The organism is Trinickia symbiotica, assembly GCF_002934455.1.
In the GTDB taxonomy this organism is placed as follows: Bacteria; Pseudomonadota; Gammaproteobacteria; order Burkholderiales; family Burkholderiaceae; genus Trinickia; species Trinickia symbiotica.
The window spans coordinates 1-45,641 of sequence record NZ_PTIR01000032.1 but is presented as its reverse complement, the minus strand read 5'-3'; the positions used below and the strand labels follow the sequence as shown (position 1 = coordinate 45,641).

Genomic DNA, 45,641 nt, shown 5'->3' with positions numbered 1-45,641 from the left:
ATCCGCAGCGGTCAACGGATCCGGATCACGTGGAAGCCGTTGAACATCACGGTCAACGCCACACTGGCCACCAAAGAGAACCCGGAACTGTGCGCAGATCTCGTCGCTGCGCTCCCCTTTACGACCATCCAGGATCACGCCGTCGTGACGGGCGAGTCGATGTACGCATGGTCGCCGTTCGTCAGCACGGCGCCGATTCGTCTGCGCGAACGCATCTGCGACGCGCCGATTGGCCGGATCCGTTTCTCGCAGTCCACGGGTCAAAAATTCATCGTCCAGTATGGACCGACCACTGAGGATCTTTCCCAGCCGGTGCTCGGAGAGATCGATGAAGCCGACGCAGCCAAGCTGGCTGAAGTGGGTAAAGCTGTTTGGGAATCGACGTTTGAGTCGAAGGACCTGATCTGGATGACAGTCGAACTGGCCAAGGTGCAGAGGCCAAATACCGCACGCCACGATGCAACGCATTGAGACATGGAGGACTGGCCTTGCCCCAGTTTCCCGGACGACCTTGCTAGCCCATTAGGCCTTGCTTGAACTGAACCGGGCTAACGAAGTTGAGAATCGAGTGCCTGCGTTGTTGATTGTAGAAGCGCTCGATGTAGTCGAAGACGTCTGCGCGGGCATCATTGCGCGTGCGATAGACGCTGCGACTGAGGCGCTCCGTCTCGAGCGTGGGAAGAAGCTCTTCATCGCAGCGTTGTCCCAACAATCACCGCGGCAGCTCATGCTGCAAGTAATGCCATGGTCCTTGATTCAAAGGCAACTGGCGCGAAGCGAAAGCCGAGCATTGGCGGCGATGTTCAGGCCTTTCGACGTATTCTTCGTGAACGCGATTTCGCCGGGGGCTGCGTTGAAGAGCTTTGCCACTCGCTCCCGGGTCTCCGCGGCACGACGCAACAATACGGGCTTCGGTCCCGCCATTTCGTAGCCCTCGGACATGAACTCTTCGAGCGCGTCGCGAACCTTCGCGGAGAGCGACGTCTGATGCGCCGAGTCAAGATAGAGAAACCGTTTGGTTCACCGGGAACTGTGCGCGGACGGCGGCGATCTTTTCACTGACATTCATCATTCATCCCACTGTTAAAGCCGGTATTGGAGGATATGGAGCGCTCGCGATATTGAGCATCAACGGCTGCCGGACTCGGCAGCACCCGGGCGGCTGCCTGCGAAGTGCGCATCCACCGACGCCTCGCCTTTTCCTGCGTGCCGCGCTCATGACCGGCCGGCGCTCAGCATGTGGCGCACCGTGTCATAGCGGGAACGAACCTTGGATTGAGGAATGCTTCCGATATAAATACGAAGGGCCATCTGGCGGCCCAGGATCCCATCGCGACAGAGTGAAACCATCGACGCCAGATCGGTAGCAAGATCCCCTCGGCTCATTGAGCCTGACCAGCAAGCCAACGCGTGCAAAACAGCGGCAAGCCTTCCAGCATTTCCGAGAGGATAGCCTTTGCCCGATTGTGATTCTCGCGGCTGTCGGACTTTCTCAACAGCGTGCCGATCACGGTTCCAATTCGAAGAAACGCCGCCTAGCCGAGTCCGTCTCAATCCGTTGATGCATTAAAGCAATGACATTAGGTGGATCCGAGGGAACCGGGCTCTCAGACGCTAACGACCAATATGGCCGAAGACGATCATTGAATCTGTCGCTACTGCCAGATGGCGATAACCGCGCCGCCCTCAGCGCACGATGTCGTAACCGTAGTCGGTCTTCGACACCGCGATGGTATTTACATCGAGCGCCTCAAAATGTTCGTCGAGCAGCGTCACGAGAAGTCGCAATGCACCGGCATATCCCCACGTCGGGTACCGGTGGTAGTGGTGGCGGTCAAAAATCGGAAAGATAAGTCGCACGAGCGGCGTCTTCGTGTCGCGTTCGAGATATTTCCCATAGGTGTTGCCGATAAGGAAATCCACCGGTTCCGTGAACAGCAATGAGCGCAGATGCCAAAGGTCACGCTTTGGGTAGACCTTGCATTCCACACCGTACGGCGACGCGTCGAACAGCGCCTGTACCTTCGCCGCCCAGTCGTCGTTGCCATTCGTCGCAAGCACGTGCGCCGGCTCTGCGCCGAGCTCGAGCAGGAACCTTGTGTAGCCGAGCATCTGATCCGGATCGCCGTAGAGGGCGTAGCGCTTCCCGTGCAGAATCGCCTGGCTATCCGCGATGGCATCGACGAGCTGGCCGCGCTCCTTTTCGAGTTCAGTCGGAATTGGTTTGCCCGTCACGCGTGAAATCTCCATCAGGAAATCGTCGGTACCCGCAACGCCAACGGGTGCATTGAGTATGACGACCTCCTGGCCGTGCTCCGCAATGAACTTGCTGGTCTTCTCGCAGCAATACTGCTGGAACACGAACGTCGCCCTCGCATTGAGCGCACGCTCGACCTCTTCCTTTGTCGTCCCTCCCTCGTACATCCGGAATTCGCCGTCTGTCGGCGTGTTCCATGTCCCGGACGGATCGCAGATGACGTTGACCGTGACGCCGAACAGTTCAAAAATCCGGCGAATCTCTTTCATGTTTCCGACCACGAACCCGTCGAAGCCGCCAATGAAATTCACGCTGTCGTCCGGCATCCGTGCAAGCGGTTCGGTTGTCCCGGCCTTCCCGTCCCAGAAGTGTTTGAGAATGCCGAGCAGCGCGTTGTCGTAGCCGGTCACGTGACTGCCGACGAACGCCGGCGTATGCGCAAATGGCACATCATAGTCCTCCGGCACGCTACCCTTTTGCTTACTGTTCTTGATGAACGCGTCGAGGTCGTCCCCGATCACCTCCGCCATGCATGTTGTCGATACCGCGATCATCTCCGGCCTGTACAAACTATATGCGTTCGAGAGCCCATCCACCATGTTGTTCAGGCCGCCGAACACCGCAGCGTCCTCGGTCATCGACGAGCTCACGCAAGAAGTGGGCTCTTTGAAATGCCGCGAGAAATGTGAGCGATAGTAGGCGACGCAGCCCTGCGATCCGTGTACAAATGGTAGCGTCTTGTGAAATCCGTTGGCGACGTATACCGCGCCGAGGGGCTGGCACGCCTTTGCCGGGTTGATGGTTAGCGATTCGCGAGCGAAGTTCTTCTGCTTGTAGTCCTCTGTCGTCGTCCATTCGACAGCCCGCTTGACGGCCTCTTCAGAATGATTGAATTCGAAGTTTTCCTTCTTGTTGCGAAAGATTGCCTGATACTCCGGCTCGCGAAACAGCAGTTCGTAGTCGAGAATCTTTTCGACCGATTGGATCATGAATCGCTCCTGAATCAATAATCTAAGCAGCGCGCGGCCAGCACCACTGGGGCACGGCCGCAACTAGCCGCGCCTACATGGCCTTCTTCCACGGCGCCTTTGCCAGGTTCCAGACTGGACTCGCGATCGCCATGTCCATGTCGCGCGCGAAGATCGCAAAGCCATCGTAGCCGTGGTATGGGCCCGAGTAATCCCAGCTGTGCATCTGGCGGAACGGTACGCCCATCTTCTGGAACACGTACTTTTCCTTGATGCCCGAGCCGACGAGGTCCGGCCGCACTCGCTCGACGAACTTCTCGAACTCGTAGCCGGTCACGTCGTCGTAGATCAGCGTGCCGTCCTTCACGTAGTGCGCCGTGCGCTGATAGTCGTCGTTGTGTGCGAACTCGTAGCCGGTGCCGACCACCTCCATGCCGAGGTCCTCGTAAGCACCGATCACATGGCGCGGGCGCAGGCCCCCTACGAATAGCATTACCTTTTTGCCAAGCAGGCGTGGCTTATACTTGGCGATAACGGCATCCATCAACGGACGGTATTTGGCGATCACCATCTCCGCATTCGCCTTGATCGAGTCATCGAATCGGCTCGCAATCTCCCGAAGGCTCTTTTCAATCATTGTCGGGCCGAAAAAGTTGTACTCGACCCATGGAATGCCATACTTCTCCTCCATGTGACGGCTGATATAGTTCATTGATCGGTAGCAGTGCAACAGGTTGAGCTTCGATTTCGGCGTGTTTTGGAGTTCGGCAAGCGTGCCATCACCGGACCACTGCGCGATCACCCGCAGCCCCATCTCCTCGAGCAGGATACGGCTCGACCACGCATCGCCGCCGATGTTGTAATCGCCGATGATCGCGACGTCGTAGGGCGTCGACTCAAGCGTGGACCGCTTCCTGTCATCGGTCTCGAACACGCAATCACGGATCGCGTCGTTCGCGAGGTGATGCCCGAGTGATTGCGATACACCGCGAAAACCCTCGCAGCGCACGGGCACGATCGTATGTCCTCCGTACTGCTTGCTCTTCCTCTTCGACACCGCCTCGATGTCGTCACCGATGAGGCCGATCGGACACTCGCTCTGAATCGAGATACCCTTGTTAAGCGGGAAAAGCTCCTGGACCTCGTCAATGATCTTTTCGAGCTTCTTGTCACCGCCGAACACGATATCCTTCTCCTGGAAGTCAGACGTGAACTGCAGGGTGACGAAAGAATCGATGCCCGTGGTGCCGACGTAGTAGTTGCGGCGCGCGCCCCACGAGTACTGGCCACAGCCGACCGGCCCGTGGCTGATGTGGACCATGTCCTTGATCGGCCCCCAGACGACACCTTTTGAGCCGGCATACGCGCAGCCGCGGATCGTCATTACACCAGGCAGCGACTTGATGTTGGATTTCACGCCACAATCGGGCTTGCCTTCCTCAAAGGAGCGCAAATGCTTGGCGCGCCGCTTGGCCATCTTGTCCGGATAAGCCCTCAGGACTTCGTCTATCAAGGCCTTATTAGCGGCCTTGCGTTCTTCAACCGTGGCGGTCATTGAATGTTCCATAAGTGAGCAACGTCATCACCGGACCCGGCCACCTTTAGATGCGCGGCGACCGTCGCCCAGCATTCGTCAGGCGGCCAGTTCCGCCGCGGTCTTGCCGATTTGCGACTCGTCGACTTGCACCATGATGCCCTTCTCCATCAACAGGTCTTCGAGCTGATCCATGGTGATCGGCGTCGGGATCACGCCATTGCCCGCGTTATGGTGGACTTTCTCGGCCAGTGCGCGATACTGCGCCGCTTGCGTGCTGTCTGGTGCGTACTCGATCACCGTCATCCGGCGTAGCTCCGCGTGCTGGACGATGTTGTCGCGCGGCACGAAGTGAATGAGCTTCGTGCCGAGCATTTTCGCGAGCGACTCAGCGAGTTCGAGCTCCTTGTCGGTCTTCCGCTCGTTGCAGATGAGGCCGCCCAAGCGCACGCCGCCACTGTTCGCGTACTTCAGGATGCCTTTCGAGATGTTGTTTGCTGCGTACATCGCCATCATCTCGCCGGACATCACGATGTAGATCTCCTGGGCCTTGTTCTCGCGAATCGGCATCGCGAAGCCTCCGCACACCACGTCGCCTAGCACGTCATACGAAACGTAATCGACACCGTCGTACGCGCCGTTCTCCTCAAGGAAATTGATTGAGGTAATGACACCGCGTCCGGCGCAGCCGACGCCCGGTTCCGGACCGCCGGACTCGACGCAGCGGATATTCTTGTAGCCGATCTTCATCACGTCATCGAGTTCAAGGTCCTCTACCGAGCCGGCTTCTGCCGCGAGCGAAAGGATCGTGTCCTGTGCCTTCGCGTGCAGGATCAGCCGAGTCGAATCCGCCTTCGGGTCGCAGCCGACGATGAGGATTTTCTGCCCGAGATCACTAAGCGCCGCGAGCGTGTTCTGCGATGTCGTCGACTTGCCGATACCGCCTTTACCGTAGAAGGCAATTTGTCGAAGTTGAGTCATTAATGTTCTCCTGTTCAGAAATATTGAAACCAGGGTTGCAAATCTCAGCGCTGCAAAACCGCTACCATCCCTTCAGCCTGCGATATCCGTCAGTCTTCTTGTGTCCAATCGCGCATCGGCCGGAGCGCGTCCGCGCGGACCGCCCTCCAGCAGCTTTCGCGCCATCTCAACCTGAGTCCCCGCACGCCCAGGAGGACGGGGCTTCTGGCGCGCTTGCCAGAATCGCATCGGCTGACGTCAGCGACGTAGACTTCCCGACAAAGGGCGCGCCTTTTGTCGCAAACAAAACTGAAAGCACAGAGGGCCGCCTTTACGTTCGTGTGCCCCTCTTCAGCAATGCCCTTGATCACGTGGCCGCTGGTGCAGTTATTGCGAACAAGCGGCCAACACTACGTAGTCAATTCCGTTGTCGGATGCGCAATTGCGGCAGACGAGCCGCCGCGTTTATCCGACCAAGTACGAACCGGCGTTCTCGTTGCGCCCAATTTATGGAAACAAGGAATAACTAATGACTGATACGCTCACCCGCAAGGAGCTTGATGACACCGCCCTCGCCCGGCTGGAGCACGGAGGTCGACTACTCAACCCGGTCTTCAAGGGATTCATGAACACGTTCGGGCGAGTCGGCTTTCGCGGCGAGCTCGCACTGCGCTTCTCGCCGAGGCTCGCCGACGAGGCGCGTCCGCCCGAGCTTTCCTGCGAACAATTCATGGCGGTCGCCGACGTAGGCGAACGGCATCTGCCGTTCTTCGCCGGCTGGCTGCTAAGCTTCGAACACCTGAAGAACGTCGCAGAAGTGCTCGGCGACGCGCTATCAGCAAATGGTAAGTATTTCTTGTTTTGCGACAACATTGACCTGAGCACGCGCTACCAGGTGCAGTATGAGAAGGCAATCTTCTATGTGCTTCCGATTCTGGAATCGACCGTCTACAACGAGATACTTGAGCTGCTCTACTTGGAGAAAAATGACCTGAAGAAGAAGGACACAGCCGGTAAACTCGACGCAATCGCTGACGCCGGAATCAAATTCGACGCCACGTTCGACTCGATCACCTATGCGGAGGGACTCGAACTGATGGGACCAGTGCGCAATCCAAACGAAAACCGGCCCGTTTGACGTTCGTTTGAGCGCGCGCCGGGGCGCATTGAAATCGCTACCGCGCGTGACGCTCGACATCAGCCGCCTATCGCGGCTTGGAACTGCAGTGCACGGCGCCCCTACTGCCCTGCCGCCGACATGAAGGCGCAGTCGGCCAGGCACAGCAATCATTCGAGGGCTGTGCTGCCGCCACGGCGGGCTGCGCGGCATCTTTCCTTTACACAGGAGTCTCCTTATGCCCCTTTACCAATATCAATGTCGAAACTGCCGGTTGCAGTTCGAAACACTGGTGCGGCCCGGCACGATCGCCGTCTGTCCACGCTGCGGCAGTGCTGCGCTCGACAAGCAGGTCGCCGCCCCGGCTCCCCCTGGACGAAGCAAGGCGATCGTCGCATCGGCGCGGCGCCAGGCTGCAAGTCAAGGACACTTAAGTAACTACTCGGCACGCGAGCGCAGAAAGCTGCTGGACCCGGCCTAAAGTGGACGCGGCAACGTAGATGTCCCATTCCATACGGTCAGTCGAGTATCTCGCGCAGCGCCGCAATGAGTGCGTCGCACTCGTCGTCGGTGCCGACGGTGATGCGCAGATGCCTGTCGATTCGCGGTAGCTTGAAGTGTCGTACGAAGATGTCTCGATCTTTCAGGCGTTTTGCCAGAGCTTCAGCGTGGAACGACGCATGACGCACGAAAAGGAAGTTGGCAGCGGACGGCACCACGTCGAAACCTTGCCTCTCGAGCGCCTGCCTCAGCCGCTCGCGGCTAGTGATCACGTGCTGGCAGTTGGACAGGAAATGGTCATCGTCCTCGTAGGCGGCCTGAGCGGCAACCTGCGCGAGCCGGTCGAGAGGATACGAGTTGAAGCTGTCCTTCACGCGATTGAGTGCTTCGATAAGCAATACATGGCCGAATGCAAAGCCAACCCGCATCCCCGCCAGTGACCGGGCCTTGGACGTCGTTTGGACGACCAACAGGTTCGGATAGTGGTCGATCAGCGAGAGCGCCGATTGCGCACCGAAATCGACATAGGCCTCGTCGATCACGACCACCGACGACGGGTTTGCCGTAACGATCTGCTCAATGTCCGCGAGCGAAAGAGCACGACCGGTCGGTGCGTTCGGATTGGCGAGCAGCACGCCGCCCGCGTCGCCGAGGTAGTCTTCCAAGCGAATCGAGAAGTCGTCGGCGAGCGGGATGGCTTCATAGCACACGTCGTAGAGCAGTGCGTAGGTTGGGTAAAAGCTATACGTAATGTCCGGAAAGCGCAGCGGCTTCTCGTGTTTGAGCAGCGCCCGAAAGGTGTGCGCGAGCACTTCGTCCGACCCGTTCCCGGCAAAAATTTGCTCCGGCTTCAGGCCGTGATGAGCCGCGACTGTCTCGCGGAGTCGACGCGCGAGCGGATCAGGATAGCGGCGGAGGCTCTCTCCCAATTGACCCAGCTCGCGTGCAACCGCCGCGATGACGCGCGGCGACGGCGGGTACGGGTTCTCATTGGTGTTGAGCTTAATCGGATCAGCACGCGCGGGCTGCTCGCCCGGAATATACGGCACCAGCCGCTGAACGACGTCACTCCAGTAACGGCACACTGCAGGGGCTCCTGACGGGAACACAAAGCGGTTGGCCGATCGGCGGTCTTGAAGCCCGGCCGCACGGCGCACGCGTCCGGCGCTTGCTTCTGATCATCACTATACCGGTCCGTCGCTCAGCACCCGCGGATTTCTGCACGGCATTCGTCGGCGCATGCAGGCCAACTCGATAATGACTCTGATCGACGCGACCGCCGCGTCAATCCACTTCGTCCTTCACGCGCCGAGCGTGAACCGTAATGGGCAGCATCGTGCCAGCCGCCATCTCGGGCAGCTCGAGCTGCCAGCCGTTCGCGAGCGTGACGAGGCCGCCCCACATCTGCGGCCGAGCCATCCACACAATCGGCTCCTCCAGGTCCTTCTTGGGTACATAGGCGGTCAGTGTGCCCATACTGTTCTTGCGGATCATGACTTTCACAACGGAACCTCCTAGGTGTAGTGAACGCGAACTACGCACGCCGGCACGGTTCTTCGGGCAACAGTCCGGCGGGGGCAGGCGCGATCTCATCCTCGGTGCAGCCGATAACCTGTCCGCCAAAATCGACGAGGTATACTGGCTCGCCTGTCTCGACGACCCGCCCAACATTGACAATCTCGCCGAGCGCGCCGGCTGTAACTAAGCGCCCTCCTTCGCCCCAATCCGGATAGCTGCCGTCGTTGCAGAGATCGTCCAGCGCGATGACGCGCATGCCCAACGAATACTCCGGCTGAATAAATTCGATGCTCATCCAGCGCACCCCTATCTTGTTTCGCGCGTGCGTGAAGATTCCCTCTCGCCGCCTGTCTCGCCAGCGCAACCCGTACCGATCGTGCGTAGCGCGGCGGCGCGCTCCCCGAGACGCGCCACGATGTCTTCGGGCAGTTTGTCGAGCGTGCATAGTTCCTTTGCGCGCATGCCGACTCGGTGACCACTTTCCACAAAGTCAACCGCGTAGATGTAGAACTGCTGCAGGAAGGTACCGATGTTGGTGACGTAGCCGACGTCGCCCTTGTTCACGAGTACCTCCCCAATATCTCTGCCGGCGTACGTGCCGTCGTTGCGGATAAGCGAGCGAGCGATCACGCGCTCGCCAAAGCCGAAGCGCGGCGGGGACGCTATCTCGATCGCGTCGTCGTCGCGGTTGATGTCACCCATGAGTCGCTCCTGCCAAAGTTCAGGGAGCCTCAGTCGTGCGCGTCAACGCACCCTGTCGGATCGCAGCGTCACCGCGAAACTTATGCACCACCGCTCCACTGCCGATGCGGCTGCGGTAGTCGTTGAACCAAGCAAGTGCGGCATTCTCGATGATCTCGCCAACGTACTTATCCACCAGCTCAATGCCCTCGTGCGAAAGTTCATCGCGCGGACACTCGCCGATCTTCGCGACCAGGACCGCGTGACAATCGTTGATCGCACGAACGACCGATGGCAGATTCTCTTCGTCGCCATAGCCGCCCTGGCAATATTGGTCCACCCTGCGATGGCCGATAAAGAGCACTTTAGTTGCGCTCACCTCGATAATCTGGAACTCCGAGGCGTGGCCGAAATGCTCGTTCACGCGCCCGCCGCCCTTCGTTGCGACCGCGACCAGCACTTTCAGGTCGTCTCCGGCCATGCTGACCGCCTGTGAGAAGGCCAGCGCCTTTTGCTTCGCCTCGCGCTGCGCGTTGCGCTCTACCTCGACCCGCCGCTGATATTTGCGGCGACGCTCGAGGTCATATACGACCTCCATTTGCTCAATGTTCTCGAATGCGAACTCCTCGTTGCGGTCCTGGCCCAGCAAGCCCACCGCATCCGCGCGGCACTGCCGACAGTGACGCATTACGTTAGCACCACCTTTGCATGCGTCCTGCACAGCCTTCAGCTCCTGCGCGGTCGGGCCGCGCTGGCCATTAAGGCCGAAGTACGTGCCGTGCTTGGGCTCTGAGATCAGCGGCATGATGTTGTGCAGGAACGCACCGCGCTTCTTTACCTCACGATTTACCTCGACCAGATGCGCGTCGTTGACACCCGGGATCAAGACCGAGTTGACTTTCGTGAGTACACCACGGGCAGTCAGCATCTCGAGTCCCTGCATCTGCCGCTCATGCAAGATGCGCGCGGCCTCGTAGCCTTTCACCCGGCGGTGGTCCCAGAAAATCCACGAATAAATCTTTTCACCGACGGCCGGATCGACCATGTTGATGGTGATCGTCACGTGGTCGATGTCATACCTGCAGATCTCGTCCACGAGGTCCGGCAGCGCAAGACCATTGGTCGACAGGCACAACTTGATGTCACCAGCCTGCTCCCGGAGCATCCGGAAGGTGTCAAAGGTTTTCGTAGGGTTGGCCAGCGAATCGCCTGGCCCAGCGATTCCGAGCACCGTCATCTGCGGAATCTCGTTCGCGACCGTCATCACCTTTTTTACAGCCTGCTCGGGGGTCAGCTTCTGCGATACGACGCCGGGGCGCGACTCGTTCGAGCAGTCGTACTTGCGGTTACAGTAGTTGCATTGGATGTTGCATGCAGGCGCGACTGCCACATGCATGCGCGCGTAATGGGGATGCGCATCTTCCGAGTAGCATGGGTGATTCTTGACCTTTTCCCATACCTCCGCCGGCAGCTCCTCGGGGCTGCCTGACAAACCGCAGTCCGCCTCGCCATCACCGTGCTGGGAACCGCAGCCGCTGCGCGTGACCGGCGCTTCGATGGTCGATCCCAGGGGCTTTATCTGCCCGATGTCGATGTAGGCGGAAGCGGGCAGCGTGCAGGCGTTGGCGCTATCTTGCATCGATCTCTCCTCACAACCGACAGTGACTACACGGCGGGTGACAGCCAGATCCATGCCATTCGCGCCCGGTCCACTGAAACGCCGGCTAAACGGGCCGCTCATGCGTTTCATCTCGTTGCACCGGCCCCCAAAAAAGCAACAAGCGCACCGATTTCTGTCGCAAACACAACGAACGTGACTTGTGACCCAGCGCATGTAACGGACAAAACTAACAACCCAACCGAAAAGCAATGAGAGTTGCCAATAAAAACAACGGTGGCATGGTCGTTGCAAACTGCGAGACGCGCTCTCTTGAACGATGACCAGCACGATGCAAACGCCACATCAACCTGTCTCCACCGCACGGCCTCCCTTCGCTGCGCACGCAGCCTCGAGGCGCCAGGCCGACTCACGCAGCCTACCGATGTTCGATTGCCCGAATGCAGTTTATTACGCCAAAGCCTATGGGCGATAACAGGAGAGATTGATCAAATGCCCGTACCGATCATCAACGACACCACCCTATGCGACGGCGAACAGACTGCTGGCGTCGCATTCACGCTCGAGGAAAGATGTGCGATCGCGGCGGCGCTGTCTCGAGCCGGCGTCGCCGAAATCGAAGTCGGCATCCCCGCCCTGGGCGAAGACGAAATCGCGTGCATCAAGGCGATCGTCGACTTGAATCTCGACGCCGGTGTAATGGTATGGGGGCACCTGACTCCACGAGACCTTGCCGCGGCGTTGCGCTGCAATGCCGATATCGTCCACCTCTCAATTCCCGTTTCTGACATTCGTTTGCAGGACAAGCTGCAAAAGCCGCGCAGATGGGTGCTGGAGCAAATCGCGCGCGTCATCGCCGAGGCAGTGAAGAGCGACCGCAAGATTTCCCTCGGCATGGAAGACGCCTCGCGCACAGACCCCGCCTTCCTCGTGCAAGTGGCGCGCTGCGCGCAGCAACACGGCGCGCAGCGCGTGCGCTTCGCCGATACCCTTGGCGTGCTCGATCCGTTTTCGACCTACGAGGCCATCGCAAGGCTGCGCGATGCCGTCGACCTCGAGATCGAAATCCACGCGCACGACGACCTCGGACTCGCCACAGCCAACACGCTCGCTGCCCTGCGGGCGGGAGCCACCCACGCGAACACCACAGTCGACTGCTTGGACACGGGAGCCGGCAATGCGGCACTCGAAGAGATCGTCGTCGGCGCGCAGCACTTTCTAGGACGGGACACCGGGGTCAATACCGAGGCCCTGCTCGCAGTTCGTCGGTTGATCAAGAGTGCGTCGGGCCGCATCCTCTTCTCCAACAAGAGAATTTGCCCGTAGCGGCGTCTTTACGCCGCACCCTGGCAATCACACCGGCGGCATTGCGAAGCACCGGAGAACACGCGAGTGAATCGATTCCTTCGAACTCAGCCGGCAAAGTACGTTCAATAGGGATTAGAAGACATGCAAGGACTCATGGAGCAACTGAAAACCCTCTCCTCGGCCGAGGATTTCCTGCAATTCTTTGGCATTGCATTTGACCAGAAGGTGGTGAATGTCAGCCGCCTGCACATCCTCAAACGCTTCTTTCAGTATCTCCGGCAACAGGAAGCTGTGCCGCAGGACAATGAGACGCGCCTCTTTACCGTCTATCAATGCCTGCTGCAACAAGCCTACAACGATTTCGTCGTGTCCACGCCCGCGGCGGAGAAAGTGTTCAAGGTGTTCCAGGATGTCGACGGACGACAGCAAGTCTCCCTCGACAATCTGCACGCGTCATTACCGGCCGGCGGCGCCGCCTAACCCGGAGTGCTGCAATGCACATCGTCGTCTGCATCAAGCAGGTTCCGGATTCAGCGCAGATCCGGGTCCATCCTGTCACCAACACCATCATGCGCCAAGGCGTGCCGGCGATTGTCAACCCATACGACCTGTTCTCGCTGGAGGAAGCGCTGCGGCTGAAGGACCGCTTCGGCGGCAAAGTCACGATGCTATGCATGGGACCGCCACAGGCCGAGGATGTATTGCGCAAGTGCATCAGCTACGGTGCCGATGACGCGGTGCTCGTCACCGATCGAGCGTTCGCTGGCGCCGACACACTCGCGACCTCGTATGCGCTCGCCAGCGCGATCCGACAGATCACGAAGGAACAGGCAGTGGACATTGTTTTCACAGGCAAGCAGACGATCGACGGCGACACTGCGCAAGTCGGCCCCGGCATCGCCAAGCGCTTGAGCTTGCAATTGCTCACCTACGTTTCCAGGATCGTAGAGACCAACCTGGGTACTCGCACGATCGTCGTCGAGCGCCGCGCCGAAGGCGGCGTACAGGTGCTGAAAACTGCGCTGCCATGCTTGGTGACGATGCTGGAGAACACGAATGAGCTACGCTTCGCGACACTGCCGGCGATGATTCATGCGGCGGGCTTTCCGGTGCGCAAATGGAACCGCGAGCAGGCTGGCATCGAGGACGTGAGCAAGATCGGGTTAAAGGGCTCCCCGACAGTGGTGAGCAAGGTGTTCGGTCCGACGCCGCGCAGCGAAAAAGCCGAGATGCTAGAACTCAACATGTCGAGCCTGCCTGACGTGTCGCTGAAACTGCTGCATAAGTTATTCACCCGCCATCCGACATTGGAGGCGGACCTGCTGATGAAGAGGACTTCATGAACTCGCTCGCCACCTCGGACAAGAAGCCGGCCGCGCCCACTAAACCGGCCGGCGGCCGGAACTTCGAACTACCCGAACACCTGAAAGTCTACAGGGGCGTGTGGGTCTTCCTGGAGCACGACCGCGGCCACGTGCACAGCGTGTCGTGGGAACTGCTCGGTGAGGCACGCAAGCTCGCGGACAAGCTCGGCAGCGACGTCGCCGTCGCGGTGCTCGGCGGCTCCGATGAGCCTCTCGAGCAGTTTGCCGAGGAGGCCTTCTGCTTCGGCGCCGATAAAGCGTACGTCATTCACGATCGAGTGCTGCTCGGCTATCGCAATGAGCCGTTCACCAGGGGGCTGACCGATCTCGTCAACAAGTATCAGCCGGAGATCCTGCTGCTCGGCGCCACCTCGATGGGCCGCGATCTCGCGGGCTCGGTCGCGACGACGCTCGCCACTGGCCTCACCGCCGACTGCACGGCGCTGAACATCGACCCGACCTCGCGCGCGCTCGCGGCCACGCGGCCGACTTTCGGTGGCTCGCTGCTGTGTACGATCATGACGCTTGCGTACCGCCCGCAGATGGCGACGGTGCGCCCGCGCGTCATGGCGATGCCGCAGATTCAGGCGGGCCGCGGCGGCGAGATCGTTCAGGAGACGCTTGACATGATCGAGGCCGACATCGTGACGAAACTGATCGACTTCATCGCCGATACGGAGAGCAACCGGATCAACCTGCCCTACGCGAACGTGATCGTTAGCGGCGGTAAGGGGCTGAAGAGTCCTGAGAACTTTCGCCTCGTCTTCGAGTTGGCGCGCGCGCTGGGTGGCGAAGTCGGCGCGACACGTCCTTGCGTGCAGGCGGGCTGGGTCGAGGCCGACCGTCAGGTTGGGCAGACTGGGAAGACGGTACGGCCGAAGCTCTACATCGCGGCGGGCGTCTCGGGAGCGATCCAGCACCGCGTCGGCATGGAAAGCTCGGACCTAATCGTCGCGATCAACACAGACCCGAACGCGCCGATTTTTGACTTTGCGCACTACGGCATTATTGCCGACGCACTGCAGGTACTGCCGGCTCTCACGCGCGCGTGCGCAGACCGTCTGGCACTATGCGACAGAGCAATCGCGTGAGGAGAATCGGATGAAAATACCCTCGCAATTCGATGCGATCGTCGTCGGAGCCGGACCTTCTGGCAACGCCGCGGCCTACGTGATGGCCAAGAGCGGACTGAAGGTGCTGCAGATCGAACGCGGCGAATATCCCGGTAGCAAAAACGTGCAGGGCGCAATCCTCTATGCGAATGCACTCGAAGAGATCATTCCCGATTTCCGTGACGACGCGCCGCTCGAGCGCCACATCATCGAACAGCGTATGTGGATGCTCGACGAAACGTCGTTCGTCGGCACTCACCTGCGCAGCGACGACTACAACAAGCCGCCATATAACCGCTACACGATCATCCGTGCGCAGTTCGACAAGTGGTTCTCATCAAAGGTGCGCGAAGCCGGCGCGTTGCTAATCTGCGAGACGACTGTGAATCACCTGATCTTGGACAACGACCAGGTCGTCGGCGTGCAATGCGACCGTGAACAAGGCGACGTCTATGCCGGCGTCGTGATTCTCGCTGACGGCGTGAATTCGACACTCGCACGAAAGGCCGGCTTTCACAATGAAATTCAGGCGAGCAACGTTGCCCTGGCCGTTAAGGAAATTCTCTTCATGCCAGAAGAGACCATTGGTCAGCGCTTCAACATAGGCGACGAGGAAGGTGTCGTGATCGAGATGGTCGGCCGTATCACCGACGGGATGGTGGGCACAGGCTTCCTGTACACGAACAGAGAATCGCTGACCATCGGCGTCGGCTGCATGCTGAGCGACTTCAAGAAAAACCCAAACCGCACAAGCCCGTACGTCCTGCTCGAAGAGATGAAGCATCATCCGGCAATCGCGCCGCTGATTGCCGGTGGCGAAATGAAGGAGTATTGCGCGCACCTCATTCCAGAAGGCGGCTTCAACGCGATTCCGCAGGTTTACGGCAACGGCTGGATGATCGTCGGAGACTCGGGTGGCTTCGTCAATGCCGCGCATCGCGAAGGGTCCAACCTCGCAATGACGACCGGGCGCCTCGCCGCCGAGACCGTGATCGCGGCGAAAGCAGCCGGGCGCGGTTACGGCGCAAACGAGCTTTCGGTGTATAAGGCCGCGCTTGACGACAGCTTCGTGATGAAGGATCTATACAAGTATCGCGACATGCCGAACATCCTGCACCGCAATCCACAGTTCTTTACGACATACCCGGACCTCGTCGCAAACGCGGCCCGCACGATGTTCACTGTCGACGGCGTCGACAAGAAAACCAAAAAGCACGAGGTCATGGCAAGCTTCCGTAGAAGCCGCTCGCTCACTGGCCTTGTCGGCGATGCATACAAGCTTTGGAGGGCCTTCCGATGAGCAACATCGCTGTCAACATCGAGGAAAAGCTTTTTCAGAACCGCTATCGCGTGGACACGGGCCGGCCCCACGTCCAGATCAGGAATGCGGACGTCTGCACCGACGAATGTGGCGAGAAAAGCTGCACGTTCGTTTGCCCGGCATCGTGCTACAGAGTCGAGAGCAACGGCACGGTCACACTGATCGCCGACGGCTGCCTGGAATGCGGCAGCTGCCGCATCCTCTGTGCGGACCACGATAACATCGAATGGGAGTACCCGCGCGGCGGGCACGGCATACTGTTCAAGTTCGGCTAGAGGAACGCGGCGATCACAAGCCGCCGCTGCACCGTGGCACGCGTGTTCGCCGGAAGGCAGCCATCGTTGTAAGGATCCCGCCCGAGTACTATGACTCACCCCCTCATGCAGAATCCGCGGTGCGGCAATGCTGCACGACGGCACGGCTTGCAGGCCGCTTTCAGCAAACCTGCCACGAAGCTCGCCACACTCGAGGTCCGCAATGCGATCCACGGCACGCCGTGGCGCGAACAGAGAATACGCAGCGCGGACAGCGACTCTGGATCAATGGTATCGAGCGGACACAGCACAGCGTCGACACCACTCAACAGTGCTGTAAATCGCCTCTCACGGGCGCTTCCGTCAGCGTCAATCAGGGCAATGTGATGGATGAAAGTGCCCCCGTTATGCGCCAACCGCTCCCGCAAAACTGCGTTGCTTCGTGGACGACCTCCGACATAGACAAATCGACGTCCTGCCAGCAACTCACTCAGCGCGCCACCATCGAGCAGTACCCGCTCAACCCACTGCAGCTCATGGGCGAGACTCGCGAGGTGGGCGTGAAGACGCCCTTCATCAGACGCCGTCATCGCACGCTCTCGTACAAGTGCGCATAGCACTGGCTGTCATAGGTCGGATACCTCGTTTGTGAGTCTTATTCCGGGAGGAGCTTCCTACTCAGGCCCGAAGCAATGCGCCCAATCGGGACAAAGGCCGCAGCTCGGCGCCTTGCAGACAACCAGCCCCTCGCGTTCGCACAGTTGCTTGTAAAAGAACTTCTTCCACTTCATGCCGTAAACGTTTTTTGCCGCGAGCAGCGGAAACCAGTAGCCAAGCAACGCCGACAGTTCGCGCCGCGAAGGGAGCCTCAGGTCCTGCCAGAGGTGATTAGCGCCCGGAAACGCGCAGGCCAATGCGTGGGCCACGCAATGCACTTCGTCGGTCGTCCCGGCGCCTGGATCAGCATGTGCCTCGAGCAACACTACAAGGTCTTCCATTTCGTCGTGCCGCGACGCGCACCGAAATGCTACATCCGATGAGTCCCATGCCAGCGACAATGCACTGTCAGCACCTGGAAACCAGTGTGCAAGCAACCACTGGGTTTCTAGGGCGTCTAATCCACGGATAGGCAGAACGTGCACACCCGCCACCTCAAACGCCGTCGAAAGCACGCCAGCGAGCGCCAGTATCGTCGGGCTGTCGGCGCTTACAGCATGGCGCATCAAAGTCGCGTGGAATTCCATAGCCGTGCGGACTTGGTCAGAGCTGAGCCACCGCGTGCGTGTAGCACTTTTTCGGACAAATCCTCGCGCATGCGGTACAGCCAATGCACGGGGCCCTGTGCGCGATCGTCATCACTTTCTTTTCGTACTCGTCGTCATTGCTGTCGTCGCCGTCGAGCGGAACATAGGTACCGCTCGCGTCAAGCCCCACGAGTTCTAGTACACCACGCGCACAAACCCGGAAGCATCGTCCGCAGCCGATACATTTCTCCTGGTCGAGCGTGGACACGAAGGTCGGTGTCCACATCTCGCCACTCGGAAGCTTCACACTGAAAGTCTCGCTCACGTCAATCTCCCGCACGGTCACGCCGACGCCGCTGCGGCCTTGCGCGCTTCCATCAGCGCAGCGTGAGCGTCGTAGCAGCGCTGCGCAACCGCCAGAATCCGCTCCCAATTCGTCGGCAGTTCCTCAGATAGATCGTGCAGCTCAAACTTCGCTTCCAGGGCCTGTGCATGGAGCCTTTTGAGGCGTGCCTTCATGACTTCCGTAGTGTTCATCATTTCCTCGCTCATCACACGCCGTACTTGGCAACCGCCGGCCAGGCGCAGATCATTTCGATGGATTCACTCACCAGGTTGCTGCCCGCCTTGGCCAGCTTCTCGAGCGACGGAAAACCGAAGCGGTGCACTTCGCGCAGCTGCTTGTTGACGACCACAAGCCGGCCCGCAATCAGCACTATCCGCCCGAAGCCCTCATGGCTCATCTTCGTCATCGGCGAGACCATCTGTCCAGTTTCGAGTTCAATCGCCACCGCGATTGCGTTATAGAACAGCTCCAGCCGCAAGAGCGTCTCGGGATTCGGGTCGCCCACGATCGGAATCGCGCGACGCTCTTCCGCGGTCAGGATGTACGGCTTCAGCAATCTCTGGTCGCTTTTCCCATTCCACGAGCCGTGGGGCAGCTGCGCACGCAGCTGCCAGACCAGCTGCTGGACGAACGGGGTTGCAAGAAGCACCTCTTCGCTCGCCGCATCGACGGCGTCCTTCTCAAGATTGCCTTCACTCATGAGCTACCTCGTCGTCCTGAGCAAAATCGTACGACCGCGGCCGGTCCTTCGCGAGCGCTTTGCGCAGCCAGGGCGGTGGCGTACCTTTCAGCACGCCGCTCACCTTCTCGAGAACATCTTCGATCAGCTCTGCCCGCGGCACCTTGATCGGATGGATCTTTAGCGCCACGACGCGCGCCGCCCCCGCGCCGCCAATCGCGGCGACATACAGGATCGCGCAGTCTCGGACGGCCTCGAGCTTGGGCGCGAGCTTGTCGTCGTCACCGTCCTCCTCCAGATCGCCGCCGAAGTCGAACGCCTGGACAAACTTATGGCCGTCGGTCGTCACGTCGTACGTGACAATAGTCTTCGCCGAGCCGAAGTGTGCGTCGATGTGCACTTTGTCCTGAGTTGCAAATGCGATTTTCATGGGGTGGGCTCCTCGTAACATTCGTAGCCGGTCGCAGCGACCGGAATCTCTACTCCTCGGGCGGGATCGCGCGCGGCCAGATCAGCCGCCGACTGCGCAAGCGCCCAGTCGGCGGGGCCGTAGCGAGGAATCTGCTCGATCATCAGGTTTGCGACCTCGAAGATGAGGTTCATCGTGCCTCGGTAGCCGACTTGGCAGCGGTGAGCATTTCCGATCCTGTCGAACACGGGAAAGCCTACGCGCATGAGCGGCTTGCTGAGGCGCTCTGCCATCTGCCGACCGTGGGAATTTGTGATAAGGAGATCGCAGCCGCTTGCGGCGCTCTCTATGTCTTCGAGATCGCCGAGCACGACTTCGCTTGCAGGCAGAAGTGCGTGCGATGGCGACGCGGTCGTGCTGACGCAGACCGATAGTTCGGCGCCCATCTCGTGCAGCAGTGAACCGAGCGCGAGCAGCAGGTCCGGCTCGGCGCCGAGCGCCACCTTGATGCCGCCCGTGTAGAAGTGTCCGTCGAGCATTGCATCCAGCAGTTGGCTACGTTGCCGGCAGTACTTTGCAGGAACCGACCGGCCCGACAGCTGAGCAAGGCGATGTAGCAACCGATCGTTTGGTTCCAGTCCGGTGAGCCGCTCGAAGATTTCGAACGGCGTACCTGCCAGCGCCTCTAGCGCCTGAGCCCCCTCGCGGGTCTGCTCGCCCACGCCGATTGTCAATGCCGATGCACCGGCAGCACGTATCCGATCTAGCGTCGTACCGCCAAGCGTCGTGCCGCGCCAGTCCTGAGGGATGTGACCGTCGAGCGAGCCAGACAGGTCCGGCAGCACGATTGCATCGAGCCCGAACGCGCTGATGGTTGTGCGCAGTTCGTCGATGTCGCCCGGCGACAGATGGCTACCGGGCAGCACCGTTACCTGCCTCGCGACGCGCGGCAACGGCTTTACCAATGCCTTCACGATCGCGCCGAGCGCACGACTATAGCCATCCTCGAAGCCACCGACATAGTCTGGCGTCGACACGTAGATGACCTCAGTGCTATCCAGCTCTGGCTTGCGCTTGCGCACCATCGCGAGATAGCCCTCGACATCGTCGCCCTTTGTTTCAGTGAGCCCTGTCGAGCAGACTGCAATGACCTTTGGCGCCGCGCGTTTGTGGATATTCAACAGTGCTGTTTCGACGTTGTCGTATCCGCCAAGAATGGTCGTGACCTCGTTCATTGCAGTAGTCTGCAGGGGGATAGCCTCCTTGAAATGGCGCACCATCAGCACGAGACCGAACGACGTACACCCCTGGGAACCATGCATCACCGGCATGCACGCGTCGAGCCCCATGAACGCATAGCACGCGCCTAACGGCTGGCTCATCTTCAGTGGGTTGACCGCACACGCCTTGTTGGATTCGACAACGACAGCCATTGTCTCCGCTCCCCGCTGTGCTTAAGACGCGAAGGCCGACTCGACACCTACTGCGCGGGCGCGCACGCTTTCCAGCGGCGGCACGGGCGTGGGGAGCTCGGGTACCTGTCGCTGCACGGCATCGAGCGTCTCGCCGTCGTCCCCCCACGGCGCCGGGATACGGACCTGCTGCCAAACGGGGTTGTGCATCGCGCGGTCGATTTCGCACACCAGTTCGACGATTCCCTCATACCCGGCGTATGGATGATGGCGCTCCTGGTTGATATCGAGCCAGGGCATGCGCGCCTTCAGCGCAACGAATTGCGAACGCCCGCCGGACAACATGATGTCGGCCCTTGCGTCGCGCAGCATCTTGTACATCTCGTGTGGCGCCATATTGTCGATCATCTGCGCACCGTCGCCCATAATCTCGTGGATCCTCTCTCTATCCTCCTTGGTACTCTTCTTTACGCTTGTGCCGACAATCTCGAGCCCGACCTCCTGCAGCGCGGCGACAACAGACCACGACTTCACACCGCCCGTAATAAGCAGTACGCGTTTGCCCTGCAGGCGCTTGCGGTACCGCGCGATCCGCCCCCACGCCCGAGCCTCTTCTGCCGCAATCAGGCGCTCTGTCCGCCCGATCAGGTCATCGGGTGCGCCCTGTTGCACCAGCAGCCTCACCATCTGGCGCAGCGTGTCGCTTACGTCGCCTATCCCATAGAAGGAGCCCTCGAAATACGGAATACCGTAGCGCTGCTCCATCTTCGTCGCGATGTTGATCATTGACTTCGAGCACACCATCACGTTGACCTTAGCCCGGTGCGAAGTCGCGATCTCGCCGTATCGGCCGTTGCCAGAAATGCACGAAAGAATACGAATACCGAGAGCGTCGAGGAGCGGCTTCGTCTGCCACAGTTCGCCCGACAGGTTGTATTCGCCGATGATGTTGATGTCGAATGACGTCGTGTGTGCCGGCTCACGTGTGCCGATCACGTAATCGAGAATCGCCTCGGCGCCGAGCTTGTTACCGAGATTCTTCGAGCCCGCGAAGCCGGGCGCGTTCACCGGAACGACGGGTTTGCCGAACTTTTCTGACGCCCGCTTGCAAACCGCCTCGACGTCGTCGCCGATTAACGCGGTCACGCAGGTCTGATAGACGAACACGGCGGGCGGGTCGTATTTCTCAATGATTTCGCGCACGCTCCTGAACAGCCGCCTCTCACCGCCGTATACGACGTCGAGTTCATTAATGTCAGTCGTGAAGCCAGTGCGATAGAGCGTCGAGCCCGACGATGCTGCATTGCGGTTATCCCAGGAATTTCCTTCGCACGCGATCGGCCCGTGCACGAGGTGCGCCACGTCGACGACTGGCTGCAGCGCGACCTTTGCGCCGTCGAACGCACAGCCGCCCGCTGACGCGCCTGGCGAGAGCTGCCTCGTGCAGCCGGTCTTGCGCTCCTTCTCGCTTTTGGCTTGGTTCCTTTCGCAACCGCGTTCGTCGAAGACCTCGGCAATCTTTGCCTTGAGGGAGGCAGACATACAAGCTCCTGACTATCTGGTCCGCACCAACTCGCAAGTTCCGCACCATGATTTCCGTCAGCGCGGAACGCGCCGCTGCGCCGCTTGGTCCTCTCTCCGGTTGTCCTCCTCGATAGCTACATTGGGATGCGAGCGCGACTGTCGTGTCTTGCGCTTCCGATGTCAGCTTCCGCACAATCGGAGCAGTCCTTGTCGCGAAGGGAACGCACGCTCTGACCGCTGAACCCGCGTCTCGCGCTCTGAGTGGCATTGGGTCGATTGGCATGGTGGTTGCGCCAGCGCTGGCCACCAACACACCCACACGCTTTAGTCGTCCCGCCCGTGGCTCAGACGCCACCTTACAACTGCAACAGGACCATGAATATGCCTTTTCCTCTCACACCGCTATCAAGAGACACCGACACGGAGCGAGCACTGCGCGCCGACAATGACGCGACACCTCTCCCCGCGCTAGTCGCGACTTGGCTCGCGCGGAACGACTTTCCTCATCCCCTTTCGCGCAGCGTCAACGGCCTTACGCCATTGATGCTAGCCGTGCGACAAGACGATCACGCTGTGATGAACGCGCTCATCGCGCTTGGCTTGCAGATCTATGCGGTCGACGACGCCGGCAACAACGCGCTTTGGTATGCGAGTACCGGCGGTTCACCTGCATCGATCGTTCGCCTCGTCGATGCAGGTATCGATATTGACCACGCGAACGATGACGGTATCACGTGCCTCATGCAGGCAGCGGCGAACGGCAGGACCGAGGTAATGCGGTTGCTAATTGCGCAAGGCGCGAATGTCACACTATGCGCGCCGGACGGACGCAGCGCGATGGACATCTTGGCAGACCGCGACCTTGACTTGCCGTGCGCGACGCTTCCGGTCGATCGCCGGCAGATGCCGTACTGTGGACTCATGCTATCGGTGTCGAGATTTGCTGCATACCGCAGTGCCAATGACAGTTCTTACCATACCGGCGCATCTCAAGATCACGAATTTTGCGCTCGTCCTACACGAAGGCCAACCGTGAAATCATTCCGCTGAAATCGATCCGAAATGACGCACGTGATTTTTTACGAAAAACCCGGCTGCAGCGCGAATGCGGCGCAGAAGGCGCTACTCATCGCCGCCGGGCACACACTCGAGGTGCGCAATCTGCTGCGCTGGCCATGGACGCCAAAAACGCTGTTCGCCTTCCTCGAGCCGCTGCTTGTTCCCGAATGGTTCAACCGCGCGGCGCCCGAGATAAAGTCGGGTCGGCTCGCGCCCGAATTGCTGGATGCTGCAAGCGCGCTCGCGTGCCTCCTTGCCGAACCGCTTTTGATCCGCCGTCCACTGATGGAAGCTAGCGGCATGCGGGTAGTCGGTTTCGATGCCGAGCATGTGGACGCGTGGATTGGGCTCGGCCCACTGAAGGAGGCCCAGATCGGCGGCAACTGTCCGCTCGGAGACCGTTCGGCGGCGAACTGCACGCGAGTATCCTCGGAGCCGCTCCGCGACGACTCCAGCACCGCGTGCAAGAGGGGAATTCAACGCAACCTTGATGACGAGTGGCGCGGGTAAAGGCTGCAGCGCGGCAGATGATCGCTCAACCGCGACCCAATCGAAGATCGGGGATTAACAGTGCACTATGCACCCGTCCACAGGGCACACAGCGACGCACTGCGGACTATCGAAGTGGCCTTCGCATTCCGTGCACTTCTTCGGGTCGATGGCAAACACACCGCCTTTCTCGGTGATCGCGACGTTCGGACATTGCGGCTCGCAAGCCGAGCAGCCTGTGCAGGTTGACGCAACAATCTTGAGGCTCATGGAGATGCTCCTTGTCGATATGATCTATCGGATCACCGACGCCAGATCCGTGCCAAGCGACAATACCTCCCGTGCATTTAGCGACGCCGTTACAAAGTACACAACGCAAGTCAACTCCGCCCACATCCAACGGCGTGCGAGGCGCAGTTCACTTGCCGCATGGCGGAGAGCACACGGTGCGCGTCGCTGACGATCAGAAGCGCCGTACCTTGATCCCGTGCTTGCGCAGTGCGTAGCCGATCTGTCGCGGCGTGATTTTGAGAAGCCGCGCCGCCTTCGCCTGCACCCAGCCGCAGCGCTCCATCGCCCAAATGAGCCGTTCGCGCTCGCCATCCGGCCTGTCGTCGCCGTTCGGCAGGTTGAGCCCTACGTGATCGCGATCAGTGCCATTGACCCTGCTCGATGGTGGCATCGCGGCGCTCCGCAGGGAGTCTGGCACTTCGCTAATTGAGATGTCTGACGTGCCTGCAGGGCGCACGGCGTCCTCTCGCTGGATATGGTGCAACACTTTCGCCGTGCATCGATCGGACTCGCAGAGGAATGAGAGGCGATCGATCGTGTCATGATGCGTCATTGTCGCCGTACGCTCAACGCAATTCTCGAGCTCGCGTACGTTACCGGGCCAATGACAGCTCATCAGCACGCGCATCGCGTCATCGCTGAAGCACAGCGAGCGACCGTGGTCGCGATTGAAGCGATCGAGAAAGTGCTGCGCCATCGCGGGAATGTCGTCGCGCCGCTCGCGCAGCGGCGGCAATGGAATACTGACGACGTTGATCCGGTAGTACAGATCCGCACGGAACTCGCCGTCCCTCACCATCCGCTCTAGATTTCGATTGGTGGCAAAGATCAGCCTCACGTCGACTTTCACTGGTCTCACGCCGCCCACTCGTTCGAACTCGCGCTCCTGCAACACGCGCAAAAGTTTTGCCTGGAAGGACGGCGAAATATCGCCGATCTCATCGAGGAAGAGAGTCCCGCCCTGCGCCAGTTCGAATCGTCCCTTGCGTTGACATTGCGCACCCGTGAACGCGCCTTTTTCATGGCCAAACAGCTCGCTCTCCAGCAGCGATTCCGTGAGCGCCGCACAGTTGACCGAGACGAATGGTTGCTCCTTGCGCGGTGACAGGCGGTGAATCGCACGTGCGATCACTTCTTTGCCGGTGCCGCTCTCGCCGCGTAATAGCACCGTTGTGCGCGTCGGCGCGACCTGATGGACCTGTCCGAATACCTCCTGCATCGGTGCGGACGTACCGACCACTTGGTCGAGCTGCAGAACGGGACGGACCGTCTTCCGGATGCGCCAGACTTCGTCCTGCTTGCCGCCGCGCGTCGTGCTCGCCCCCAGATGGAGCAAAAGCGCCTGCGCCATCGGCGTCGCAACCACCTTCATCAGGTGCAGGTCGCTCGCCAACAGGCGGTTGCCGCCTGGATTCTCGCAGAATGCGACCAGCACACCCAGAGGGCGCCATTCGTGCCGAATCGGCACCGCGAGCAGGGCCACGCTCTCATCGTCGGGCGCACCCGCGCCCCCTGTGCGGTCGAGGAACATCGGCTCGTCGCGCACCGCGGGCACGATTACGGGCGACCCGATCGTGTAAATCCGTCCGACGATCCCCTCGCCGGGCAGAAAGCATACGCGCTGCCGCCAGTCCTCCTGCAGCCCCGTGCTGCATAGACCCCGCAAACGTCCGTCTGACTCTGCAATGGCAATGAACGCGGAACGCCAGCCGAGCGCATATGCCATGTAACGCAACGACGTATCGAATGTCTGCCTCACGTCCTCCGATGAGATGAGCGTCTTGCATATTTCATAGATCACATCGAAATCACAAGAAGTCGCTTTGGCATGGATGTTCGGCATGGGTTTTTTCGCTCCAGCGATGGGCTCTCCGGGATCATTGTGCGCATGCCAGACGCCGTTGCAAGCCACAATCCGTACCGGTTCGTACGAATCTGGACGGCGCGGGCACGTGCATCCACGAAGCCGACAACAAAATCGCCGTTGCAATGTCGGAAATGAACGACAAAGACAACAACACGTTTCACTGAGTCCACGATGCTAACCGAAAAAGTGCTGGCGGGACCGTGCGACTTCCTCTATCTAATTCATTTCGAATCCGCTCCACAATGGGCGAAATGATGAAGAAAATTGTCGGGAACAAGACACTCACGACATGACGACGTCCTGATTGTCGCTCGGACTCGTAGCGCCAAGAGAGGGTTGGCCCGCACCTTGCAGGTACAACCGCAAAGACTCGAGGGACCGCACCCATGTCGACTCCGATCATCAACGACACGACCTTGCGCGACGGCGAGCAGGCTGCCGGCGTAGCATTCACTGTCGCAGAGAAATGCGCAATCGCGACCGCGCTATCTGGGGCTGGCGTCCCCGAGCTCGAAGTCGGTATTCCCTCGATGGGGCCGGAGGAAATTGCGTGCATTCAAGCAATTGTGGACTTGCGTCTCCAAGCCAGAGTTATGGTATGGGGCCGGCTAACGCTCAGCGATCTAGCTGCCGCGCTGTACTGCAATCCCGACATCGTTCACCTGTCCATCCCAGTATCTGACACTCACTTGCAGTACAAGCTGCGGCAGCCACGAACATGGGTGTTTGCACAAATCAGGCGAGTGGTCGGCGAGGCAGTGAAGGACGGCCTCAAGGTGTCGCTCGGCGCAGAAGACGCGTCGCGCGCGGATCCCGCATTCGTTGCCCAAGTCTCGTGGCTCGCCCAGAATTGCGGTGCACAGCGGATCCGCTTCTCGGACACAGTCGGTGTACTCGATCCATTCTCCACCTATGAGGCAATCGCGCGGCTGCGCGACGCGGTTGATATCGAGATCGAGATTCATGCGCACGATGATCTAGGGCTCGCGACTGCAAACACGCTTGCCGCGCTACGTGCCGGCGCCACACATGCGAACACGGCCGTCAACGGCCTCGGCGAGCGAGCGGGCAATGCATCGCTCGAAGAAGTCGTGATGGCCGCGCGCCATCTTCTCGGCCGGGACACAGGCGTTGATACGACGGCGCTCGTCGGCCTTTCGCGGCTCGTCGAACATGCCTCGGGCAGGACCGTTGCGTTTGGCAAGAGCATCGTAGGAAGTGGTGCTTTCACGCACGAATCGGGGATCCGTGCCGACGGTCTTGCGAAGAATCCCGCTACGTACGAGGGCTTCGATCCGGCCGAACTTGGCCGCAAGCGCTCGCTCGTGCTAGGCAAGCACTCCGGTTCGCAAAGCGTGCGCCAAGCCTATGGCGCGCTCGGCCTGACGCTCAGTGAGCGGCTCGTACCGGTTCTGCTCAAACGGATCCGCCACCACGCGACCGAACGCAAGCAAGAGCCCGACGAGCGTGATCTATATCGCTTCCTGATGGAAGCGGGCAACGTCGCGAAAGAGCCGCCATAAGCGACATCCCTCGTGCCACGTTCGCTTCAGGCCGCAAGGCGATTTCGATGCCGAACGCACTGCTCGACAAGCCTATACGTGCTCGATCCCGCCGATCGGCTTGCGCTCCGCATTTAAAGCCCAGGTCACGTCCCCCCCCACAAAACATAGGCACCGCATGCGACCAAGACCAATCCCCGAAACAAGCGCCGAGGGCGCCGCCACGCTCGACCGTGCATTCGCGATTCTCTTTGCGTTCCGCTTGTCCGGCCAGAAAGGCCTCTCATTCGAGGAGCTTGCCGCGCGCACCGGGCTCTACAAAAGCACGGTCCTACGATTGACAGCGTCGCTCATGCAACTCCGGATGATCTATCGAGACGACGACGGCCGCTACCACATTGGACCCACAGCGCTGCAACTGGGCGCGCTCTATCAGCGCGGCCTGCAACTTTGTGATGCAATTTTGCCGTCGATGCACGCACTGCGCGACGACAGCGGCGAGAGCCTCTCGTTTCACGTAATGCGCGAGAAGTTAATCGTCTGCCTATGCCGCTTGAATTCGTCGCGCACGGTCTGCGATCACATTCAAGAAGGCGACGTACAGACGATGACCGAAAACGCCGCCGGCTATGTGCTAGCCGCATTCAGTCATGCACCCGGTAAGCGCTATGAGCAAATCCGGTACGACTGCTGTTGTGTATTGCCAGGTCAGCATGAGATGGATACCGCCAGCATCGCCGTTCCGGTGTTCTCAGCGATGCAGTCGCTCGCTGGCGCTCTCGCGTTGACAGGACCCGCGTCGCGCATCGACGTAACTCGGCTAGGCCGGATGAAGCGGCCGATGATTGAGGCGGCGATCACCGCGAGTAAGCGATTGGGCAGCGATGCCGCACCGCTGCGCGCCGCACTAAGGTCAATCGAGCGAAAACAGAATTAGCAAAGCCGATTGTTAACGGCGGCACTTGTTGATGGATACGGAATCGGATTGCCTTTCTACCACAATACCCAATTATGATGATGAAAGTCGTTCGGATCGCTATCATTATTCATGTGGGGAGAAATGCACTGTGGGCTGAATGCTTCACGCGTCCAGCGAAGCTGCGCGAGCGCGAAAATTGCCAATTCCCTCCTCCACCCAATCCGCGACTCGTGCAGAAAATCACGAGCTGCAGCGGCCTGTTGATGCGCTCCCTCTCGAGTGGAGCACGTCGTCATCGGACGAACCTAGCTGCAGCGCCCGAAATAAGAAGCGCTGAAGCGTCGTTGCCGCTGGCGTGCAGCCGTCCGCATTTCCGTGGCTGAACAGCCCGAATTCGGCCACGGGCGGCGTCGGCAGACCGGCAACACACGGATCAATTGCATGCATCGTATCGCGGCGCACATTCCAGTCGAGTAGCACAGCAACACCGAGCCCGGCCTCGACGGCCGACTGGATTGCGGACAGGCTCGTGCTCACGCACGCGACGCGCCACGCGATGCCGGCTTCGCGCAACGTCTCGAAGAAGTTTTCCTGCCATCGACATGCTCCGCTGAATGCCACAATCGGTAGGGGGCCGCCGCGTAAGTCAGCACTGCGCGTACGCGCGGCTGCCCACCGAAGAGGATGCCGCCAAGTGACGAGCGGTTCGGCGTAGATGTGCGCAGGATCGCCGATCGCGAAATCGAGCGTGTTGCTCGCGAGCCGCCGGGATAGCGCGGGACTCGAGTCGACGACGATTTCGAGCGCGACATCGGGAAACGATGCCGAAAACTGGCGCAGCGCGTGCCGAAGGTGACTCATTGCGATATCCTCGAGAATGCCGACCCGTACCGCGCCTGAGATGTCGCCCGCGTTCAGCGCGGCACGCGCGGCGAGGCCGATTTCGAGCAGCTTGTGCGCGTACGGGAGTAGCACGCTGCCCGCCGGCGTCGGCTTGACGCCGCGCGGCGAGCGCTCGAGCAAACGCTGACCGACTTGGTCTTCAAGGCGTCGAAGCGCCATGCTGATAGCAGCCTGAGTGCGATTGAGTGCTATCGCGGCATTGCTCACGCTACCCGTTTCCACCACAGTCACAAAGATACGCAGTAGCGTGCTGTCGAGATCGCGAACCATCAATTTTCCTCATGCAAACATAAACATTATCAGCTTACACCAAGCGTACAGCTGCGGTTAGCATCCTCATCAAGGACGCGGAGAGGATGCATGAATCAAGAATTAAATGCAAAGGAATTAACGGCAAAAGAACCCGAGCGCAAAGCGCCGAATTTGTCAAAATTGTTCTCACGCGCCGTTGCACCGCTGCTCGTCGTCGCATCGATGTGCAGTGTCCAACTCGGCGCCGCGCTGTCGCGGCCTGCGACGCTAGAGTACGGCACCATTAGCATAACTTGGCTGCGGCTCTGCTTTGCGGCCTTCGCCCTCGCGGCCATCATACGGCCGCCGCTGAACACGTATTCGCGGAAGCACTGGTTCGCCGCGATCGCGCTTGGCAGCGCGGCAGCATGCATGACGCTGTGCTTCTTCGAGGCAGTGCGCCGCATGCCACTCGCGCTTGCAGTCGCGATCAACTTCCTCGGGCCGCTCGCGGTCGCGACGTTCAGTGTACGCAAACCGGCATTGCTGGCGTGGCCGGTTCTCGCGGCAGCCGGCGTGCTACTACTCATTCGCGATAACGGTACGTGGGTTGTCGCCTTGGCCGACCTGGTCTTCCCGATCGGGGCGGCGTGCGGCTGGGCCGCGTACATCGTGTTGACGAAGCACGTCGGGACACTGTTCGAGGGACTAGAAGGACTTGCCGTGTCACTGATCACGGCTGCCGTCGTCACGACTCCCTTCGGACTCTTACAAAGTGGGGGCCATTTGCCTCCCAGACAACTGATTGACGCCGCGTATCTTTCGGTGCTGGTACCGCTCGTCCCATACGCCCTAGAACTGATCGCGCTGCGCCGAATGAGTGCGTCAGTGTTCGCCATTCTAATGAGCGCGGAACCTGCGATTGCGGCCGCAATCGGCTTCATCATACTTGAAGAACCGATGAGCACGTCCCGGATCTTTGGCACGCTCTGTGTTATCACCGCGAGCATCTGCGCGATTGTGGTGGAGAAACCGATCTCGCTGTCAGCAAGGCGGCGCGTTCGTGCAAGGGATTCACGACTGCCGGCGCTACGACCAGAAACGCGGAATCAACCCGCTTCTCCTGACGCAGATCGATGTAAGGGGCGTCGAAAGCTTTGACGTGCCCCGATCTCGCAAAGGCGGAGTTGGTCTGGAATCGTCGGAAAGTGTCCCGCAGTACCGCCTTCTCATCGCGCAATAACTTGCCGCGGTTTCGGCATGGCAGTAACGGGTTTTCCGCAAGTTCGAACGTACAGAATTGCTTCATCTACAGACCACCTGGCTCCCGGCTTCCCACGATCGGAGTGGGGACGCACCGGTTGCACCGTATTCCTGTCTTTGTTTTCTGATTTTATCTGGAGGTTGAATGATGGTAAGGAACGACCGTGCACGTCTCGAACAAGTAGCGGCGCATGGAATGCAGCAGATGTTCACCGCTTCGCCGGAAACCGCGGCGTTTCATCGTGGCGAGTGGATCGACAGCGAATACTATCGTCGGCACCTCGTCGAAACAGTGCTGCGTATCCGCCTCAACAATGAAGTCGACGCATTCGCGCTTTACAAGATAGGTTCCAAGGACAACGCGCTCGCGCAGACTCTCGCGCAATACCTCTCCGAGGAATATGGGCACGAAGGGCTGTTCCTGCGCGACATTGAGAAATTTGGCCTGACGGCCGATCAAGTGGACCACATCGCGCCATTCCACAGCACCGACAAGCTGATCGGCTACTTGTACCTGAGCATCTGCCGTGACGGTCCGCTGCCGACGATGGTGTGGAACTGGTTCGTCGAATGGTATTCGGATCTCTACAACAAGACGATCACCTCAGCTGCCGCCCGCGTGTTCGGCGACCAACACGTGCAGGGTTCGCGCCGCCATATCGAGTATGACGAAACGCACTTTCATGACGACCTGATGTGGGCCGCCGTGCAGCGGTCAATCGACAGCTGGGGTGGAATCGACAAGGCGGAAACGTATCTGCGCCACTTCATCGCGCTGATCGGCGAATACTTCGATGAGTTGCGCGCCGCGACCGTTCCGCAGCCCAAAACCGCCGCAGCGTAGGGAGCGTTCCATGACCGCAGTCATCGTCGTCGAACCGGCATCGTCGGGCACGGCGCTTATCGCTGCCGCTGCGCGCCTTGGAGTCGCCGCGCACGTATTCTCCGCCGACCGCGCCGAGCGCGTTGTGCCACCTGAACTGCGCGCTGCGGCCGCTTCTTTCACGACGGTGGATACTGCGTCGGCAAACGCGGTTGCGGCCGCCGCGCGTGCCGTCGGCGCCGACGCGATCGTGCCCGGTTTCGAATACACGGTCCGCTCGGCTGCGGAAGCGGCCGCGCAGCTCGGCCTGCCGCATCTGCCGCTGGAAGCGGCGACGCTCGCGCGCGACAAGTACCAGAGTCGGAAACGCCTCGCAGACGCCGGACTCGCGGTGCCACGCTTCGCCCGAATAACAGGTTCGCAAGACATCGTCGCGGCGGCTTCGCTGGTCGGCTTCCCGGCCGTCCTGAAGCCTGTCGACGGCTGCGGCAGCCAGCTCGTCACGCGAGTCGACTCCCTGCAGGAACTGCGGTTTATGGCCGAGAGCGCCATGCGCGCGGTTGTTGTCGATATGGGCTGCAAGATCGGCCAAGCTTTGCTGCTTGAGCAATATCTCGAGGGCCCCGAATACAGCATCGAAGGCTACATCGGTCCACTTGGGCCGCGCGTAGTGGCAGTGACCGAGAAGCTGCTCGGCCCAGAGCCATATTTTGTCGAGATGGGACATGTCGTCGAAGCGCCGCTCACACCGGACCGTCGAGCGACACTTGTTGCATATGTCGAGGCGGTCGCGAAGTGTATCGGCCTCACGCTCGGCGTGTTCCATGCAGAGGCTCGCATTACCCGAGACGGCCCGGTGTTGATCGAAATGGCCGCGCGGCTCGGCGGTGATCGGATCTACCGGCTCGTCGAACTCAGCAAATCGATCTCGCTGCCGGACGTAATGATACGTGGTCATCTCGGCGACGTGGTTCCGACGCCCGACTGCAAAGAGGCGCTCGCGACGTGCGTGAGCGGCGTTAAGTTCCTCGCGACCTCAGCGGAGCGGTTCGCCGGTGCCGCGGGCATCCAAAAAGTGCGCGCACTGCCCGGCTTCCAGGAGGTCGAGGTCTACTCGCACATCGGCGGTACGGTGCCGCAGCTGACTGACTTTCGCGGCCGCGTCGGGCATGTACTGTTTACCGCCTCGGATCGACCGACGCTCGATTTCCGCCTCGCCGAAGCCCTGCGCATGCTTAGACTCGATCAATCCTGTATCGACAATTGATGATGCCATCTTGCCGCGGCGCCATCACGCATTCGGCCGCAAGGTCTGCTAAGGCACGGTCCTCGCGCGGTTCCGCTACCGCGACGCATCGGAAAACGAAATCGCCGCAGCAATCCGCGCGGTGCCGCACGATTTCCGCATAGCGCTCACGGATGTCGTGAGCGCGAATTCATGCGCGAGAGCCCATGGGCGATAACCCGAGAGAATAGTGAAATGTCTGCACCGATTATCAACGACACCACCCTATGCGACGGCGAGCAAACCGTCGGAGTCGCGTTCACACTCGATCAAAGATGCGCGATCGCGGCCGCGCTATCACGAGCCGGCGTCGCCGAAATCGAAGTCGGCATCCCCGCCCTGGGTGAAGACGAAATCGCGCGCATCAAGGCGATCGTCGACTTGAATCTCGACGCCCGCCTGATGGTATGGGGGGACCTGACTCAACGAGACCTTGCCGCGGCGTTGCGCTGCAATGCCGATATCGTCCACCTCTCAATTCCCGTTTCTGACATTCGTTTGCAGGACAAGCTGCAAAAGCCGCGCAGATGGGTGCTGGAGCAAATCGCGCGCGTCATCGCCGAGGCAGTGAAGAGCGACCGCAAGATTTCCCTCGGCATGGAAGACGCCTCGCGCGCAGACCCCGCCTTCCTCGTGCAAGTGGCGCGCTGCGCGCAGCAACACGGCGCGCAGCGCGTGCGCTTCGCCGATACCCTTGGCGTGCTCGATCCGTTTTCGACCTACGAGGCCATCGCAAGGCTGCGCGATGCCGTCGACCTCGAGATCGAAATCCACGCGCACGACGACCTCGGACTCGCCACAGCCAACACGCTCGCTGCCCTGCGGGCGGGAGCCACCCACGCGAACACCACAGTCGACTGCTTGGGCAAGCGAGCCGGCAATGCGGCACTCGAAGAGATCGTTATCGGCGCGCGACACCTGCTAGGACGGGACACCGGGATCAATACCGAAGCCCTGCCCGCAGTTTGTCGACTAATCGAATGGGCGTCGGGCCGCATCATTTTTTCCGACAAGAGCATCGTTGATCGCGGCGTCCTCACGTCCGACCCCAGCGATCGCACCGGCGGCATCACGAAGCATCGCAGGACACACGAGGAGTTCGAATATCCCCAGCCAGGACGGCAGCGGTCGGTAGCACTCGGAGAACATTGTGGCCCCCAAAGCGTGCACCAGGCCTACAGCGCGCTAGGCGTGAGCGTGGCCGAGTGGCTCGTCCCACTGCTGCTCGACCGCATCCGTCATTTCGCCGCACAGTACAAGCAGGCTCCAAGTGCAAGCGACCTCTATCGCTTTCTCGCAGAAGCTGGTGAAACGCTCGATTTGCGACTTGCTGAAGCGCTTCGCGCGCTCAAACTCGATTTGTCGCGTACCGATAGTTGATGAGACCAAGCAACATGACGCTCAATCCGTCCTCCGAACGCAATCGCATCGTCGTACTGAACCGTTGGTCTGACGACTTCGCCGCCTACCATCGCTATATCGACCATACCGCGCATGATGTCGCATATGTCTGCACGCCAAACGGCGCCGCGGCGCTCGCTGCGCCGCACATCGCGCACGTCGAACACGTGCCCGATTTCGTCGACGAGCGTGCGCTGCATGAGGCCGTGCTCGCGTGCAGCGCGGCTCTCGGTGGCATCGATCGGCTGATCGCGCTGTCCGAATTCGACCTGATGGCGGCTGCCCGCCTTCGTAATGCGTTCGGCATCTTTGGTGACCGGCCCTTCACAGTCGTACGCTTTCGCGACAAGGCCGTCATGAAGCGTGCCGTCGCAGCGGCCGACCTGCGTGTGCCCCGCTTCGTCGCGATGAAAGATGTCGTGTTCCGAGATCCGAAGCTGATTGGTGCCATGCGCTTTCCGCTCATCTTGAAGCCGCGCTCAGGCGCGGCAAGCGCAGGCGTTCGGCGCGTCGACACGCGCGCGCAACTAGATGCGCTTTGGCCAACGCTACCGCTTGCCGACTATGAATGCGAGGAGTACATCGAAGGGACCATCTACCACGTTGACGGGTTCGTTGCGGGCGGGGCATTCGCGATTGCGCGCGCGTCCCGCTACGTCAACACTTGCCTCGACTTTGCGCAGGGCAAGCCCCTCGGCTCGGTGATGCTCGATCCGGGACCGTTGAACGATGCGCTGCTCACGTTTGCGCGTGCGTGCCTGCACGCACTAGCATTGAGCGACGGTGCATTCCATATCGAAATAATTGATGGCGTCGATGGTCTTTACTTCCTTGAGGTCGGCGCCCGCGTGGGTGGTGGAGAAATTCCGTTCTTATTCCGTGATCTGTACGGCGTTGATCTGTTCCATCTGTGGGTCGCGCAGCAATCCGGTGATAAGGCACATTTCGACGCACGGCTGGCAGCCACGCGAGCCGTATCGGCGTCGCCCAGGCGCGGCGGCTTTCTGATGCTGCCCGAGCCAATCGGCAGCCGGTTCGTCGACGCCGAGTTGCCAGAAGGAATCGCGGCTCTCTACCATGCCATCTTGCCGAAGCGCGATCATGTATTCGAAGGCAAGGGCGGCTACGACACGATCCTCGCGCGGTTCCGTTATCGGGGCACGTCGGAAGACGAAATCGCCGCGGCAATCGACGCGACGCTGCGCGAATTCCGCTTTACGCTTACTGACGTTGTGACGAGCATGAACCGGGGCGGGCCCCTGGACGATTTGCGAGACTGTACCCCTCGGCCCACCTGAGTTCTCGCTCATCCCGTCGTTCACTTGATACTGCTTCGAGCCTCTTGCAGTAACAGCCCGCGCATCCAGACACTCGCTGGATCACCATTATGAAGCGCAGGCCATTGGATGGTCTCAGTGAATGTGGAAAGCGGCAGAGGAACTTCGACGATCCGCAGCGGTACGAATTCCGCGAAATACTTGGCCAGCCTCAAGGGGATTGTAGCGATACGCTGGGTACCTGACAGCATTGGCGGGATCATGCTGAAGCTTGGAACCACGACTTCGGCCCTCCTCTTGAGGCCAAGATCGAGTAAAAAGAATTCCTCGATAGAGGCTTTGCGCCCGCGTCCGAACCTCACGGTAACGTGCCCCATCGAGATATATTTGTCGAGCGAGAGCCGCCGCGATAGCTGTTTGTTCGTCGGACAGCCCACGCATACGAGCCTCTCGTCGAGGAGCCGCACTTTGGGATGGGTATTACTGAGGAACAATTCCGGCATGATAAGAAAATCCGCCTCGCCCCGCCGGAGTATGTCATTGGGGTCGTCGTCGAGGGGTAGCAATTCGAAACTGACGGAGGGCGCCTCCCGCGCCACGCGCCTTACGACGTTTTGAAAATACACGAGCATCATGAAGTCGGAGAGGCAGATCCGGAAGCGGCGATTCGACTGGGCCGGGTCGAACGCATCTCGGGAAATGATGGAAAGCTGAATATGCAATAGAGCTTCGCGAACCGGCCCGGAGAGTTCCATCGCGCGCGCTGTCGGAACGAACTCGCGCCCCCTCATCACGAACAATTCGTCGCCAAAATAGTCGCGTAGCCGAGCGACGGCAGCACTCATCGCTGGTTGGCTGAGATTGATGCTTCGCGCCGCCATTGTCACGTTACGCTGCGTCATGAGCGCATCCAGCGCGACGAGGAGATTGAGATCAAGGCCTTTGAAACGCATTTTTTTACGGCATCCACGTCATGGATGCATGTCATCGAAACAATTAATTTTACAAATTTATCGACGTACTGCAAAGTTCGCATCGTCCTGAACGAAAGCAACCAGCCTTCGTAGCCTCATATCTTATGAACTTTGGAACTGCAGGGCCGCGACTCTGCCAACATCGCGACATCTACTTGACGTTTGACGACGGACCGAATTTGTCTTGCACACCGGATGTACTTGACCTACTCGCGCAACATCGGATTCCCGCAACGTTCTGCGTTATCGGTGCGTACGCGGCGGATCAGCCAAAGCTCATCGAACGGATGGTTGCCGAAGGGCACGAAGTAGCCAATCACACGATGACTCATCCTGATCTGTCCAGATGTGGGTCTGATGAGGTACAGCGCGAAATATTCGGTACCAACAGGATCATTCAGACGGCGTGTGCCGAAGCCAAGGTGCGACACGTGCGTGCACCGTACGGAATATGGACCGAGGAGGTATTCGCTGTATCAGCAAGAGCGGGGCTGGCAGCCCTGCACTGGTCGGTGGATCCAAAAGACTGGGCTCGCCCCGGTGTCGATGCGATTGTCGATGCGGTGCTGACGTCCATCCAGCCAGGCTCAATCGTGCTCTTGCATGACGGCGTACCTCCCGCCGAATCAGCAGGTTGCTCTAATGCCCAATCGCGCGATCAGACGCTCATGGCGCTTTCCCGTCTGATCCCTGCACTGCACGACCGCAAGTTTGTATTCAGCTCACTTCCTCAACGCCACTGAGCAAACTGATCTCTATGAACATGAACGGCGCTGCCACAATCAACACCGTTTCAGTTTTGTTGTATGGACTTCTATCCACCGTATATAAGGGCGTGCAGTACTTTCACACTCTGCCGACAAGCGGTCCTCCGGCGTCGAACAACACGGTCGGCGCCGACTTTCTACCGGACGTGGACGTCGTCGTACCGTGCTTCAACGAAGACCCGCGCACACTCCGGGCATGTTTGGCCTCCATTGCCGCTCAAGAATACGCCGGACGATTGACAGTCCATGTGGTCGACGACGGCTCCAGCAACTGCAACGCGTTGAGACCGGTACACCGCGCGTACGCGCACGACCCGAGATTCAACTTCATTCTGCTTCCCCAAAATGTTGGAAAGCGCAAGGCGCAGATTGCCGCAATACGCTTGTCATCCGGAGAATTGATACTCAACGTCGACTCAGACACGACACTTGCGCCCGACGTCGTCAAGAAGCTTGTAGTGGCAATGCGAGATACCGCAATCGGCGCTGCCATGGGGCAATTGAAGGCTAGCAACCGGGGCGATACTTTGTTGACCCGTCTAATCGATATGGAGTACTGGTTGGCCTGCAACGAAGAGCGTGCCGCTCAGGCTCGCTTCGGCGCCGTTATGTGCTGCTGCGGTCCATGTGCCATATATCGACGCACCGCGCTTCTTTTGCTGTTGGACCAGTACGAGACACAGCTGTTTCGGGGAAAGCCGAGCGACTTCGGCGAGGATCGACACCTCACGATTCTGATGCTGATGGCAGGCTACCGAACCGAGTACGTTGCAGATGCCATCGCGACCACAGTTGTTCCAGACCGGCTACGGCCTTACCTGCACCAACAACTACGCTGGGCGCGCAGCACTTATCGTGACACGCTGCTTGCGCTGCGACTACTGCCTACCCTCGATCGCTACCTCACGCTGGACCTGATTGGGCAGAACCTAGGTCCGCTGTTGCTTTCCCTATCGTTGCTATCCGGGTTCCTGCAGCTCGCGCTGACTGCCACAGTGCCCTGGCTGGCCATTCTCGTCATCGGAGCAATGACCACCATTCGCTGCAGCGTGGCAGCAGTTCGGGCTCGTCAGATCCGATTCCTCGGGTTTACTGTGCACACGCTGATCAACGTCTTTCTCCTACTCCCGGTGAAGGCCTATGCCTTATGTACGTTGAGCAACAGCGATTGGCTGACCCGCGGTTCCGCAGGCAATGTAACAAATGAGCAGAAAGAAGAGGTCAATACCCACGATCAGGCCAAGAAACAATGTGCGACGGGATCGCGGGCAGCTGACGCTCAGTCTGGTCAGCCGCATCTCACGCCCGATTCGTCGACATTGGTGACGCGTGACGAGTTCGTCAGCAGCGAGTGACCTCTTGCTATATGGGATGCCGACTCGTATTCGCGCAGTAATCGTCCGCTCACAACGTCGGCATCATCCCCAGGATGCCAACCCTTCCCTGTTAGCGGCTCGCCCACACGTGATGCCCGCGTCTTCGGTAGACCCGGGCGTTTGCAACGAAATTGGGCGCGGCATAGAGGCCCTTTCACTTTAAAGCAAATACATATGCTTCTTAGCTCCATGCCCACAACAGCAATCAAGTTCACCGGCGTAAGGAAGTCATATGGCGGCAGGAGTGTTGTCGATGGATTGTCGTTCAGCGTTGAACCCGGGGAGTGCTTCGGCCTGCTCGGACGAAATGGCGCAGGCAAGAGCACGACGGTGCGTATGGTCCTAGGCATGGCGCTCCCTGAAGCAGGCAAGATCACGGTGCTCGAAGAACCGGTGCCGGCACGCGCTCGCTCGGCACGCGCGCGCATTGGCGTGGTTCCGCAATTCGACAACCTCGAGCCCGGCTTCACAGTGCGGGAAAACCTGTTGGTATTCGGACGCTACTTCGGCATGAGCACACGTGAAATCGAAGCAGTGATGCCGTCGTTGCTCGAATTCGCTCACCTCGAGGGCCAGGCGTACTCGCGCGTTACTGACCTATCTGGTGGCATGAAGCGCCGGCTGACACTGGCACGCGCGCTGATCAACGACCCACAGTTGCTGGTAATGGACGAGCCTACAACTGGCCTCGACCCGCATGCGCGCCATCTGATCTGGGAACGCCTGCGCTCGCTGCTGGCACGCGGGAAGACAATTCTTTTGACCACCCACTTGATGGAGGAAGCCGAGCGGTTTTGCGATCGACTTTGCATCCTCGAGGATGGGCGCAGCATCGCCGAAGGCCGCCCTCATGCACTAATTCAACAATGGATTGGGAGCGACGTGATCGAGATCTACGGCGGCGATCCGCACGAGTTGCGTTCGCTGGTTGGGCCGTACGCGCAGCGCGTAGAGGTAAGCGGTGAGACGCTCTTTTGTTATGCGGCCGATCCGGCTCTGCTACGCGTGCAATTGCGCGCGCGTACGGGTCTGCGCCTTCTACAGCGTCCCGCGAATCTGGAAGATGTGTTTTTGCGGATAACCGGACGTGAGATGAAGGACTGAATGATGAGTGAAGCATATCTGACGGCCCTGCCAGCGAACGCTTGGAACTGGGGTGCGGTATGGCGCCGCAACTACCTGGCATGGAGAAAAGCCGCGTTCGCGTCGCTTCTCGCAAATCTCGCCGACCCGATGATCTACCTGTTTGGGCTTGGCTTCGGTCTTCGAATAATGATAGGCAGCGTTGACGGAACTCCATATATCGCGTTTCTGGCGGCCGGCATGGTCGCAACGACCGCGATGACCTCCGCTACTTTCGAAACGATTTATGCAGCGTTCTCTCGCATGCATACGCAGCGCATGTGGGAAGCGATATTGTGCACACAGCTCACACTCGGCGATGTCATTCTTGGTGAGTTGGCATGGGCCGCCACCAAGGCCTTTCTGGCCGGAACTGCGGTTATGTCGGTCGCCGCTATGCTGGGCTATGCAGCACTCCCATCTGTCCTCTACGTCATGCCAGTAGTGATCCTCACCGGCCTCGCCTTCGCAAGCCTGGCAATGATCCTCACTGCGGTTGCACCCAGTTACGACTACTTCGTGTTCTATCAAACGCTCGTTCTCACGCCCATGCTCTTCCTAAGCGGCGTGATTTTCCCGGTCGGCCAACTCCCCGGTGTTTTTCGGCAGCTAGGGCAATTCTTGCCGCTGGCGCATGCGGTCGATCTCATTCGTCCGGCGATGCTGGGGCGCACAGCGGGCGGAATCGGCCTGCATATCGGGGCACTTTGCGTCTACTCCGTATTGCCGTTCTTCCTGTCGACGGCACTTTTTCGCCGGCGCCTCATGTCTTGACAAAACTTGGGGCTAATCCGAGTTGGCCCATGAACCGCATCATGGAGATACATGTAATGAACTCCGCTACGCCACCCCCCCAGCCATTTGTAATCCTCGCGATGCCGAGGACAGGTACACACTATCTGGAAGAATTGCTGAACGAGCATCCGAACGTATCGAGTAATGGCGAGTTGCTCAATCGGTATGATGCGAATTGGGCAGATAGCGATCGCCTGGTACGTAGCGATCAAGAACTCCTGAAGCTAGCCTACCAGCATTATCCCCCCCGGGCCGGCAAAACAAATGTGGCGCATGTGGGTTGCAAGATCAACGAACCGCAGTTTCATGATCGCCCGGGATTCTTTGATGAGTTGACCCGCTGGCCGGGCCTCAAGGTGATCCTTGTGGTTCGAGAAAACACCTTGGAATCGCTGCGATCGCTGAAACAGGCGAGGCAAAGTGGTCAATGGCTGAAGTTTGGTTCGGACAGCGATTCGGCTCTGCCGCCACGCGTCAGATTGACGGTCGAAGACTGCGAGACCTACTTCAAGGCTGCCGACGATTTCCACGCCCGTGTGGCGCGCACGTTCGCTTCGACCAACATGTTGACGATCGACTATGAAAGCCTTCTTGAGGAGCCGTGTGCATGCCTTGAGAAGATCTGGAAATTCCTGGGGGCAGCGGCGCATCCCTTTTCAGGTGGCACTATCCTTCAGCGCCAAGAAGGCCGATCGCTGGATCAAACGTTAGAGAACTTCCATGAATTGAAGCGCCACTTTGCAGGGGGGCAGTATGCGAGGTTTTTCGAGATCGGGGCGATGAAAGGCACAAATACATGCCACGAAAGCGCTGGCCGTCACCCATCCATATCTCCACGTTTGCTCTAGAAGCATTCGATTTGATCAATCTTGCGGTCGCTATGTAGCGACAGAAACCGTTTTACACCGTGCGCGACGTCGCTGCGGCCGCGTTGCGGCGGCACGAACGCGTCGAAAACAGGTGACTTTAAATGTCCTCAAAGGTGCAATGGAGACTGTGCTGGGAAAACGAGCTGCAGCTCTCCGACCATGTCCAATTGGCTGATTTCTTTCGAAAGACCTATGGGCCGACTGGAGCCTTCAACGCAAAACCGTTCGAGGGCGGCCGAAGCTGGGCTGGGGCTAGGCCCGAACTCCGCGCAATCGCCTACGATTCGCACGGTGTGGCGGCTCACATGGGTTCGCTGCGTCGCTTCATCAAGGTTGGGTCGGTCGATCTGCTTGTAGCCGAACTGGGATTGTACGGAGTACGTCCAGACCTCGAGGGGTTCGGAATCGGCCATTCGATACGCGCGATGTATCCCGTGCTGCGAGAGCTTGGCGTTCCATTTGCTTTCGGTGCCGTTCGACATGCACTGCAAAACCACTTTGCGAGGTTCTGCCGGCACGGTCTTGGGACGATTTTATCGGGAGTCCGCGTGCGATCGACGCTCCCGGACATGCACCCCCAGTTGCCGCCTACGCGCGTTGAGGATGTACTCGCTGTGGTGTTGCCAATTGCCAGCTCGATGAGTGAGTGGCCGGCTGGCACGTTCATCGATCGCAACGGTCCGGAGCTATGAAACGCTCCACTCACCGATCTGAAATACGAAGCGGTTTTTCCTGCGGCCGCTATGAGTGCGGCACGTTCAAACTGCCCGCGATTTTGGCGATTCGCCTTGCTACGTTTTTTGAAGATGGACGGTGCTTGGCGGCACTTGTAGCGGCATGGTACGGAGGGAGATGACATTGACACATGAAACGAATTTCCAATTGCTGCATCGGGAATTGGAAGCAGACGATCCGTGGCGACTCGACAGCAATCCGTTCGAGCACGAGCGCCATAGGCAAATGCTTCATCTGTCACTGTCCAAGGGGTCCATCAAAAGCGCACTCGAAGTCGGATGCGCGAGGGGAGCCTTCACGGAAAAACTGGCACCCCATTGCGAACGGCTTACCGTGATTGATATCGTGCCACGTGCGATTGCCAGGACACGCGAACGGATGAAAGACGCACCTCACATCAACTGGATCGTCTCCGATGTCCAGCATTTCCGGAGTAAGGAACAATTCGATCTGATCGTCGTAGCGGAGGTTCTCTACTATCTCGACGGCATCGCCGAGGTGCGCACCGCTGTCCGCAATTTGGCACGGATGCTTGCGCCCGCTGGTCAGCTGGTATTCGGCTCTGCACGTGACGCCAATTGCCAGCGATGGGGTCACATCGCTGGAGCAGAAACGGTCATAGCGATCCTGACAGAAGAGCTGGTTGAGGTCGATCGCTTGAGCTGCATCGGTCAGTCGCTGAATGAAGATTGTCTGCTCGCGTGCTTTCGTAACCCGGCTCCGGTTTCGGATGAAACAGCTTTCCATCACTAGGCAGGAAATACTATGCGCATCTGCGGCATCAAACTGACCCACGACGGAGCGATTGCCGTCGTCGAGGAAGGGAAGCTCGTCTTTTGCATCGAGCAGGAAAAGCGAGACAACAATCCTCGGTATTTGGCAATCGACGACCTCGATGTCATCGAGATCATATTGTCCGAGCATGGTTTTCGAGTCGAAGATATTGACCAGTTTGTCATCGACGGTTGGGACGGAGAAGTCGAGTCGCAGTTTCGGATACTCAGTGGGTCTATCCCCGTTATTCTGAAAGGGGCTCCTTATGCCGAACGCCAGGCGGATAATCTTCTCGCCTCATACGACGCCTCAGGACTGATTGTCGGCGGCCGTTCCTTCCCTTACAATAGCTACCCTCACGTGTCAGGCCATGTGGCCTCCGCGTACTGCACTAGCCCTTTCGCTCAAAACGGGCAGCCAGCGTTATGCTTGGTGTGGGATGGTGGGATTGTCCCTCGCCTCTATCATGTACAGCGCCACGGCGCCCGCCTAGTTGATTGCCTGTTCCCCGTCATAGGTCACATTTACGCGGCGGCAGGTCATCACTTCGGACCCTACAAAAAGGCGAATGGTGCAGGATGGGATCTGGGTGTGGCCGGCAAGTTGATGGCTTACATCGCGCTAGGGTCGGTTTACGAAGACATCGTGACGGTATTTCGCGGGCTGTACCATCAACGGTTTGCTGGCGATACTGAATGTGCGCATGATTATCGCGAAAACATCCACGACGCGGACCTATCACTAGCGGCTGTGCGCGACTTCTTCGAAGCAAGCGCACTGCTGCTGGGAGGCAAGCCTCCCGAAGACGTGCTCGCCTCGTTTCATGTCTTTCTTGAGCGTCTACTCATTCATGAAATGGCGAATGCCCTGCAGCGCCATTCGTTTCCGGGACAAAGAAACCTGTGTATCGCTGGCGGATGCGGGCTCAATATCAAATGGAACAGCGCGCTGCGCGCGAGCGGCTTGTTCGACGCGATCTGGGTGCCGCCATTTCCAAACGATAGCGGATCGGCAATCGGTGCCGCCTGCTGCGCACTGGCAACTGACGAGGGTTTCGTGCCGCTGGATTGGTCACTGTACAGCGGGCCGTCAATGAAATGTGACCAAATACCACACGGATGGACGGCCTCGCCTTGCTCCGTGGCCAGACTCGCCAGAATTCTTGCCAATAACAAACCTGTCGTTTTCCTTGCTGGTCGGGCCGAGCTTGGACCACGGGCATTGGGAGGCAGAAGCATCTTAGCCGCTGCGACTTTGCCGGAAATGAAGAATCACCTCAACGACGTCAAGCTTCGCGAGCACTTCCGCCCCGTGGCACCCATATGCCTCGAGGACCGTGCGCCGACCATCTTTAACCCGGGGACTCCCGATCCCTACATGCTGTTCGACCATCAGATTCGGGCGGAATGGCGAGAGAAGATCCCTGCTGTCATGCATCTCGACGGATCTGCGCGATTGCAGACCATTTCAAGAAACTCCGAGCATCCGGTGGCGCAACTTCTCGTCGAATACGAAAGGCTCACGGGTATCCCAGTGCTCTGCAATACGAGCGCCAACTACCATGGGCGAGGTTTCTTCCCGGACGCGGCTTCAGCCTGCGACTGGGGACGCGTCGATCATGTCTGGTGTGATGGCGTGTTACTGACCAAGGCATGCGGAACTGGCCGGCCGTCGACAGTCGACGAAACACTTTCATCTGCGTCTCCGATTGGAGACCGCTGACGCGGGTCATCGGTGCTCTGTACGCCGCTGTCATTTGCGTTGGCAGTTCGCGCTATCACCTCGGGTCCGACGACGATCAAGACATGTTGCCTGGGCGGATTGCTGCGTGTTGACCTGCGGAGTGCAATCTCATTGACGATTCAAATCCCATGTACTGAGGCGAGTATGACGATAGAGGCGTCCGCTCCACATCTTTGCACACACGGCTTTCAGGTTGCTCCCGAGTCAAGGGCACAGTTGCTGCGACAAACACCGGCAATTCTCTGGTTCACCGGTCTGTCCGGGGCCGGAAAATCGACTATCGCCAACAGGGTCGAGGCGCGTCTCCATGCGTCTGGACACCTTACCTACGTCCTCGACGGCGACTCCGTCAGACTCGGGCTTTGCAAAGATCTCGGCTTTTGCAATGACGATCGACGCGAAAATATACGACGCGTTGCGGAAGTCGCAAAATTGATGGCCGATGCGGGGATCGTGGTGCTGGTCTGCCTTATCTCGCCTTTCCGCTCGGATCGAGAGATCGCCAAGTGCACCGCGGGCCAGCATAAGTTCGTCGAAATTCATGTTCACGCACCTTTGGCCGTAGCCGAGGCGCGCGATACCAAAGGACTTTATCGGCTCGCGAGACGAGGGGTGATACAGAATTTTACCGGCATTGACTCGCCGTATGAACCGCCAACGGCCCCGGACATCTTCATCGACACCAGCTCGACGTCCATCAATGAAGCCGCCAATACGGTCTTGGCCTGGGTTAAGAGTCATTGATCAAGCCGATGCACGGCAGCATCGATTGGATACCGCCGAAAAATACCGTTACATCAGCGGCACCGAGCGAAAGCCGTACCGACGCAGCACGCGCGTCGCCCGATCCTCACGGCGGACACGATCGCTCAACAAAAGTGCCCGGCGATGCCGGGCCAACAGCTCGCGAACTCCCGGAACGCGAGCTGGCGTGGAACGTCTCGTACCCACTTTTGTCTGGCGTCAACTACAACCGCCGCCGACGACAACTAAAATTGCCGCCCTATGCTGCTACCGGGGCTGACGCCGTCGGCTTCGCGCCGGCAGCT

The 45,641-nt window shown here is 59.5% G+C and carries 46 protein-coding genes and 4 pseudogenes; 28 read left to right on the top strand and 22 right to left on the bottom strand.

Annotated features, from left to right (window positions below):
- Positions 1-471 (top strand): annotated as a pseudogene (locus tag B0G57_RS29010) (hypothetical protein); the annotation flags it as partial.
- A 43-nt stretch (positions 472-514) separates the two neighbouring features.
- On the opposite strand, the pseudogene B0G57_RS29005 reads toward B0G57_RS29010, so the two are convergent.
- The 5 genes and pseudogenes from B0G57_RS29005 to nifH all read right to left on the bottom strand — a co-directional run.
- A pseudogene (locus tag B0G57_RS29005) lies at positions 515-750 on the bottom strand (IS3 family transposase); the annotation flags it as partial.
- Between the two features lie 6 nt (positions 751-756).
- Positions 757-945: pseudogene (locus B0G57_RS29000) on the bottom strand (aminotransferase class V-fold PLP-dependent enzyme); the annotation flags it as partial.
- A 741-nt stretch (positions 946-1,686) separates the two neighbouring features.
- Positions 1,687-3,246, bottom strand: coding sequence for a nitrogenase molybdenum-iron protein subunit beta (gene nifK / locus B0G57_RS28995; RefSeq protein ID WP_102607371.1), 1,560 nt, complete (start codon positions 3,244-3,246; stop codon positions 1,687-1,689).
- A gap of 73 nt (positions 3,247-3,319) precedes the next feature.
- Positions 3,320-4,780 (bottom strand): nitrogenase molybdenum-iron protein alpha chain, encoded by a 1,461-nt coding sequence (nifD, locus tag B0G57_RS28990; protein ID WP_102607402.1) that lies wholly within the window; start codon positions 4,778-4,780, stop codon positions 3,320-3,322.
- 78 nt (positions 4,781-4,858) lie between these two features.
- Complete coding sequence (gene nifH / locus B0G57_RS28985; RefSeq protein WP_102607370.1) at positions 4,859-5,740, bottom strand: nitrogenase iron protein; 882 nt, start codon at positions 5,738-5,740, stop codon at positions 4,859-4,861.
- Between the two features lie 508 nt (positions 5,741-6,248).
- On the opposite strand from nifH, the gene B0G57_RS28980 reads away from it, so the two are divergent.
- Both B0G57_RS28980 and B0G57_RS28975 read left to right on the top strand, forming a co-directional pair.
- Positions 6,249-6,857, top strand: coding sequence for a hypothetical protein (locus tag B0G57_RS28980; RefSeq protein WP_102607369.1), 609 nt, complete (start codon positions 6,249-6,251; stop codon positions 6,855-6,857).
- 217 nt (positions 6,858-7,074) lie between these two features.
- Complete coding sequence (locus tag B0G57_RS28975) at positions 7,075-7,317, top strand: FmdB family zinc ribbon protein (RefSeq protein ID WP_102607368.1); 243 nt, start codon at positions 7,075-7,077, stop codon at positions 7,315-7,317.
- 37 nt (positions 7,318-7,354) lie between these two features.
- On the opposite strand, the gene hisC is transcribed toward B0G57_RS28975, so the two are convergent.
- The 5 genes from hisC to nifB all read right to left on the bottom strand — a co-directional run bounded on the left by hisC (position 7,355) and on the right by nifB (position 11,175).
- The gene (gene hisC / locus B0G57_RS28970) at positions 7,355-8,422 is read right to left on the bottom strand and encodes a histidinol-phosphate transaminase (protein ID WP_102607367.1); all 1,068 of its coding nucleotides are present in this window, start codon (positions 8,420-8,422) and stop codon (positions 7,355-7,357) included.
- A gap of 199 nt (positions 8,423-8,621) precedes the next feature.
- Positions 8,622-8,840 (bottom strand): putative nitrogen fixation protein NifT, encoded by a 219-nt coding sequence (gene nifT, locus B0G57_RS28965; protein WP_102607366.1) that lies wholly within the window; start codon positions 8,838-8,840, stop codon positions 8,622-8,624.
- Positions 8,841-8,871: 31 nt separating this feature from the next.
- Positions 8,872-9,150 carry a nitrogen fixation protein NifZ gene (locus tag B0G57_RS28960; protein ID WP_102607401.1) on the bottom strand — a complete coding sequence of 93 codons (279 nt, stop codon included), beginning with the start codon at positions 9,148-9,150 and terminating at the stop codon, positions 8,872-8,874.
- Positions 9,151-9,161: 11 nt separating this feature from the next.
- On the bottom strand, positions 9,162-9,557 hold the full coding sequence (locus B0G57_RS28955; RefSeq protein ID WP_102607365.1) for a nitrogen fixation protein NifZ: 396 nt from the start codon (positions 9,555-9,557) through the stop codon (positions 9,162-9,164).
- A 19-nt stretch (positions 9,558-9,576) separates the two neighbouring features.
- Positions 9,577-11,175, bottom strand: a complete 1,599-nt coding sequence (nifB, locus tag B0G57_RS28950; RefSeq protein WP_102607364.1) for a nitrogenase cofactor biosynthesis protein NifB — start codon at positions 11,173-11,175, stop codon at positions 9,577-9,579.
- 471 nt (positions 11,176-11,646) lie between these two features.
- On the opposite strand from nifB, the pseudogene B0G57_RS28945 reads away from it, so the two are divergent.
- The 6 genes and pseudogenes from B0G57_RS28945 to B0G57_RS28920 all read left to right on the top strand — a co-directional run.
- Positions 11,647-12,547, top strand: a pseudogene (locus tag B0G57_RS28945) (homocitrate synthase); the annotation flags it as partial.
- A gap of 56 nt (positions 12,548-12,603) precedes the next feature.
- Complete coding sequence (gene nifW, locus B0G57_RS28940; RefSeq protein ID WP_102607363.1) at positions 12,604-12,942, top strand: nitrogenase stabilizing/protective protein NifW; 339 nt, start codon at positions 12,604-12,606, stop codon at positions 12,940-12,942.
- Between the two features lie 14 nt (positions 12,943-12,956).
- Positions 12,957-13,805 (top strand): electron transfer flavoprotein subunit beta/FixA family protein, encoded by an 849-nt coding sequence (locus B0G57_RS28935; RefSeq protein WP_102607362.1) that lies wholly within the window; start codon positions 12,957-12,959, stop codon positions 13,803-13,805.
- Positions 13,802-14,917 (top strand): electron transfer flavoprotein subunit alpha/FixB family protein, encoded by a 1,116-nt coding sequence (locus B0G57_RS28930; RefSeq protein WP_102607361.1) that lies wholly within the window; start codon positions 13,802-13,804, stop codon positions 14,915-14,917. Before B0G57_RS28935 ends, B0G57_RS28930 begins: the two co-directional genes overlap by 4 nt.
- Positions 14,918-14,927: 10 nt before the next feature.
- Positions 14,928-16,238, top strand: a complete 1,311-nt coding sequence (locus tag B0G57_RS28925) for an FAD-dependent oxidoreductase (protein ID WP_102607360.1) — start codon at positions 14,928-14,930, stop codon at positions 16,236-16,238.
- Entirely contained in the window at positions 16,235-16,534 is a 300-nt protein-coding gene (locus B0G57_RS28920; RefSeq protein WP_102607359.1) for a ferredoxin family protein, read from the top strand. Before B0G57_RS28925 ends, B0G57_RS28920 begins: the two co-directional genes overlap by 4 nt.
- Positions 16,535-16,629: 95 nt before the next feature.
- Here the strand turns inward: B0G57_RS28920 and B0G57_RS28915 are convergent, their stop codons facing one another.
- The 8 genes from B0G57_RS28915 to nifE all read right to left on the bottom strand — a co-directional run bounded on the left by B0G57_RS28915 (position 16,630) and on the right by nifE (position 22,145).
- Positions 16,630-17,103 carry a DUF2325 domain-containing protein gene (locus B0G57_RS28915; protein ID WP_102607358.1) on the bottom strand — a complete coding sequence of 158 codons (474 nt, stop codon included), beginning with the start codon at positions 17,101-17,103 and terminating at the stop codon, positions 16,630-16,632.
- 84 nt (positions 17,104-17,187) lie between these two features.
- Positions 17,188-17,757, bottom strand: a complete 570-nt coding sequence (locus B0G57_RS28910) for a nitrogen fixation protein NifQ (RefSeq protein ID WP_102607357.1) — start codon at positions 17,755-17,757, stop codon at positions 17,188-17,190.
- 16 nt (positions 17,758-17,773) lie between these two features.
- A complete protein-coding gene (gene fdxB, locus B0G57_RS28905; protein ID WP_102607400.1) occupies positions 17,774-18,082 on the bottom strand; it encodes a ferredoxin III, nif-specific in 309 nt (102 codons plus the stop codon).
- A gap of 17 nt (positions 18,083-18,099) precedes the next feature.
- On the bottom strand, positions 18,100-18,309 hold the full coding sequence (locus tag B0G57_RS28900; protein WP_223258764.1) for a CCE_0567 family metalloprotein: 210 nt from the start codon (positions 18,307-18,309) through the stop codon (positions 18,100-18,102).
- On the bottom strand, positions 18,309-18,803 hold the full coding sequence (locus B0G57_RS28895) for a NifX-associated nitrogen fixation protein (protein ID WP_102607356.1): 495 nt from the start codon (positions 18,801-18,803) through the stop codon (positions 18,309-18,311). The genes B0G57_RS28900 and B0G57_RS28895 overlap by 1 nt, the downstream gene beginning before the upstream one ends.
- Positions 18,796-19,212 carry a nitrogen fixation protein NifX gene (nifX, locus tag B0G57_RS28890; protein WP_102607355.1) on the bottom strand — a complete coding sequence of 139 codons (417 nt, stop codon included), beginning with the start codon at positions 19,210-19,212 and terminating at the stop codon, positions 18,796-18,798. The genes B0G57_RS28895 and nifX overlap by 8 nt, the downstream gene beginning before the upstream one ends.
- Entirely contained in the window at positions 19,209-20,624 is a 1,416-nt protein-coding gene (gene nifN / locus B0G57_RS28885; protein ID WP_102607354.1) for a nitrogenase iron-molybdenum cofactor biosynthesis protein NifN, read from the bottom strand. Before nifN ends, nifX begins: the two co-directional genes overlap by 4 nt.
- A 21-nt stretch (positions 20,625-20,645) precedes the next feature.
- On the bottom strand, positions 20,646-22,145 hold the full coding sequence (gene nifE / locus B0G57_RS28880; RefSeq protein WP_102607353.1) for a nitrogenase iron-molybdenum cofactor biosynthesis protein NifE: 1,500 nt from the start codon (positions 22,143-22,145) through the stop codon (positions 20,646-20,648).
- A 357-nt stretch (positions 22,146-22,502) separates the two neighbouring features.
- On the opposite strand from nifE, the gene B0G57_RS28875 reads away from it, so the two are divergent.
- Together B0G57_RS28875 and B0G57_RS28870 are read left to right on the top strand one after the other, a co-directional pair.
- Positions 22,503-23,177 carry an ankyrin repeat domain-containing protein gene (locus tag B0G57_RS28875; RefSeq protein ID WP_317615755.1) on the top strand — a complete coding sequence of 225 codons (675 nt, stop codon included), beginning with the start codon at positions 22,503-22,505 and terminating at the stop codon, positions 23,175-23,177.
- Between the two features lie 12 nt (positions 23,178-23,189).
- Positions 23,190-23,696: an ArsC/Spx/MgsR family protein gene (locus B0G57_RS28870; protein ID WP_102607352.1), complete on the top strand. Its 507-nt coding sequence runs from the start codon at positions 23,190-23,192 to the stop codon at positions 23,694-23,696.
- 54 nt (positions 23,697-23,750) lie between these two features.
- Here B0G57_RS28870 and B0G57_RS28865 read toward each other — a convergent pair whose 3' ends face one another.
- The gene (locus B0G57_RS28865) at positions 23,751-23,945 is read right to left on the bottom strand and encodes a 4Fe-4S binding protein (RefSeq protein WP_102607351.1); all 195 of its coding nucleotides are present in this window, start codon (positions 23,943-23,945) and stop codon (positions 23,751-23,753) included.
- A 193-nt stretch (positions 23,946-24,138) separates the two neighbouring features.
- Positions 24,139-25,809, bottom strand: a complete 1,671-nt coding sequence (gene nifA, locus B0G57_RS28860) for a nif-specific transcriptional activator NifA (RefSeq protein WP_102607350.1) — start codon at positions 25,807-25,809, stop codon at positions 24,139-24,141.
- A gap of 410 nt (positions 25,810-26,219) precedes the next feature.
- Between nifA and nifV the strand changes: the two genes are divergently transcribed.
- Positions 26,220-27,356, top strand: a complete 1,137-nt coding sequence (nifV, locus tag B0G57_RS28855) for a homocitrate synthase (RefSeq protein WP_102607349.1) — start codon at positions 26,220-26,222, stop codon at positions 27,354-27,356.
- A 157-nt stretch (positions 27,357-27,513) separates the two neighbouring features.
- Positions 27,514-28,272: an IclR family transcriptional regulator gene (locus tag B0G57_RS28850; RefSeq protein ID WP_102607348.1), complete on the top strand. Its 759-nt coding sequence runs from the start codon at positions 27,514-27,516 to the stop codon at positions 28,270-28,272.
- A 222-nt stretch (positions 28,273-28,494) separates the two neighbouring features.
- Here the strand turns inward: B0G57_RS28850 and B0G57_RS28845 are convergent, their stop codons facing one another.
- Positions 28,495-29,427, bottom strand: a complete 933-nt coding sequence (locus B0G57_RS28845; protein WP_102607347.1) for a LysR family transcriptional regulator — start codon at positions 29,425-29,427, stop codon at positions 28,495-28,497.
- 90 nt (positions 29,428-29,517) lie between these two features.
- Between B0G57_RS28845 and B0G57_RS28840 the strand changes: the two genes are divergently transcribed.
- The 5 genes from B0G57_RS28840 to B0G57_RS28820 all read left to right on the top strand — a co-directional run bounded on the left by B0G57_RS28840 (position 29,518) and on the right by B0G57_RS28820 (position 35,458).
- A complete protein-coding gene (locus B0G57_RS28840; protein WP_102607346.1) occupies positions 29,518-30,549 on the top strand; it encodes an EamA family transporter in 1,032 nt (343 codons plus the stop codon).
- Positions 30,550-30,796: 247 nt separating this feature from the next.
- A complete protein-coding gene (locus B0G57_RS28835; RefSeq protein WP_399278997.1) occupies positions 30,797-31,495 on the top strand; it encodes an iron-containing redox enzyme family protein in 699 nt (232 codons plus the stop codon).
- 10 nt (positions 31,496-31,505) lie between these two features.
- Entirely contained in the window at positions 31,506-32,741 is a 1,236-nt protein-coding gene (locus tag B0G57_RS28830) for an ATP-grasp domain-containing protein (protein WP_102607345.1), read from the top strand.
- A 213-nt stretch (positions 32,742-32,954) separates the two neighbouring features.
- Positions 32,955-34,139 (top strand): beta/alpha barrel domain-containing protein, encoded by a 1,185-nt coding sequence (locus B0G57_RS28825; RefSeq protein WP_102607344.1) that lies wholly within the window; start codon positions 32,955-32,957, stop codon positions 34,137-34,139.
- Entirely contained in the window at positions 34,139-35,458 is a 1,320-nt protein-coding gene (locus tag B0G57_RS28820; protein WP_223258763.1) for an ATP-grasp domain-containing protein, read from the top strand. Before B0G57_RS28825 ends, B0G57_RS28820 begins: the two co-directional genes overlap by 1 nt.
- 20 nt (positions 35,459-35,478) lie before the next feature.
- Here B0G57_RS28820 and B0G57_RS28815 read toward each other — a convergent pair whose 3' ends face one another.
- A complete protein-coding gene (locus B0G57_RS28815; protein WP_102607343.1) occupies positions 35,479-36,390 on the bottom strand; it encodes a LysR family transcriptional regulator in 912 nt (303 codons plus the stop codon).
- Positions 36,391-36,566: 176 nt separating this feature from the next.
- Here B0G57_RS28815 and nodB point away from each other — a divergent pair, with 176 nt between their 5' ends.
- The 10 genes from nodB to B0G57_RS32000 form a co-directional block, all read left to right on the top strand.
- On the top strand, positions 36,567-37,154 hold the full coding sequence (nodB, locus tag B0G57_RS28810) for a chitooligosaccharide deacetylase NodB (RefSeq protein ID WP_233216019.1): 588 nt from the start codon (positions 36,567-36,569) through the stop codon (positions 37,152-37,154).
- Positions 37,155-37,174: 20 nt separating this feature from the next.
- Positions 37,175-38,533: a chitooligosaccharide synthase NodC gene (nodC, locus tag B0G57_RS28805; protein ID WP_102607395.1), complete on the top strand. Its 1,359-nt coding sequence runs from the start codon at positions 37,175-37,177 to the stop codon at positions 38,531-38,533.
- Positions 38,534-38,542: 9 nt separating this feature from the next.
- On the top strand, positions 38,543-39,658 hold the full coding sequence (gene nodI, locus B0G57_RS28800; RefSeq protein ID WP_399279029.1) for a nodulation factor ABC transporter ATP-binding protein NodI: 1,116 nt from the start codon (positions 38,543-38,545) through the stop codon (positions 39,656-39,658).
- Between the two features lie 3 nt (positions 39,659-39,661).
- Entirely contained in the window at positions 39,662-40,450 is a 789-nt protein-coding gene (locus B0G57_RS28795; RefSeq protein ID WP_223258766.1) for an ABC transporter permease, read from the top strand.
- Between the two features lie 29 nt (positions 40,451-40,479).
- Complete coding sequence (locus tag B0G57_RS28790) at positions 40,480-41,319, top strand: sulfotransferase (protein WP_269845400.1); 840 nt, start codon at positions 40,480-40,482, stop codon at positions 41,317-41,319.
- Positions 41,320-41,441: 122 nt separating this feature from the next.
- Positions 41,442-42,032 carry a NodA family N-acyltransferase gene (locus tag B0G57_RS28785; protein ID WP_102607339.1) on the top strand — a complete coding sequence of 197 codons (591 nt, stop codon included), beginning with the start codon at positions 41,442-41,444 and terminating at the stop codon, positions 42,030-42,032.
- A 160-nt stretch (positions 42,033-42,192) separates the two neighbouring features.
- On the top strand, positions 42,193-42,828 hold the full coding sequence (nodS, locus tag B0G57_RS28780; protein WP_102607393.1) for a nodulation methyltransferase NodS: 636 nt from the start codon (positions 42,193-42,195) through the stop codon (positions 42,826-42,828).
- A gap of 12 nt (positions 42,829-42,840) precedes the next feature.
- Entirely contained in the window at positions 42,841-44,571 is a 1,731-nt protein-coding gene (gene nodU / locus B0G57_RS28775) for a nodulation protein NodU (RefSeq protein WP_102607338.1), read from the top strand.
- A 165-nt stretch (positions 44,572-44,736) separates the two neighbouring features.
- Complete coding sequence (cysC, locus tag B0G57_RS28770) at positions 44,737-45,336, top strand: adenylyl-sulfate kinase (RefSeq protein ID WP_102607337.1); 600 nt, start codon at positions 44,737-44,739, stop codon at positions 45,334-45,336.
- Positions 45,333-45,641 (top strand): hypothetical protein (locus tag B0G57_RS32000; protein ID WP_233216017.1); only part of this gene is annotated, 309 nt, incomplete at its 3' end. The genes cysC and B0G57_RS32000, both read left to right, overlap by 4 nt.

What these genes read in the sequence shown, in the direction of transcription:
- nifK (WP_102607371.1), bottom strand. Translation starts at nt 3,246, where the DNA reads ATGATCCAATCGGTCGAAAAGATTCTCGACTACGAACTGCTGTTTCGC.
- nifD (WP_102607402.1), bottom strand. Translation starts at nt 4,780, where the DNA reads ATGACCGCCACGGTTGAAGAACGCAAGGCCGCTAATAAGGCCTTGATA.
- nifH (WP_102607370.1), bottom strand. Translation starts at nt 5,740, where the DNA reads ATGACTCAACTTCGACAAATTGCCTTCTACGGTAAAGGCGGTATCGGC.
- B0G57_RS28980 (WP_102607369.1), top strand. Translation starts at nt 6,249, where the DNA reads ATGACTGATACGCTCACCCGCAAGGAGCTTGATGACACCGCCCTCGCC.
- B0G57_RS28975 (WP_102607368.1), top strand. Translation starts at nt 7,075, where the DNA reads ATGCCCCTTTACCAATATCAATGTCGAAACTGCCGGTTGCAGTTCGAA.
- B0G57_RS28960 (WP_102607401.1), bottom strand. Translation starts at nt 9,150, where the DNA reads ATGAGCATCGAATTTATTCAGCCGGAGTATTCGTTGGGCATGCGCGTC.
- B0G57_RS28955 (WP_102607365.1), bottom strand. Translation starts at nt 9,557, where the DNA reads ATGGGTGACATCAACCGCGACGACGACGCGATCGAGATAGCGTCCCCG.
- nifB (WP_102607364.1), bottom strand. Translation starts at nt 11,175, where the DNA reads ATGCAAGATAGCGCCAACGCCTGCACGCTGCCCGCTTCCGCCTACATC.
- nifW (WP_102607363.1), top strand. Translation starts at nt 12,604, where the DNA reads ATGCAAGGACTCATGGAGCAACTGAAAACCCTCTCCTCGGCCGAGGAT.
- B0G57_RS28935 (WP_102607362.1), top strand. Translation starts at nt 12,957, where the DNA reads ATGCACATCGTCGTCTGCATCAAGCAGGTTCCGGATTCAGCGCAGATC.
- B0G57_RS28930 (WP_102607361.1), top strand. Translation starts at nt 13,802, where the DNA reads ATGAACTCGCTCGCCACCTCGGACAAGAAGCCGGCCGCGCCCACTAAA.
- B0G57_RS28925 (WP_102607360.1), top strand. Translation starts at nt 14,928, where the DNA reads ATGAAAATACCCTCGCAATTCGATGCGATCGTCGTCGGAGCCGGACCT.
- B0G57_RS28920 (WP_102607359.1), top strand. Translation starts at nt 16,235, where the DNA reads ATGAGCAACATCGCTGTCAACATCGAGGAAAAGCTTTTTCAGAACCGC.
- B0G57_RS28915 (WP_102607358.1), bottom strand. Translation starts at nt 17,103, where the DNA reads ATGACGGCGTCTGATGAAGGGCGTCTTCACGCCCACCTCGCGAGTCTC.
- B0G57_RS28910 (WP_102607357.1), bottom strand. Translation starts at nt 17,757, where the DNA reads ATGGAATTCCACGCGACTTTGATGCGCCATGCTGTAAGCGCCGACAGC.
- B0G57_RS28900 (WP_223258764.1), bottom strand. Translation starts at nt 18,309, where the DNA reads ATGAGCGAGGAAATGATGAACACTACGGAAGTCATGAAGGCACGCCTC.
- B0G57_RS28895 (WP_102607356.1), bottom strand. Translation starts at nt 18,803, where the DNA reads ATGAGTGAAGGCAATCTTGAGAAGGACGCCGTCGATGCGGCGAGCGAA.
- nifX (WP_102607355.1), bottom strand. Translation starts at nt 19,212, where the DNA reads ATGAAAATCGCATTTGCAACTCAGGACAAAGTGCACATCGACGCACAC.
- nifN (WP_102607354.1), bottom strand. Translation starts at nt 20,624, where the DNA reads ATGGCTGTCGTTGTCGAATCCAACAAGGCGTGTGCGGTCAACCCACTG.
- nifE (WP_102607353.1), bottom strand. Translation starts at nt 22,145, where the DNA reads ATGTCTGCCTCCCTCAAGGCAAAGATTGCCGAGGTCTTCGACGAACGC.
- B0G57_RS28875 (WP_317615755.1), top strand. Translation starts at nt 22,503, where the DNA reads ATGAATATGCCTTTTCCTCTCACACCGCTATCAAGAGACACCGACACG.
- B0G57_RS28870 (WP_102607352.1), top strand. Translation starts at nt 23,190, where the DNA reads ATGACGCACGTGATTTTTTACGAAAAACCCGGCTGCAGCGCGAATGCG.
- B0G57_RS28865 (WP_102607351.1), bottom strand. Translation starts at nt 23,945, where the DNA reads ATGAGCCTCAAGATTGTTGCGTCAACCTGCACAGGCTGCTCGGCTTGC.
- nifA (WP_102607350.1), bottom strand. Translation starts at nt 25,809, where the DNA reads ATGCCGAACATCCATGCCAAAGCGACTTCTTGTGATTTCGATGTGATC.
- nifV (WP_102607349.1), top strand. Translation starts at nt 26,220, where the DNA reads ATGTCGACTCCGATCATCAACGACACGACCTTGCGCGACGGCGAGCAG.
- B0G57_RS28850 (WP_102607348.1), top strand. Translation starts at nt 27,514, where the DNA reads ATGCGACCAAGACCAATCCCCGAAACAAGCGCCGAGGGCGCCGCCACG.
- B0G57_RS28845 (WP_102607347.1), bottom strand. Translation starts at nt 29,427, where the DNA reads ATGGTTCGCGATCTCGACAGCACGCTACTGCGTATCTTTGTGACTGTG.
- B0G57_RS28840 (WP_102607346.1), top strand. Translation starts at nt 29,518, where the DNA reads ATGAATCAAGAATTAAATGCAAAGGAATTAACGGCAAAAGAACCCGAG.
- B0G57_RS28835 (WP_399278997.1), top strand. Translation starts at nt 30,797, where the DNA reads ATGATGGTAAGGAACGACCGTGCACGTCTCGAACAAGTAGCGGCGCAT.
- B0G57_RS28830 (WP_102607345.1), top strand. Translation starts at nt 31,506, where the DNA reads ATGACCGCAGTCATCGTCGTCGAACCGGCATCGTCGGGCACGGCGCTT.
- B0G57_RS28825 (WP_102607344.1), top strand. Translation starts at nt 32,955, where the DNA reads ATGTCTGCACCGATTATCAACGACACCACCCTATGCGACGGCGAGCAA.
- B0G57_RS28820 (WP_223258763.1), top strand. Translation starts at nt 34,139, where the DNA reads ATGAGACCAAGCAACATGACGCTCAATCCGTCCTCCGAACGCAATCGC.
- B0G57_RS28815 (WP_102607343.1), bottom strand. Translation starts at nt 36,390, where the DNA reads ATGCGTTTCAAAGGCCTTGATCTCAATCTCCTCGTCGCGCTGGATGCG.
- nodC (WP_102607395.1), top strand. Translation starts at nt 37,175, where the DNA reads ATGAACGGCGCTGCCACAATCAACACCGTTTCAGTTTTGTTGTATGGA.
- B0G57_RS28795 (WP_223258766.1), top strand. Translation starts at nt 39,662, where the DNA reads ATGAGTGAAGCATATCTGACGGCCCTGCCAGCGAACGCTTGGAACTGG.
- B0G57_RS28790 (WP_269845400.1), top strand. Translation starts at nt 40,480, where the DNA reads ATGAACCGCATCATGGAGATACATGTAATGAACTCCGCTACGCCACCC.
- B0G57_RS28785 (WP_102607339.1), top strand. Translation starts at nt 41,442, where the DNA reads ATGTCCTCAAAGGTGCAATGGAGACTGTGCTGGGAAAACGAGCTGCAG.
- nodS (WP_102607393.1), top strand. Translation starts at nt 42,193, where the DNA reads ATGACATTGACACATGAAACGAATTTCCAATTGCTGCATCGGGAATTG.
- nodU (WP_102607338.1), top strand. Translation starts at nt 42,841, where the DNA reads ATGCGCATCTGCGGCATCAAACTGACCCACGACGGAGCGATTGCCGTC.
- cysC (WP_102607337.1), top strand. Translation starts at nt 44,737, where the DNA reads ATGACGATAGAGGCGTCCGCTCCACATCTTTGCACACACGGCTTTCAG.